At 63.5% G+C, this 55186-nt stretch carries 56 protein-coding genes (2 of these 56 cut by a window edge); 30 read left to right on the plus strand and 26 right to left on the minus strand.

Features of this window, described 5'->3' with window-relative positions; translation table 11 throughout:
- The 3 genes from rkpK to IB277_RS03015 form a co-directional block, all read right to left on the minus strand.
- Positions 1 to 531: the beginning of a UDP-glucose 6-dehydrogenase gene (rkpK, locus tag IB277_RS03005; protein WP_060522103.1), read on the minus strand. Its footprint begins 783 nt before the window's first position; the window shows 531 of its 1314 coding nt (coding positions 1–531); the start codon lies at positions 529 to 531; the stop codon falls past the left edge of the window.
- Positions 532 to 700: 169 nt separating this feature from the next.
- On the minus strand, positions 701 to 1717 hold the full coding sequence (locus IB277_RS03010) for an NAD-dependent epimerase (protein ID WP_090294629.1): 1017 nt from the start codon (positions 1715 to 1717) through the stop codon (positions 701 to 703).
- 77 nt (positions 1718 to 1794) lie between these two features.
- Positions 1795 to 2118 carry a helix-turn-helix transcriptional regulator gene (locus IB277_RS03015; protein WP_034804089.1) on the minus strand — a complete coding sequence of 108 codons (324 nt, stop codon included), beginning with the start codon at positions 2116 to 2118 and terminating at the stop codon, positions 1795 to 1797.
- Positions 2119 to 2168: 50 nt separating this feature from the next.
- Between IB277_RS03015 and IB277_RS03020 the strand changes: the two genes are divergently transcribed.
- Complete coding sequence (locus IB277_RS03020) at positions 2169 to 2651, plus strand: SRPBCC domain-containing protein (RefSeq protein ID WP_034804086.1); 483 nt, start codon at positions 2169 to 2171, stop codon at positions 2649 to 2651.
- Between the two features lie 103 nt (positions 2652 to 2754).
- Here IB277_RS03020 and IB277_RS03025 read toward each other — a convergent pair whose 3' ends face one another.
- Positions 2755 to 3498 carry a L,D-transpeptidase gene (locus IB277_RS03025; RefSeq protein WP_034804083.1) on the minus strand — a complete coding sequence of 248 codons (744 nt, stop codon included), beginning with the start codon at positions 3496 to 3498 and terminating at the stop codon, positions 2755 to 2757.
- 214 nt (positions 3499 to 3712) lie between these two features.
- On the opposite strand from IB277_RS03025, the gene recO reads away from it, so the two are divergent.
- Positions 3713 to 4459, plus strand: coding sequence for a DNA repair protein RecO (gene recO / locus IB277_RS03030; protein ID WP_060522226.1), 747 nt, complete (start codon positions 3713 to 3715; stop codon positions 4457 to 4459).
- Between the two features lie 16 nt (positions 4460 to 4475).
- On the plus strand, positions 4476 to 4985 hold the full coding sequence (locus IB277_RS03035; RefSeq protein ID WP_034804064.1) for a PaaI family thioesterase: 510 nt from the start codon (positions 4476 to 4478) through the stop codon (positions 4983 to 4985).
- A 180-nt stretch (positions 4986 to 5165) separates the two neighbouring features.
- Here IB277_RS03035 and IB277_RS03040 read toward each other — a convergent pair whose 3' ends face one another.
- Positions 5166 to 7178, minus strand: a complete 2013-nt coding sequence (locus IB277_RS03040; RefSeq protein WP_110818462.1) for a PhoX family phosphatase — start codon at positions 7176 to 7178, stop codon at positions 5166 to 5168.
- A gap of 195 nt (positions 7179 to 7373) precedes the next feature.
- Between IB277_RS03040 and IB277_RS03045 the strand changes: the two genes are divergently transcribed.
- The 3 genes from IB277_RS03045 (at position 7374) to IB277_RS03055 (ending at position 11948) form a co-directional block, all read left to right on the plus strand.
- A complete protein-coding gene (locus IB277_RS03045) occupies positions 7374 to 10253 on the plus strand; it encodes a DUF2339 domain-containing protein (protein ID WP_110818461.1) in 2880 nt (959 codons plus the stop codon).
- A 6-nt stretch (positions 10254 to 10259) separates the two neighbouring features.
- Positions 10260 to 10916 (plus strand): HD domain-containing protein, encoded by a 657-nt coding sequence (locus tag IB277_RS03050; protein WP_034804057.1) that lies wholly within the window; start codon positions 10260 to 10262, stop codon positions 10914 to 10916.
- A 180-nt stretch (positions 10917 to 11096) separates the two neighbouring features.
- Positions 11097 to 11948, plus strand: a complete 852-nt coding sequence (locus IB277_RS03055; protein WP_034804054.1) for an MOSC domain-containing protein — start codon at positions 11097 to 11099, stop codon at positions 11946 to 11948.
- Between the two features lie 46 nt (positions 11949 to 11994).
- Here the strand turns inward: IB277_RS03055 and IB277_RS03060 are convergent, their stop codons facing one another.
- Entirely contained in the window at positions 11995 to 12927 is a 933-nt protein-coding gene (locus IB277_RS03060; RefSeq protein WP_090294625.1) for a phytanoyl-CoA dioxygenase family protein, read from the minus strand.
- A gap of 127 nt (positions 12928 to 13054) precedes the next feature.
- Here IB277_RS03060 and IB277_RS03065 point away from each other — a divergent pair, with 127 nt between their 5' ends.
- The 5 genes from IB277_RS03065 (at position 13055) to nadC (ending at position 19123) form a co-directional block, all read left to right on the plus strand.
- Complete coding sequence (locus IB277_RS03065; RefSeq protein ID WP_090294623.1) at positions 13055 to 13921, plus strand: AraC family transcriptional regulator; 867 nt, start codon at positions 13055 to 13057, stop codon at positions 13919 to 13921.
- A gap of 98 nt (positions 13922 to 14019) precedes the next feature.
- On the plus strand, positions 14020 to 15258 hold the full coding sequence (locus IB277_RS03070) for an MFS transporter (protein ID WP_034804045.1): 1239 nt from the start codon (positions 14020 to 14022) through the stop codon (positions 15256 to 15258).
- A gap of 173 nt (positions 15259 to 15431) precedes the next feature.
- Entirely contained in the window at positions 15432 to 16511 is a 1080-nt protein-coding gene (nadA, locus tag IB277_RS03075) for a quinolinate synthase NadA (protein ID WP_034804309.1), read from the plus strand.
- A 55-nt stretch (positions 16512 to 16566) separates the two neighbouring features.
- Positions 16567 to 18165 carry an L-aspartate oxidase gene (locus tag IB277_RS03080; RefSeq protein ID WP_034804041.1) on the plus strand — a complete coding sequence of 533 codons (1599 nt, stop codon included), beginning with the start codon at positions 16567 to 16569 and terminating at the stop codon, positions 18163 to 18165.
- 49 nt (positions 18166 to 18214) lie between these two features.
- A complete protein-coding gene (nadC, locus tag IB277_RS03085; RefSeq protein WP_034804039.1) occupies positions 18215 to 19123 on the plus strand; it encodes a carboxylating nicotinate-nucleotide diphosphorylase in 909 nt (302 codons plus the stop codon).
- A gap of 132 nt (positions 19124 to 19255) precedes the next feature.
- Here the strand turns inward: nadC and IB277_RS03090 are convergent, their stop codons facing one another.
- The 9 genes from IB277_RS03090 to IB277_RS03130 all read right to left on the minus strand — a co-directional run bounded on the left by IB277_RS03090 (position 19256) and on the right by IB277_RS03130 (position 24937).
- A complete protein-coding gene (locus IB277_RS03090) occupies positions 19256 to 19501 on the minus strand; it encodes a hypothetical protein (RefSeq protein ID WP_077961811.1) in 246 nt (81 codons plus the stop codon).
- A gap of 155 nt (positions 19502 to 19656) precedes the next feature.
- Positions 19657 to 20679, minus strand: coding sequence for an NAD regulator (locus IB277_RS03095; RefSeq protein ID WP_034804035.1), 1023 nt, complete (start codon positions 20677 to 20679; stop codon positions 19657 to 19659).
- A complete protein-coding gene (locus IB277_RS03100; RefSeq protein WP_034804033.1) occupies positions 20627 to 21166 on the minus strand; it encodes a tyrosine phosphatase family protein in 540 nt (179 codons plus the stop codon). The genes IB277_RS03095 and IB277_RS03100 overlap by 53 nt, the downstream gene beginning before the upstream one ends.
- A 1-nt stretch (position 21167) precedes the next feature.
- A complete protein-coding gene (locus IB277_RS03105; RefSeq protein WP_034804032.1) occupies positions 21168 to 21776 on the minus strand; it encodes a YfbR-like 5'-deoxynucleotidase in 609 nt (202 codons plus the stop codon).
- On the minus strand, positions 21773 to 22621 hold the full coding sequence (locus IB277_RS03110) for a folate-binding protein YgfZ (protein ID WP_060522110.1): 849 nt from the start codon (positions 22619 to 22621) through the stop codon (positions 21773 to 21775). Before IB277_RS03110 ends, IB277_RS03105 begins: the two co-directional genes overlap by 4 nt.
- A gap of 155 nt (positions 22622 to 22776) precedes the next feature.
- The gene (locus IB277_RS03115) at positions 22777 to 23571 is read right to left on the minus strand and encodes a hypothetical protein (protein WP_034804030.1); all 795 of its coding nucleotides are present in this window, start codon (positions 23569 to 23571) and stop codon (positions 22777 to 22779) included.
- 15 nt (positions 23572 to 23586) lie between these two features.
- Positions 23587 to 23856 carry a hypothetical protein gene (locus IB277_RS03120; protein WP_089043914.1) on the minus strand — a complete coding sequence of 90 codons (270 nt, stop codon included), beginning with the start codon at positions 23854 to 23856 and terminating at the stop codon, positions 23587 to 23589.
- A 158-nt stretch (positions 23857 to 24014) separates the two neighbouring features.
- Positions 24015 to 24467: a TIGR02301 family protein gene (locus IB277_RS03125; RefSeq protein WP_060522111.1), complete on the minus strand. Its 453-nt coding sequence runs from the start codon at positions 24465 to 24467 to the stop codon at positions 24015 to 24017.
- Complete coding sequence (locus IB277_RS03130; RefSeq protein WP_090294622.1) at positions 24464 to 24937, minus strand: NUDIX hydrolase; 474 nt, start codon at positions 24935 to 24937, stop codon at positions 24464 to 24466. The genes IB277_RS03125 and IB277_RS03130 overlap by 4 nt, the downstream gene beginning before the upstream one ends.
- A gap of 58 nt (positions 24938 to 24995) precedes the next feature.
- Between IB277_RS03130 and IB277_RS03135 the strand changes: the two genes are divergently transcribed.
- Positions 24996 to 25775, plus strand: coding sequence for an SOS response-associated peptidase (locus IB277_RS03135; protein WP_090294801.1), 780 nt, complete (start codon positions 24996 to 24998; stop codon positions 25773 to 25775).
- A 20-nt stretch (positions 25776 to 25795) separates the two neighbouring features.
- Here IB277_RS03135 and IB277_RS03140 read toward each other — a convergent pair whose 3' ends face one another.
- Positions 25796 to 25939, minus strand: a complete 144-nt coding sequence (locus IB277_RS03140; protein WP_164475065.1) for a hypothetical protein — start codon at positions 25937 to 25939, stop codon at positions 25796 to 25798.
- A 414-nt stretch (positions 25940 to 26353) separates the two neighbouring features.
- On the opposite strand from IB277_RS03140, the gene cysS reads away from it, so the two are divergent.
- The 8 genes from cysS to rarD all read left to right on the plus strand — a co-directional run bounded on the left by cysS (position 26354) and on the right by rarD (position 33467).
- On the plus strand, positions 26354 to 27745 hold the full coding sequence (gene cysS / locus IB277_RS03145; protein ID WP_060522113.1) for a cysteine--tRNA ligase: 1392 nt from the start codon (positions 26354 to 26356) through the stop codon (positions 27743 to 27745).
- Positions 27746 to 27852: 107 nt separating this feature from the next.
- Positions 27853 to 28236: a VOC family protein gene (locus IB277_RS03150; protein WP_090294620.1), complete on the plus strand. Its 384-nt coding sequence runs from the start codon at positions 27853 to 27855 to the stop codon at positions 28234 to 28236.
- 12 nt (positions 28237 to 28248) lie between these two features.
- Positions 28249 to 28740, plus strand: a complete 492-nt coding sequence (locus IB277_RS03155; protein WP_034804016.1) for a GFA family protein — start codon at positions 28249 to 28251, stop codon at positions 28738 to 28740.
- A complete protein-coding gene (locus tag IB277_RS03160; RefSeq protein WP_034804014.1) occupies positions 28737 to 29213 on the plus strand; it encodes a GFA family protein in 477 nt (158 codons plus the stop codon). Before IB277_RS03155 ends, IB277_RS03160 begins: the two co-directional genes overlap by 4 nt.
- The gene (locus IB277_RS03165) at positions 29186 to 29707 is read left to right on the plus strand and encodes a GFA family protein (protein WP_034804013.1); all 522 of its coding nucleotides are present in this window, start codon (positions 29186 to 29188) and stop codon (positions 29705 to 29707) included. The genes IB277_RS03160 and IB277_RS03165 overlap by 28 nt, the downstream gene beginning before the upstream one ends.
- Positions 29708 to 29709: 2 nt before the next feature.
- On the plus strand, positions 29710 to 30678 hold the full coding sequence (gene pip, locus IB277_RS03170; RefSeq protein WP_034804012.1) for a prolyl aminopeptidase: 969 nt from the start codon (positions 29710 to 29712) through the stop codon (positions 30676 to 30678).
- Positions 30679 to 30702: 24 nt separating this feature from the next.
- Entirely contained in the window at positions 30703 to 32319 is a 1617-nt protein-coding gene (gene cimA, locus IB277_RS03175) for a citramalate synthase (RefSeq protein ID WP_090294619.1), read from the plus strand.
- Positions 32320 to 32534: 215 nt separating this feature from the next.
- The gene (rarD, locus tag IB277_RS03180; protein WP_034804008.1) at positions 32535 to 33467 is read left to right on the plus strand and encodes an EamA family transporter RarD; all 933 of its coding nucleotides are present in this window, start codon (positions 32535 to 32537) and stop codon (positions 33465 to 33467) included.
- A gap of 68 nt (positions 33468 to 33535) precedes the next feature.
- Here rarD and IB277_RS03185 read toward each other — a convergent pair whose 3' ends face one another.
- Complete coding sequence (locus tag IB277_RS03185; RefSeq protein WP_034804006.1) at positions 33536 to 34156, minus strand: TIGR00730 family Rossman fold protein; 621 nt, start codon at positions 34154 to 34156, stop codon at positions 33536 to 33538.
- A 244-nt stretch (positions 34157 to 34400) separates the two neighbouring features.
- On the opposite strand from IB277_RS03185, the gene IB277_RS03190 reads away from it, so the two are divergent.
- The 4 genes from IB277_RS03190 (at position 34401) to pssA (ending at position 40019) form a co-directional block, all read left to right on the plus strand.
- Entirely contained in the window at positions 34401 to 36164 is a 1764-nt protein-coding gene (locus IB277_RS03190; protein WP_090294617.1) for a LysM peptidoglycan-binding domain-containing protein, read from the plus strand.
- A gap of 205 nt (positions 36165 to 36369) precedes the next feature.
- A complete protein-coding gene (locus IB277_RS03195; protein WP_034804301.1) occupies positions 36370 to 38256 on the plus strand; it encodes an ABC transporter ATP-binding protein/permease in 1887 nt (628 codons plus the stop codon).
- Positions 38257 to 38435: 179 nt separating this feature from the next.
- Positions 38436 to 39134 (plus strand): phosphatidylserine decarboxylase, encoded by a 699-nt coding sequence (locus IB277_RS03200; RefSeq protein WP_034803995.1) that lies wholly within the window; start codon positions 38436 to 38438, stop codon positions 39132 to 39134.
- A gap of 9 nt (positions 39135 to 39143) precedes the next feature.
- A complete protein-coding gene (pssA, locus tag IB277_RS03205) occupies positions 39144 to 40019 on the plus strand; it encodes a CDP-diacylglycerol--serine O-phosphatidyltransferase (protein WP_051659665.1) in 876 nt (291 codons plus the stop codon).
- A gap of 108 nt (positions 40020 to 40127) precedes the next feature.
- Here pssA and IB277_RS03210 read toward each other — a convergent pair whose 3' ends face one another.
- From IB277_RS03210 to alr, 5 genes are all read right to left on the minus strand, one after another.
- Positions 40128 to 40868, minus strand: coding sequence for an SDR family NAD(P)-dependent oxidoreductase (locus IB277_RS03210; protein WP_034803992.1), 741 nt, complete (start codon positions 40866 to 40868; stop codon positions 40128 to 40130).
- A gap of 12 nt (positions 40869 to 40880) precedes the next feature.
- A complete protein-coding gene (gene purF / locus IB277_RS03215; RefSeq protein WP_034803990.1) occupies positions 40881 to 42368 on the minus strand; it encodes an amidophosphoribosyltransferase in 1488 nt (495 codons plus the stop codon).
- Positions 42369 to 42513: 145 nt separating this feature from the next.
- A complete protein-coding gene (locus IB277_RS03220; RefSeq protein ID WP_034803987.1) occupies positions 42514 to 43137 on the minus strand; it encodes a CvpA family protein in 624 nt (207 codons plus the stop codon).
- A 124-nt stretch (positions 43138 to 43261) separates the two neighbouring features.
- Complete coding sequence (gene radA / locus IB277_RS03225; protein WP_034804296.1) at positions 43262 to 44665, minus strand: DNA repair protein RadA; 1404 nt, start codon at positions 44663 to 44665, stop codon at positions 43262 to 43264.
- A 149-nt stretch (positions 44666 to 44814) separates the two neighbouring features.
- Positions 44815 to 45954 (minus strand): alanine racemase, encoded by a 1140-nt coding sequence (gene alr / locus IB277_RS03230; RefSeq protein ID WP_034803986.1) that lies wholly within the window; start codon positions 45952 to 45954, stop codon positions 44815 to 44817.
- Positions 45955 to 46104: 150 nt separating this feature from the next.
- Here alr and IB277_RS03235 point away from each other — a divergent pair, with 150 nt between their 5' ends.
- The 3 genes from IB277_RS03235 to IB277_RS03245 all read left to right on the plus strand — a co-directional run bounded on the left by IB277_RS03235 (position 46105) and on the right by IB277_RS03245 (position 48068).
- Positions 46105 to 46962, plus strand: coding sequence for an AraC family transcriptional regulator (locus tag IB277_RS03235; protein WP_034804294.1), 858 nt, complete (start codon positions 46105 to 46107; stop codon positions 46960 to 46962).
- A gap of 156 nt (positions 46963 to 47118) precedes the next feature.
- Positions 47119 to 47772: an AzlC family ABC transporter permease gene (locus tag IB277_RS03240; RefSeq protein ID WP_060580970.1), complete on the plus strand. Its 654-nt coding sequence runs from the start codon at positions 47119 to 47121 to the stop codon at positions 47770 to 47772.
- On the plus strand, positions 47769 to 48068 hold the full coding sequence (locus IB277_RS03245) for an AzlD family protein (RefSeq protein ID WP_192370711.1): 300 nt from the start codon (positions 47769 to 47771) through the stop codon (positions 48066 to 48068). Before IB277_RS03240 ends, IB277_RS03245 begins: the two co-directional genes overlap by 4 nt.
- A gap of 117 nt (positions 48069 to 48185) precedes the next feature.
- On the opposite strand, the gene IB277_RS03250 is transcribed toward IB277_RS03245, so the two are convergent.
- A complete protein-coding gene (locus tag IB277_RS03250; RefSeq protein WP_043611355.1) occupies positions 48186 to 49688 on the minus strand; it encodes a replicative DNA helicase in 1503 nt (500 codons plus the stop codon).
- Between the two features lie 332 nt (positions 49689 to 50020).
- Between IB277_RS03250 and IB277_RS03255 the strand changes: the two genes are divergently transcribed.
- The 3 genes from IB277_RS03255 to IB277_RS03265 are packed head-to-tail and all read left to right on the plus strand — an operon-like array spanning position 50021 to position 53298.
- Positions 50021 to 50464: a MarR family winged helix-turn-helix transcriptional regulator gene (locus IB277_RS03255; protein ID WP_034803983.1), complete on the plus strand. Its 444-nt coding sequence runs from the start codon at positions 50021 to 50023 to the stop codon at positions 50462 to 50464.
- Positions 50465 to 50469: 5 nt separating this feature from the next.
- Positions 50470 to 52182: an MFS transporter gene (locus IB277_RS03260; RefSeq protein ID WP_090294612.1), complete on the plus strand. Its 1713-nt coding sequence runs from the start codon at positions 50470 to 50472 to the stop codon at positions 52180 to 52182.
- 18 nt (positions 52183 to 52200) lie between these two features.
- Positions 52201 to 53298: an HlyD family secretion protein gene (locus IB277_RS03265; protein ID WP_090294611.1), complete on the plus strand. Its 1098-nt coding sequence runs from the start codon at positions 52201 to 52203 to the stop codon at positions 53296 to 53298.
- A 103-nt stretch (positions 53299 to 53401) separates the two neighbouring features.
- On the opposite strand, the gene rplI is transcribed toward IB277_RS03265, so the two are convergent.
- From rplI to rpsR, 3 genes are all read right to left on the minus strand, one after another.
- The gene (gene rplI / locus IB277_RS03270; protein ID WP_034803982.1) at positions 53402 to 53977 is read right to left on the minus strand and encodes a 50S ribosomal protein L9; all 576 of its coding nucleotides are present in this window, start codon (positions 53975 to 53977) and stop codon (positions 53402 to 53404) included.
- Between the two features lie 32 nt (positions 53978 to 54009).
- On the minus strand, positions 54010 to 54963 hold the full coding sequence (locus IB277_RS03275; RefSeq protein ID WP_034803975.1) for a membrane protein: 954 nt from the start codon (positions 54961 to 54963) through the stop codon (positions 54010 to 54012).
- A 192-nt stretch (positions 54964 to 55155) separates the two neighbouring features.
- Positions 55156 to 55186: the end of a 30S ribosomal protein S18 gene (gene rpsR / locus IB277_RS03280; protein ID WP_025426448.1), read on the minus strand. It continues 218 nt past the right edge of the window; only the last 31 of its 249 coding nucleotides appear in the window; the start codon falls outside the window, past its right edge; its stop codon occupies positions 55156 to 55158.

Here is a 55186-nt window from a genome sequence, read left to right on the forward strand (position 1 = left end):
CGCGTCGTCGCCCGAAAGGCCGATGACGATGCGGTCGGGCCGCTTGAAGTCCTCGATCGCGGCACCCTCGCGCAGGAATTCCGGGTTGGAAACGACGGCGAAATCGGCGTCCGGATTGGTTTCGCGGATGATGCGCTCTACCTCGTCGCCGGTGCCGACCGGAACGGTCGATTTCGTCACGATCACGGTGAACCCCTTGAGGTTCTCGGCAATCTCGCGCGCAGCCGCATGCACATAGGAAAGGTCGGCATGACCGTCACCGCGCCGTGACGGCGTGCCGACCGCAATGAAGATGACATCGCTGTCGGCGACGGCGGCAACGAGATCAGTCGTGAAGGTAAGGCGGCCCGAAGCGACGTTGCTGGCCACCAACTGGTCGAGGCCGGGTTCGAAGATCGGAATGCGCCCCTGCATCAAGGCGTCGATCTTGCTCTCATCCTTGTCGAGACAAACGACGTCGTGACCGAAGTCCGCAAAACACACGCCGGAAACAAGGCCAACATAGCCGGCGCCGATCATCGTGATTTTCATAGGCTCTTTCCCTTGTTGTGTTCCACAGCGAACTCAGTTCATAGAACGTGCAATTGCGTATTTTTGCAATTGCTTATGCGCTCAGGTTCACACCCATTTATGCTCGATTGCGCTTAAAGCAAGCCGTCCCGCCAGCAGAATAATCCGTGGGGAGTAGCGGGTGAGCGGCTCACCGGTTCGCGTTGTAGTAATCCTTGTACCAGGCAGCGAAGCGCGCCACGCCCTCTTCGACAGAAAGCGAGGGCTTGAAATTGGTCAGCGCTTCGAGAAGGTCGGGGGAGGCGTAGGTGCGGGGCACATCGCCCTGCTGCATCGGCAGCATGTTGCGCACCGCCGGCTTGCCGACCGCCTTCTCGACCGTTTCGACGAAGGTCATCAGTTCGACCGGCTGCCCGCCGCCGATATTGACCACGCGGAAAGGCCCCTGGCGCGAGAGCGTGTCCTCGGCCTTTTCCTCCGGCACGCGGTTTTCTTCCGCCGGCGCCACATGGGAAAGCCGGAGAATGCTCTCGACCAGGTCGTCGATATAGGTGAAGTCGCGGCTCATGCGGCCTTCGCCATAGATATCGATCGGCTGTCCCTTGTGGATGGCATCGACGAACTTGAACAACGCCATGTCGGGCCGCCCCCAGGGGCCGTAGACCGTGAAGAAGCGGAAGGCAGTGGTCGGCACCTTGTAGAGATGGGCATAGCTGTGCGCCATCAGCTCCATCGACTTCTTGGTGGCGGCATAGAGCGTCATCGGCTCGTCGGCACGGTCGGTTTCGGCAAACGGGATTTTTTCGTTGGCGCCGTAGATCGAGGAAGTCGAGGCCAGCATCAGGTGCTTAGGGTTAAGCTCCCGCGCCAGTTCCAGCATGTTCCAGGAGCCGACCAGGTTGGAATCCACATAGGCCTTCGGGTTTTCGAGGCTGTAGCGCACACCCGCCTGGGCGGCGAGGTGGATGATGACTTCGGGTTCGGCGAGCTCGGCCGCCCGGCGCAGCGCGTCTCTGTCCTCAAGCATGCCGACGACGGGCTTGAAGCCGTTCGAGCGGGCGAGGATCGCGTGCCGATTCTCTTTCAGCGTCACGTCGTAATAGGGGGTCATCCCGTCGAAGCCGACAACGAAATGCCCTTCGTCGATCAGCCGCTTGGCGAGGTGAAAGCCGATGAAGCCTGCGGTGCCGGTGATGAGGTAGCGCACGACGATGTCCCCAATTTACGTATCGGCCGTTCATACGAAGAAAGCCGATCGATTGAAAGCCGAAACCATCGGTCTGGTTACCGGTCGAGGTCCTGTTGCAGGGCGGACAGCACCGACATCGCATGGCCGGCATACTGGCTGATCCAGCGATCATGGATCGCCTGGATCGGCAATGCGTTCAGATGGTTCCAGCGTTCACGCCCCTCGCGGCGGACGAGTACGAGCTCGGCCTGCTCAAGGACTTTCAGGTGCTGCATGACCGTACAGCGGTCGAGATTGCTGAAGCGCTCGCAGAGCATGCCGGTGGTCTGCGGCTCCTGGCGCATGGCGTCGAGCATCTGCCGGCGCAGCCCGTTGGCGAGCGCCTTGAATACCAGGTCATCTTTCGAATCGGTTGACATGTTATGTTTCTATAACATACTCTTGTTGGCCCCGACAGGAGGAATACGCCATGCCCTTTGAATTTCGTGTGAACGGACGGATCGGCCGCCCTGTCGCCCAGGTTTTTGATGCGGTCGTCAATCCGGACCAGCTCAGCCGCTACTTCGTGACGCTCGGCGGCATCAGCGGGCCGCTGGTGGCCGGCGCAACCGTGACCTGGTGGGGCGAGGTGCCGATTCAGGTGGAGGTGGTCGAGCCCAACGAGCGTATCGTCTTTTGCTGGGGCGCCATGGTCGCCGAGGGCGAGGATGCCTACCAGACCCGTGTGGAGATGCGCTTCCAGCCGCTGGAGGATGGCGCCACGATGGTGACGATCGCCGAAACCGGCTGGCGCGAGAACGCGCAGGGGCAGAAGAGCTCCTACGTCAACTGCGAGGGCTGGTCGCAGATGCTCGCCTGTATGAAGGCCTGGCTCGAATACGGCATCAACCTGCGCGACGGCTATTACCTCAGCGAACTCTCAGGCAAGCCGGCGCTCGAGCCGCAGGCCTAGCCGGCCGGTCGTCTGCAGTGCGGCGCCGACTTGAGCGACGGGCGTTAATGTACCTGAATGCGCCGGGCGTCACTGAGGCGCGCCCGGCTGAGCATTCGGCGTCTCAATACATCGGAGGAAGGCCGCCATTGGCGGCGCTCGCCATGGGAATGCCGCCGGCCGGCTCCGTCATCGGCGGTTCGGCCTGCAGCACGACGACGCGCGAATCGACCGGTACGCGGCTGTAGAGGTCGATGATATCGGGATTGAAGAGACGGATGCAGCCGCTGGACACGGCCTTGCCGATCGACCAGGCCTCGGTCGTGCCGTGGATGCGGAACAGCGTGTCGCGGTTGCCCTGGAATAGATAGAGCGCGCGGGGGCCAAGCGGGTTGCGCACGCCCGGCTCCATGCCGCCGGCAAGCGGGCCGTAACGTTCCGGCTCGCGCGCCACCATCTCTTGCGTAGGCGTCCAGCGCGGCCATTCGGCCTTGCGCGCGATCCGCGCTTCACCTTCGAACTCAAGGCCGGCCTTGCCGACGCCGATGCCGTAGCGCATCGCCATGCCGCCATCCTGCACGAGGTAGAGGAAGCGGTTCTGGGTATCGATCACGATCGTGCCCGGCGGCTCATGCGTCTGATAGGCGACCTGCTGGCGCAGATAGCGCTTGTCGACCTTGCTGATGTCGATGGCATCCAGCGGGAATTTTTCGTTCGGCAGCGGGCCGTACATTGCCACATAGTATGGATCCGGTCCCTTCGGCTTGGCTGGCCCCGACGTGGTGACGCAGCTTGCGAGCGTCGAGGTGGCGAGAAGAAGGGCGAAGAGCTGCGCCAGGCGGCCGGCGCTGTTCCGGGACACACACATAATAAAGTTCTGATCCTGCTGATTGTCATTTTCGGGCGGGAGACACGGCTTTTGCCGCCCTTCCGTTCTAATGTCAAAGACGGCGTCGGGGCGGCGACAGCATGTCGCAAATGAGGCAACCATTAGGTGTGGCCGAAAGGCTACAGTCGGCAATGGCATTTTGCTTCCGCAAGACAGCTTGATCCGCTTTCGACCGCGGGTGTATGCCATAGCCATGCAATGGAGCGATCAGGCCATCATTCTCGGGATCCGGCGGCACGGCGAAAGCTCGGCCATCGTCGAGGTCATGAGCGCTACCCACGGCCGGCATCTCGGCATGGTGCGCTCGGGGCGTTCGCGCACGATGCAGCCGGTGCTGCAGCCGGGCAACTCGGTGGAGGTCACCTGGCGCGCCCGGCTCGACGAGCACATGGGCGAATTCCGGATCGAACCGGTGGAGCTGCGGGCCGCCCGGCTGATGGAAACGGCAACCTCGGTCTATGGTATCCAGGCGCTCGGCGCTCTTCTTAGGCTGCTTCCCGAGCGCGACCCGCATCCGCATCTCTACGAGGCGCTGACCGTCATCGTCGACCATCTCGCCGATCCCGCCGACGCCGGAGAATTGTTCGTGCGCTTCGAACTCGCAGTCCTCAACGACCTCGGCTTCGGGCTCGATCTCACCGAATGCGTTGCAACCGGCGCTCGTACCGAACTCGTCTATGTCTCGCCGAAATCGGGCAGGGCGGTCTGCCGGGAGGCCGGAGAGCGTTATGCCGACCGCATGTTGGCGTTGCCGGACTTCCTTTCGGCCGAAGCGCGAAGGGCTGCGGATCACGACAGCCTCGCCGCCGCCTTCCGCCTGACCGCCTTCTTCCTCCACCGCCATGTCTATGAGCCGCGCGGTCTCGACGTTTCTTCCGCCCGCGACGGTTTCGTCCATGCGGCGCTGAAGGCGCTGAAAGCGCAATCCTCAGCCGCCTGATTCCCAGGAGTTATCGATGTACCAAGAGCTTTATCCCGGCATGTCCGTATCCGGCGTCGGCGTGCTGTCGCTCGACCGCGTCGCCCGCGATGGCGGTCTCAAGGCAATGCAGGATCTTTTGAGCGGCGAGCTGCCGGCGCCGCCGATGTCGAAGACGCTGAAGTTCGGGTTGAGCGAAGTCGAGGAGGGTCGGGTGGTCTTCAAGGGGCTGCCGACCGAGGAACACCTCAATCCGCTTGGCACAGTGCATGGCGGATGGACGGCAACGATCATGGATTCGGCCCTCGGCTGCGCTGTCTTCACCACCGTCAAACCTGGGGAGGCCTATACGACGGTCGAGTTCAAGGTGAACCTCGTGCGGCCGCTACTGCCCGATATGGGCGAGGTCTTCTGCGAGGGGCGCATCGTGCATCGTGGCCGCACCATCGCGACCTCCGAAGCCTGGCTGCGCGACCGTAACGGCAAGTTGCTCGCCCACGGCACCGAAACCTGCGCCATCTTCCCGATCGACAATCTCAGGCGTTAAAGCAATTCCAGGAAAAGTGCGAAGCGGTCTTCCGCTCGGAATTGCGTCACTTCAAGCTGAGCAATTCCAGGAAAAGTGCGAAGCGGTTTTCTGCTCGGAATTGCGTCGCTCAAGCAATGTCGGAAGCAAGAAACGCCGCGCAGAATGGCGCGGCGTTCCTCTTTGTAATCGCAGTCCTGATCAGCCGATGCGGCCGCCGCCCTGCTTCGTTACGGCGACGACAGCCGGGCGTACCGGCATGTCGTCCTGGAAGTCCGGCCAGCGGGTGGCCGGCGTCTCGTAAGTTGCAAGGCCGGCGTCGCCCGGGTGCTGGACGGCGAGGAAGAATGTGTCCGAGGTCGGGTTGAAGCAGGGGCCGCACATTTCGGCGCCGACCGGCACGCGGAAGAAGAGCTTCGACGTGCCGCGGGCGGCGCCGTCCGTGTCGATCGCCCAGATACCGTCGGTGCGGCCGGTGTCCTTCTCGTTGTTGCCGTCGGTCGATACCCAGAGGCGGCCATCGGTGTCGATGGCGCAATTGTCGGGCATGCCGAACCAGCCGTTCTTGGTGGTGGCGGTCGAGAACGAAGCGCCGACCTCGGCAACGCTCGGATCGCCGCACTTCAAAAGAACGTCCCAGCGGCTCTTCAGCGACGCGAAGTCGCCGTCGGTCTCGGTGATCTCGACGATGTGGCCGAAGGCGTTCTTGGCGCGCGGGTTGGCCGCGTCGACTTCTTCGGCCTTGCGCTTGGTGTTGTTGGTCAGCATCACGTAGACCTTGCCCGTCTTCGGGTTCGGCTGAACGTCTTCCGGACGGTCCATCTTGGTGGCACCGAGCGCGTCGGAGGCAAGACGGGTGTTGATCAGCACGTCCGCCTGCGAGGCAAAGCCGTTGGCTTCGGTCAGCGGGCCTTCGCCATGCGTCAGCGGCATCCAGGTGACGGTGCCGTCTTCGTCGAACTTGGCGACATAGAGTGTGCCCTCGTCGAAGAGGTCCATGTTGGCGGCGCGATCGTCAGGTTTGAAGGTGCCCTTGGTCACGAACTTGTAGACATAGTCGTAGCGCTCGTCGTCGCCGGAATAGAGCACGACGCGGCCGTCCTTGTTGACGATCGATTCGCAGCCTTCGTGCTTGAAACGGCCGAGGGCTGTGCGCTTCTTCGGCACCGACGTCGGATCAAGCGCGTCGACCTCGACGATCCAGCCGAAGCGATTGGCTTCGTTCGGCTCCTTGGAGACGTCGAAACGGTCGTAGAAGGACGCCCATTCATACTGGCCGCCCGGTGCGCCCAGCCGCTTCAGCTGCTTGTATTCCGGATGGTCCTCGGCAATCTCGCCGCCGAAATAGCCGTTGAAGTTTTCTTCGGCCATCATGTAGGTGCCCCACGCGGTGACGCCGCCGGCGCAGTTGTTGAGCGTGCCGAACACCTTTTTGCCGGTCGGGTCGGACGGCGTCTTCAGGCGGTCGTGACCGGCGGCCGGGCCGGTGATCTGCATCTCGGTGTTGACGGTGATGCGACGGTTGTTCTTGCCGTCGAGAATCGGCTGCCACTTGCCGTCGACCTTGCGGATCTCGATGATCGTGCCGCCATGTGCGGCCATCTCGATGTCGACCAGCTCCTTGCTGTATTCGCCGAGAACGACCTTCTCTTCCTCGACTTCCTTGCCGTCCTTCGTCACCTTTTCCTTCACGACGCTGGCGAAGGCGGGGAACATCAGTTCGGCATTGGTGTATTCGTGGTTGATGACGAGCAGGCCGTGGTCGGCGCTGCCGTCGAGCGGGATGAAGCCAACATAGTCGTTGTTGTAGCCGAACAGCTTTTCCTGGGCAGCGGCCGTCTGGTTCTTCGGGTCGAACTCCGGGCTGTCGGCGAAGATCTTGTCGCCCCAGCGAAGCAGGACGTCGGCATCGTAACCTTCGGCCACATGGTGCTTTTCGTCGACGCCGGCTTCGATCTCGGTAAAGTCGAAGCGCGAACCGTCCTCGGCGCGTGCCTCTTCGGCGGTCAGGAGAGCGAGCGGGCTGACGGTGGTCGAGATCGCGGCAACTGCCAGCGAGCCGCCGATGAACGACCGGCGCGAGAAGCGGCGGTGGATGATGTCGCCCATCGTCGGATTGGCGGAACAGTTGTGGCCGACATCTTCCAGCTCTTCCCTGCGTTCCGTCAGCGTCTTGAATTCGGTCTCTTCCGTCTGGGCGAGATGCTTGTCCATGATCGGGTCTCCTGGTTGAACGATGGAAACCACCGCGCGAGGCAGCGGTGTTCATCCGCCTGTACCAGCTGCCCCATGACAGTTCTGCGACATTTCCGTGAAGAGATTACAGCGCTCGGCCGTCTATAGATTTGGCGCTTGCATAAAAGTCTGTATGGTTGCGCGCGCCGGCGATTGCGACTGCCAGGGGAAAGTATGTTCGAACTTATTGCTTTAGCTGCCTTTATTCTGGCCCTGTCCGCCTATCTCGGCAACCGCAGGACGACCGAGCGTCTTGGTACCGAACTGGCCGCCCTCAAGGCGGAGGTCGTGGCGCTGAAGGCCGCTCCGGGGGGAGGCGCCCCGGCTGAAACGGCGACCGAGGCGATTGCGGCTGCGGACGAGTTGCCGGCCATGTCGGAGACGCCGGAGCCAGAGACGCTGGACGATGCCGCTGCCGCCTTCTCGGCCAGTGCGCGCGAGGGCGCGCGGATTTTCGGCGATGCGGAAGGAGCCGCGGCCAAAATCGAGGGCGAGGAGACGATCGCTGCCGGCACGGAAGCACCGCAGCCGGTCGCAACCGTACCCCGTCAGACCGAAAGCCTGGAAAGCCGCCTCGGCGCCCGTTGGGCCGTCTGGGTTGGCGGCATCGCGTTGGCGCTCGGCGGCGTCTTCATGGTCAAGTATTCAATCGATGCGGGGCTGTTGAGCCCGGCGGTTCGCCTGACGCTTGCTGCCTTGTTCGGCCTCCTGCTGATGGCGGCGGGCGAGGTCATCCGTCGGCGCGCGGTGCCCGTGATCGCCAACGAATTCCAGAACGCCATGATCCCCGGCATCCTGACGGCGGCCGGTGCCGTCACCCTCTTCGGGGTCGCCTATGCCGCCTATGGCATCTACGAATATATCGGCACGGGCACGGCCTTCGTTCTCCTGGCGGCGATTTCGCTCGCCACCGTCGGCCTGTCGCTGCTGCATGGGCAGGCGCTCGCTGGCCTCGGCCTGCTTGCCTCGCTGATCACGCCGGCGCTGGTTTCGAGCAACGAACCGCGCCCCTGGGTTCTTTTCGGCTTCCTCACGATCGTTTGGCTCGCGACCCTGCTTGCATCGCGGCTGCGCCAATGGACCGTAGTGCCGACGCTTGCCAATGTTGGCATAGGGCTCTGGGGCCTTGCCTATGTCGCTGCGGCATCGCCCTTCGAAGCACGGCCGGTCGCTTTCATCCTACTCGTGATGATCGCCGGCATCGGGCTTATCTGGCCGGCCGCCATCGAACGGGAGCCAGTGGCAGAAGCGCGCGAAATGCGTGATGCGACTGAAGGGTCCGAAATGCCGGAGTCGACCGAAGCGACAACCCGACCCCGGGCCGTCGTCGGGCCATGGGAACGCCTGTTCGTTCCACCGCACGCGGCAATCTCCATTTCGGCCGCGATCGTCGTCACCATGCTTGCGCTCCTCCTCATCAGCCCAGCAGTCTATGCGGTCCGCTTTCCGGTGGCGGAGTTTGCGGTTGTCGTTGCGGCGCTGGCGGCGTTGGGCGCCTGGCGGACAACGGCAGTCTATCCCGCCGTGCTTTCAGCGGTCGGCGCTGTTGCTGGCGTCTGGAGCCTGACGGCGCTGAGCGGCGTGCTCGCCTATCTCGATCCCTCGCTGGCCGACGCTCTTCCGGCAGTCGTCCTGCCCGGGCGCACCGCGATGATCACCGCAATGCTGCTTGCGGCGCTGTTCGTCGCACTCGGCGGTTTCGTGCTGTCGCGCCGGCTCGTCGCCCATCCGCAATATTCGACACTCTGGGCGGGCATCGCCGCGGTCGTTCCGGTCGCGCTCGTCGCGATGTCGTTCCTGATGACCGGCAACTATTCCTTCGACCTGCCGCACGGCCTGTTCTCACTCGTCGCCGGGGCGGCGCTGCTGGCACTTGCGGACTGGCTCTACCGCCGCGAAAGCGAGGCGATGGCGCGCGATACGGCGGCCGGCTTGCTGGTGGCCGGCTCCTTCACCTTTCTCGTGCTTGCCCTCCACGCCTGGACGGATGGGCTGGTCACGACGCTTGCGATCGCCGTGCTTGGAACGGCCTATGCGCTCGCCACGCGGATCCGCACCTGGCCGATTCTTCCGTGGATGACTGGTGCAGCGGCCGTCGTCGTACTCGGGCGCATCGCCTGGGAGCCGACGATCGTCGGTGCCGGCAATCTCGGCACTACGCCCGTCTTCAATGCGCTGCTGCCGGGCTACGGCATTCCCGCCGTGCTGCTTGCAGGCTCCGCCTATTTCCTGAGATCCTGGCCAGGCACGCGCGTGCGCAACCTGCTGCAGGCGCTTGCCAGCCTTTTCGTGCTGTTGACGCTCGCGATCCTGGTGCGCCATGCGATGAACGGCGGCGTGCTCGACAGCGCGGTGCCGACCCTCGGCGAGCAGTCGATCTACACGCTGCTGGCAATCGGCGCCTCGGCGATCTTCATGAGCCTCGACATGAAATCACCGAGCCCGGTCTTCCGCTACGGCGGCATGGGCCTCGGCGTGCTCTCGATGCTGTCGGTGCTTTCGGCGCATCTCCTCGGCCTCAACCCCTATTTCAGCGGCGAACTGCTGGGGCGTATCCCGTTCTTCGACCTGCTGTTGATCGGTTATCTGTTACCGGGGCTCGGCTATGCGGGGCTCGCCTGGTATGCACGCGACAAGCGGCCCTTGCCCTATGTCATGGCACTTGCGGTCAGCGGCGCGGTGCTTGCTTTCGCCTGGGCGAGCCTCACGGTCCGCCGTGTCTGGCAGGGGGAAAACATCGCGGACTGGAAGGGTTTTCTGCAGGGCGAGACCTACACCTATTCGGTCGTCTGGCTGCTGCTCGGCGTGCTGCTGCTGGTGCTCGGCTCGCGCTTCCATGCCAAGAGCATCCGCATCGCGTCGGCCGTTCTGGTCTTCGTTGCCGTGCTGAAGGTGTTCCTGATCGACATGTCCAACCTCGAAGGTTTCCTGCGGGCTCTGTCCTTCATCGGCCTTGGCGGGGTATTGATCGGGATAGGGCTCTTCTACCAGAAGATCTTGTCCGGCGTCGGCGCTGCACCGACGGCGCCGGCAAAGCCTGCCGAACAGCAATAGGACATCATGACAGAGATTTCGAAACTCGCGGCCGCCTTCGCGCCGCATGAGGAACTTGCGGCGGCGTTGCTGCCGCATGCCTTCGCCGCCGATGACGGCTCGCACGATGCCGCACATCTGATCCGTGTCTGGAAGAATGCCGCCCGCATCCAGGCGGAGGAGGGCAGTGAGGCGCGTTTGCTCGCCGCCGCGGTGCTGCTGCATGACTGCGTCTCGGTCGAGAAGAACTCGCCCCTGCGCACGCAGGCATCACGACTGGCGGCCGAAAAGGCGACGGGCATTCTGAAAGATCTCGGTTGGGGCACGGATGAGATTGCCGCGGTGGCGCACGCCATCCTGACGCACAGCTTCTCGGCGAACATCCCGCCGGAAACCCTGGAGGCGAAGATCCTTCAGGATGCCGATCGGCTGGATGCGATCGGCATGGTCGGCGCTGCCCGCTGCTTCTACATCGCCGGGCGCATGGGCAGCGGCCTTTACGACCCGCTCGATCCGTTGGCTGAGGCGCGGGCGCTCGATGACAAGGCCTTCGCCATCGATCATTTCGAGACCAAGCTCTTCCGGCTCGCTGACGGGTTCAAGACCGAGGCCGGCCGCCGTCTGGCTCACGAGCGTGAGCAGCGGCTACGCGACGTGCTCGCCATGATGCTGGATGAAATCTAGTTGCCGGGAAGGGCGTGGGGCGCTTTTCTGCGAGCGATTGTGCCGCGCCGATTGCACCGGAACATTTCTCCGTTTCCATCAAACCGAGAAATGATCTAGGCCTTTCAACGGATTGCAGCCGCCCGGTGAATCGGATCGTCAGGCGCTTGAATCAGTTTTTGAAGATGGAAGGAACTGTCCATGAAGGTGACCGGCCTCAATATTCATCCGCTGAAGAGCGGTCGCGCGATTGCCCGCGAGACGGTCTCGGTCAATCTCGACGGCGTCGAGGGTGACCGGCGTTTCATGCTGATCCAGCCGGATGGGCGCTTTATCACCCAGCGCGAACTGCAGACATTGGCGCAGGTTGAGGCGAGCCACATCGATGGCGGCGTGCACCTGAGGATGGGTGAGCGGGAGATCTCCGTCCGCTTCGATCCGGACCGTCGTCTGAACGTCGTCGTTTGGGGCAGCGAGGTCGATGCCGCCGTGTCGGATGAAACGACGGACGAGGTTCTCTCTTCATGGTTCGGCCGCCCGGTCAGGCTCGCCCATATGGACGCCTCGGCCGAACGGCTCGTCGGCGCCGAATGGGCAGGAGCGGCCGCACCCGTCGGCTTTGCCGATGGCTTTCCGATCCTGATCACGACCACGGGTTCGCTTGCCGATCTCAACCGGACGCTCGCCGAAAAGGGCCAGGAACCGGTCGGCATGGAACGGTTCCGCACCAACATCCTCGTCGACTGCGATGAAGCCTGGGAGGAGGATTTCTGGGAGAGCGTCGAGATCGGCGGCATCCGCTTCGATCTCGTCAAACCCTGCTCGCGCTGCATCATGACGACCCAGGACCAGATCACCGGCGAGCGCATCGGCGGCAATCCGATCCAGGGGTTGGCGGAGAAGCGCATGTCGGCCGACCGCCGCGTGACCGGCGTGCTCTTCGGCTGGAATGCGGTGCCGCGCAGCGAAGGCACCGTGAAGCTCGGCGATGAGGTCAAGATCATCGGCCGACGCGGCGAGCGCTGGCCGATGAAGGTGCGTGCTTCGGCTTAGTTCAGAAGCAATTCCGGACGGAAACGATCTCACGCGTTTCTCGGTATCAAGCCCAGGGCGTGATACCGAGAAGCTTGGCGCCCAGATCCGAAAGGCTGGCGGGGGAGGCGTTGTGCTTTTCCCATTCGCGCGGGTCGCCGGGAAAGGCGTCGCGCTTCGGATGGTCGAGCTCGCGCCACAGGCGCACCCGTTCCTCGCGCTCGGCGACATTGCCCCATTCTGCCGGATGCATCGAAATGTACTGCGCCATGCGCACGCGGCCATCGGAATGATTGGGCCGCACGCCGTGGGCCAGCAGGCTGTTGAAGATCATCAGGTCGCCGGCCTCCATCTCGATGTTGACGGTCGAAAGACCGGTCATGTCGGGGTGCATCGGGTCGCGGTCGGCGCTTTGAGTCTTCTCCCAGCTTTCGAAGTTTTCGAACAGTTCCGGCACGCATTGGAAGCCGCCGACGTCGCCGTCCTGCTTCTTGAGGCTGAGCACGCCCTGAACGCCGATCGGCAGCGGCCGGATTGAGGTGTCGACGTCCCAATGTATGAAGCCGTTGGGATTGCCCTTGACCTTCTTCGGTGGGTTGAGGTTGGCGCGGTCGATCGTCACCCACAGGTCTTCGCGGTCCCAGATGTCGACGAAGGCGCCGTAGATGCGCGGCTCCTGGCGGTTGTCCCAGAGATACTGGTGATTGTAGATCTCCAGCATGCCGGTGTTGTTGAGTTCCTTCATCTTGTGCTCGCGTCGCTGCGGCGCATACCAGGTCGAAGGGTCGACCGGATCCTTTTCGTCGAAGCGCCAGAGCAACTCGACGAGCCGCTCGACATTGGTCGCCGGTACCGCCTGACGGACGATGACGTAGCCCTTGGTGATCCAGTGCTGCCAGTCCGCTTCCGAAAGCACGCGCAGAGGCAGCCGCTTCCGGATGTCCTTCAGTTGAATATCGAGATGGGCCGCCGTCGGGTGACTGTCTCTGAGTGGCTGCATGTGGATCTCCTCGCCTGGCAGGTTTGATTGGTGATGGAGAAAACCTAGCCCTTTCAACGGTGCCGCTGTTGCACGCAGCCTGCCTACATTGATACTATTCTGGCTTCTGAGGATAGAATGGTGCAACATGAAGGCTGTTTTGCAGAAGATCTCGAGGCCGACCAATGCCTCATCAATCTTGCTAGACCGCCGGCTCGACGATGCCATCCCGTTCCAATGGCACCATCATCCCGAGTTCGAACTGACGCTGACGCTCAACTCGCGCGGCCAGCGCTTCATCGGAGACCATATCGGTGCCTATGAGGACGGCGATCTCGTGCTGGTCGGCTCCAACTTGCCGCACACCTGGCACTCCGCCGGCAAGGTCGACGAGGCCGAACCGCACGTGGCGCTGGTGCTCTGGTTCCATCCGGAATGGGTGGAGCGCGTGGAGGAAGGCTTCGTCGAACTCGCCGGCGTCAAGGCGATGTTCGAGCGTTCGGCTCCAGGGTTGCAGTTCACGCCGGAAGTGGCCACCCGCGTGCGGCCGCTGTTCGAAGGGTTGCGCCGGTTGGCGCCGGAGGAGCGCCTGCCGGACGTCCTGTCGATGCTGACGATCCTGGCGCGCGAGCAGGCGGTAACACCACTGTCGAGCCGGGTCGTCACGCCATCAGGCCGATCGGTCGACCGCGGCCGCCTCGACCGGGTGCTCGACCATATCCACCTGCATTACGCCGAAAACCCGTCGATGGACGAACTCGCGGATCTGGCCGCGCTCAGCCTTTCCGGCCTGCACCGCCTGTTCCTGCGCCACCTCAACATGCCGGTCTCGGAATATCTGATGCGCCTGCGGATCGGCGAGGCCTGCGCGCTGCTCAGTGGTTCGGCGCGTTCGATCGCTCATGTCGCCGATGCCGTCGGCTATCGTTCGCTTGCCAACTTCAATCGCCAGTTCAAGGCGGCCAAGGGCATGACGCCGAGAGCGTTTCGCGACCGGTTCCGCAGCGCCGCTTGATCAAGGCATCAATTCCGGTGATTGCGGCGTCAATTTAATTGGCTTTTATCTGTTTTAGCAGCCGCCTAGGATCGCGCTCCATCAATCGGAGAGATTCCATGTCCGCTGTTTCCGGAGCATCCGCGCCGTCCAGTGCCCGTCAGGAGATGCCCTGGCTGATCATTGCGGCCGGCTCGGTCGTTGCGATGCTCACCTTCGGCCCGCGCTCGGCGATGGGCTTCTTCCAGCTGCCGATGCTCGCCGATACGGGCTGGGACAGGACGACCTTCGGCCTTGCCATGGCATTGCAGAACCTCTGCTGGGGCCTGAGCCAGCCCTTCTTCGGCGCGATCGCGGACAAGTTCGGAACGTGGCGCGTGCTCGCCATGTCGGGCCTTCTCTACGCTGCAGGGCTCTTCATCATGGCCTTCGCCAACGCGCCGATCTGGCTGCACATCGGCGGCGGCGTGCTCGTCGGCATGGCGGTGGGCTCCGGCTCCTTCGGCATCCTGCTCTCCGCCTTTGCCCGCAACGTCACGCCGCATCAACGGTCGCTCGCCTTCGGCATCTGCACGGCGGCGGGCTCGGCCGGCATGTTCCTGTTCGCGCCCCTGAGCCAGGGGCTGATCTCGGCCTATGGCTGGTCGGACAGCCTGGTCTATCTCGGTGTCCTCATGCTGGTGGTGCCGTTCTTCGCGATCCCGCTGCGCGGCAACGCGTCCTCCGGCCGCCAGAGCGAGGCGCAATTCAAGCAGTCGATCGGCGAGGCGCTGAAGGAGGCACTTGGCCACAAGAGCTACCTGCTGCTGGTTTCCGGCTTCTTCGTTTGCGGCTACCAGGTTGCCTTCATCACCGCGCACTTCCCGGCTTACATAGGCGATATCGGCATCGACGCGCGCTATGCGGTGATCGCGCTGGCACTCATCGGCTTCTTCAACATCATCGGTTCTCTGTCGGCGGGCTTCATCGCCCAGCGCTACTCGAAACCCTATTTCCTGGCGCTGATCTATATCGCGCGGTCGGTGGCGGTGACGGCCTTCCTGCTGCTGCCGCAGACGCCGACCTCGGTCATCGTCTTTGCCATCGTTATGGGCCTGCTCTGGCTTTCGACCGTGCCGCCGACCAATGCGCTGGTCGCGATCATGTTCGGTACGCGCCACCTCGGCCTGCTCGGCGGCATCGTCTTCCTGTCGCACCAGGTCGGCTCATTCCTGGGTGTGTGGATGGGCGGCTACCTCTACGACCACTTCGGTTCCTACGATCCGGTGTGGTGGCTCGGTGTAGCCCTCGGCGTCTTCGCTGCAATCGTCCACTGGCCGATCGAGGAGAAGGGCGTGGCACGGCCGGCGATGGCCTGATCGCGAACCAAAATCAGAAGCGCCGCGAAAAGCGGCGCTTCTATTCTTGAATTCTGTCACAAAACTTTCTAAATCAACCCATGCGGCTTTGCCGCTTTTGTTTTGGTTCAATTATGCTCAGAGTGAGCATAATTGAAAACCCGCCCAGGAAGAGGGGCGGAGAGGAGATGTCGATGACGCGCCTTGCACCCCGCACCGCGGCCGTGGCGAAACCGGTTTTTGTCAGCGCCGCTGAGCGCTTCGGCATCATCGAAAGGCCCGAGCTCGCCTTTACGCCGGCGATCGCGCGCGAAACCGAGCATCTCTACGAGAAGGTCAAGGATTTCATCCCGGCGATCGAGTGGCCGGTCTACGCGCCCTATGTGCACGCCATCAACCGGCTGAAGAAGGAGCGTAACGCGGTCATCCTCGCGCATAACTATCAGACGCCGGACATCTTCCACTGTGTCGCCGACATCGTCGGCGACTCGCTGCAGCTCGCGCGCGATGCTGCCAAAGTCGATGCGGAAATCATCATCCAGTGCGGCGTGCACTTCATGGCCGAAACGTCGAAGTTGCTGAGTCCGGAAAAGACCGTGCTGATCCCCGACGCCAAGGCAGGCTGCTCGCTGTCGGAATCGATCACCGGCGCCGATGTCCGCCTGCTGAAGCAGCGCTACCCCGGCGTTCCCGTCGTCACCTACGTCAACACGTCTGCCGACGTGAAAGCCGAGACCGACATCTGCTGCACCTCGTCGAACGTGCTCGATGTCGTCGAGAGCCTGGAATCCGACACGGTTCTCTGCATTCCCGACGAATACCTGGCGATGAACGTCGCGCGCCAGACCAACAAGAAGATCCTGACCTGGAAGGGCCACTGCGAGGTGCACGAGCGCTTCACCGCCGCCGAGTTGCTCGCCTACAAGGAAGCCAATCCGGGTATCGAGATCATCGGTCATCCGGAATGCCACCCGGACGTAATCGCCGTCTGCGACTTCGCCGGCTCGACCTCCGGCATGATCAACTACGTCAAGGACAATCGCCCGTCGAAGGTGCTGCTCGTTACCGAGTGCTCGATGGCGTCGAACATCCAGGCCGAGATCGAAGGCGTCGAGTTCGTCAAGCCGTGCAACCTCTGTCCGCACATGAAGCGCATCACGCTGCCGAAGATCCTCGACAGCCTGCTGACCATGACGGAGGAGGTTCTCGTCGATCCTGATATCGCCGATCGCGCCCGCCTTGCGGTCGAGCGCATGGTGAACCTCAAGCAGTAACAATTTCCGCCGGGTCATACCGGATGCAGGCATGCGCATTGGAGGAGAATGAATCATGCTGACCGACCATTTCCGCCCGCAATCCTTCAACGGGATTGACGATATCGTCATCGTCGGTGGCGGCCTGGCCGGCCTCTTCTGCGCGCTGAAACTGAGCCCGAGACCGGTGACGATCCTTGCCGCAGCCCCGATCGGCCACGGCGCCTCGTCGGCCTGGGCTCAAGGCGGCATCGCCGCAGCCATGAGCCCCGGCGACACCTTCGAGAAACATGTCGCTGACACGTTGGCCGCCGGTGCCGGCATCGTCGACGAGAAGATGACGCGCATGATGGTGGCCGAAGGCCCGGCGCGCATTCACGATCTGCTCGAATACGGCGTGCCCTTCGATCGCGATCTCGAAGGCAAGCTGCTGCTCTCGCGTGAGGCGGCCCATTCCGAGCGACGCATCGTCCGCGTCAAGGGCGACATGGCCGGCAAGGCGATCATGGAAGCGCTGATTGCCGCCGTCCGCCGGACGCCTTCGATCCGCGTGATCGAAGGCTATGTAGTCGAGGAACTCGTGCGCGAAGGCCGGTTCATCTCCGGCGTCATCGCCCGGCCCGATGCCGGCCAGTCGAAGAAGCGTGTGGCTTTCCCGGCCCGTGCCGTCGTGCTCTGCTCCGGTGGAATCGGTCATCTCTATGCTGTCACGACCAACCCGTGGGAAGCGTGCGGGCAGGGGCTCGGCATGGCCGCCCGCGCCGGCGCGATCATCGCCGATCCGGAATTCGTGCAGTTCCACCCGACGGCGATCAACATCGGCAAGGATCCGGCGCCGCTCGCGACCGAGGCGCTGCGCGGTGATGGCGCCCAGCTTCTGAACGCCGCCGGCCATCGCTTCATGCTCGATATCCACCCGGACGGCGAGCTTGCGCCGCGCGACATCGTTTCGCGTGGTGTCTTTGCCGAGGTCCAGGCCGGCCGCGGCGCGTTCCTCGATTGCACCAAGGCTGTGGGCAAGCATTTCCCCGAGATGTTCCCGACGGTCTATGCCTCTTGCATGGCGGCCGGCATCGATCCGGTGACGCAAGCCATCCCGGTCGTGCCGGCGGTTCACTATCACATGGGTGGCGTGCTCACCGATGCCGAAGGTCGCACCTCGATCGATGGTCTCTGGGCTGCTGGAGAAGTGACCTCCACCGGCGTGCACGGCGCCAACCGGCTCGCCTCCAACTCGCTGCTCGAAGCCGTCGTCTTTGCCGCCCGCATCGCCGAAAACATCAAGGGCACGCTGCCGACGCCGCAGCTTACCGAATGGGGCGATAATGCCGGCGAGAACGACGATCCGGTGACCGTCGAAGACAGCCCGCAACTGAAGATCCTGCGCCAGGTGATGAGCGATTGCGTCGGCGTGATCCGAACCCGCGAGAGCCTGGTAAAGGCGATCCGCGAGATCGCACAGCTCGAGCGCGACAACACCCGCATGCGCTTCACCAACATTATTACCACGGCCAAGTTGATCGCCGTCGGCGCGCTGCGGCGCACGGAAAGCCGCGGCGGTCACTTCCGCGCCGATTGCCCACAGGAACAGCCGGAATGGCGCCGCCGCACCTATCTGACGCTCGCCGACGCCAACCGCCTGGCGAGCGAACTGGCGGAGACGGAAGCGGCGTGATTTCACGCGCGCCGCTTGCATGGACCGACACTCAAGGACGAAAAAGCAGATGACCGCAGCCCTCCGCCCCGAACTTCCCGCACTGATGATCGAGGACCAGGTGCGTGCCGCACTTAACGAGGATCTCGGCCGCGCCGGCGACATTACCACGCTCTCGACCATCGGGCCGGAGCTGACCGCAAAGGCCGGCATGAACGTGCGCGATGCGGGTGTTGTTGCCGGGCTGGAGCTTGCGCGTGCCGCCTTCCGTCTGGTCGATCCGTCGATCCACTTCGAGGCATTGGTGGCGGATGGTGACCGGGTCGCGCCGGGCACGGCGATCGCCCGGATCTCCGGTCGCGCCCGCGGGCTGCTGTCGGCCGAACGTGTCGGCCTGAACTTCCTGATGCACCTTTCGGGCATCGCAAGCTATACGGCGAAATTCGCCGACGAGATCGCCCACACGCGTGCGAAGGTCTGTTGCACCCGCAAGACCATTCCTGGGCTGCGGGCGCTGGAAAAATACGCGGTGCGTCTGGGCGGTGGCTCCAATCATCGCTACGGCCTCGACGATGCCGTGCTGATCAAGGACAATCACATTGCCGTATCTGGTGGTGTCGCCAGCGCCGTCCATGCGGCGCGTGCCTATTGCGGCCATCTCGTCAAGATCGAGATCGAGGTCGATGGCCTCGATCAGATGCGCGAGGCGCTGACGGCCCAACCCGACGTCATCCTGCTCGACAACATGGGGCCGGACTTGCTCCGCGAGGCCGTTGCGGTCAACCGCGCGTTTTGGCAGCTCTCCGCCGACGCCTATGCGGTCGATGCCCGCCGGACGCGGTTGGAGGCTTCAGGCAACGTCAAGATCGATACGGTGCGGGCAATCGCCGAGAGCGGCGTCGACTACATCTCGACCTCGAAGATCACCATGGCCGCCCCGACGCTCGACATCGGCCTTGATGTGGTGATCGAAAGGTAAGCAACTCCAGGAAAAGTGCGAAGCGGTTTTCCGTCCGGAGTTGCGCCCAAAAGAGGCCAACTCCAGGAAAAGTGCGAAGCGGTTTTCCGTCCGGAGTTGCGTCTTTTCAGAAGCTAACCGAGGTTTTGAACGTCAACGCTGCATGATGAACGGGCAGGAGAAACGTTCGCCGACGGTGATCTGCGTGCCGCAGTCGTAGCGGCAGGTCCGGAACTGCCCGTTCAGGTCCTGGCTGTTGAGATTGCAGATGGTTGTCTGCGGCTGCATGCCGCCGCCCTGTTGGTTCTTGAAGTAGTCGGGCATCTTCGGCTTTTCGTCGGTTCCCGATTGGGGCGAGGTGCCGAGCAGCGACGTAAGCAGGGTCAGGACGAGCAGCATGGTTGTCACCTCGGTCGTAAACGCCGCATGGTTTGCGGGCAGCGAAAGTTCGGCCGCGTCCCACTGCACCGATTATAGCATCATCCCCGCACATGTAGGGCGTTCTGTCGGATGTTTTTAGGTGCCGATCCACCGTTTGGTGGGCGGTACTGCCCTCATCGCCCACCGACCTTGAGCCCCGGGGCAGGGCGCTCGTCGAGGATCTGGCGGCGGAAGCGGAAGAGGGCGGCCGGCCGCCCACCGGTGGAAGACAGCGTCATCCCCGTCGGCTCCACCAGTTCGGCCCCTTCGACCAGGCGGCGGAAGTTCTGCTTGTGCAGGTGGCGCCCGGAGATCGCTTCGACGGTTGCCTGCAGATCGGTCAGCGTGAACTCGGGCGGCATCAGTTCGAAGACGACCGGCCGGTACTTGATCTTGCCGCGCAGCCTCGCCATTGCCGTGGCGACGATGCGGCGATGGTCATGGCGCATCGCCAGCCCGGCGGTCAGAACGTCGTTGCCATTACCGTGGCCGTCGATGGCCGCCTCGGGCACGAGCCCTGCCTCGTAAAGGAGCTCATAGCGCTCCAGCACGCGTTCCTCGTCCCAGGGAAAATCGCCGAGGCCGAAGGCCAGGCGAATGCGCGCCCGGCGCCCGGCAATCCGGGCGGCTCGGTCGTCACCGGACACACCTGTTTCCCAGCGGGCAAGTGCCGGCAGGAGCGCCTGGTCCAGCACCGCCGGGCGACCCTGCCGCCAGTCCTCCCAGGGCAGGTAGCCGTACCAGTCGCGCCAATGCGCGCCGGCTTCGGCCAGCCGCTCGGTGTTTTCGGCATCGGTTCTCGTCAGGGCCAGATAGCCGACCGAGACCATGTGCTTGCCTTCTTCGCCCGGCAGCCGCTGACGGCCGCGATCGCCGAAGGTGTAAAGCTGTTCGATATAGCCGAGCTTCAGCGCCGTACGCTTTTCGACGCGATCGCGCAGGCTCGTCTCAAAGGTCCGGTGGAGCGCCGGATCGAAGGGGCCGAAGGGCAGGCTGTCACGCGCATCGCCGTCACTTTCGCTGACGGCGAGGATGCGCGGGCTGCGGTTGACGACGGCGACGATCGCCGCATTGAGGCCGATCTCGACCGTTGTCGGCTGCGTCTCAATCGGCAACGGCTGCTCCTTCGGAAGCAAGCGGCAGAAGGAACGGCGCATTGCCGTCGGCATCCGCGCCGCGACCGATCGCGCGAACGGCGGCGATCAGCCTTCCATTGCGCGCAAGCACGCCGTCGCCAATCTCGACGAGCCGGCTGTTGGGGGTCGCATAGGGCGAGGCGCGGCGCAGCCGCTGCACCAGCTCCGCGTCGTCCTGGTCCGGCTCGGCCGCGAGCGCGGCGATGAGGGCGGCTGCCGGCGAACGGGAGACGCCCATCCAGCAATGAACGAGGAGCGGCCGTGCACGGTCCCATTCGCGCGCAAAGGCGACGATCTGCCGGACATGGTCTTCCTGCGGCGCAATGAGGTCGCCGGTGCCGGCAAAGGTGATGTCGTTCATGCCGAGCGTCAGATGTCGCGCCTTGGCGATGACGCCGGGGCGATGGAAATCCTGGCCCTTGGCGACGAGGCTGATCATCTCGGTGCAGCCATGGCGGACGGCCATTTCGGCAATGCGGGAAAGCGGAGAAACGATGATGCCGGGCATGTCAGATTTCCGCGCGCGCGGGCACGCGCTGCGCTTCCAGCGTGAGGAACCGTTCGGTGAACAGGCGCTGCGCCTCGACCGCCGGCAAGGGATCGATCAGCAGCGTCTCGCGGGTGATGCCGCGCGGCTGGCCGAAGAACTTGCGCGCCTCTTCGACGGAGAAGCCGGCAAGCACCGTTGCTTCGAAATAGGCCGCGACATGATCGGCCTTCTTGATGCGGTCCTTCAATTCCTTGGAGCAATGCGGCGGCAGGCCGAAACGAAGGTGGATGGCGCTTTCCAGCCGCTTCTCGACCGATTTGTAGCCGCCGCCGACCACCGCCTTGAACGGCGAGATCATGTCGCCGATCACATATTCCGGCGCGTCGTGCAAAAGCGCCAGCAGGCAATCGTCGGTGCTGCACTTGTTGCTGCGGCGAAAAATATCTTCGACCATCAGGCTGTGCTGGGCGACAGAGAAGGCATGATCGCCGGCGGTCTGGCCGTTCCACCGGGCAACACGGGCGAGGCCATGGGCGATGTCGCCGATCTCGACATCGAGCGGCGAGGGATCGAGCAGGTCCAGCCTTCGGCCGGAAAGCATGCGCTGCCAGGCGCGGGCCGCCGTCACGCGCTTGCCTCGTCCGTGCTGGTCGGGAAGGTGAGGCCGGTCCATTCGGGCAGAACCATTGTCACCGGCACGTCGCCGGCGAGCAGCGGGATCCCATTCGCCATGGCTTCACCGGCCTTGTCGATGCGCACGATCGCGAGCGCCGACTTGCCCTGCACCGTGCCCAGCGCGCCGATCGCCTTGTCGTTCGCCGTAATCGTCGTTCCCGTGGGAGGAAGGGCGGCGTCCGCCGAAACGATCACGACCCGGCGGCGCGGTGTGCTGCGGTGCTGCATGCGCGACACCACTTCCTGACCGACGTAGCAGCCCTTCTTGAAGGAGAGGCCGCCGTTTTTGTCCAGGAGCACGTCATGGGGGAATGCGTCCTGCACCGCATAATCGGCACCGGCATTCGCAATGCCCGCCGCGATCCGCAGCCGTTCGAGGTCTTCTGCGCCGGCCGTGTCGCCGGTGGCTTCCCCATAGGCGCGAAAGAGCGCAACGCCCGCCTTCTCGAAACGGTGGTCCCTATAGGCACCCGTCGGTGCTGCTTCGTCGAATATCACGGTGACGGCGTCGGAAGCCCTGATCGAAAGCTCGACTGCCGAGCGAAGCTTGTACATTGTCATGCGCTTCAGCAGCGCTTCGGCCTGGTCGCGTGCCGTTTCCAGCCGTAGGCCATCGCCGTCGCGGGAGATCAGGAACTCGAACAGGATCTTGCCCTGTGGCGTCAGAAGCGCGCCAGGACGCGCCTCGTCGGGCGCAAGCGCGTCGAGGTCGGTGGTGATCAGTCCCTGAAGAAGATCTTCGGCGTCCTTGCCGGAAATGGAGACGATCGCACGATCGTCGAGGCGAACTCTGGGCATCGTTCGAATCCTGTTCGACGGGAGGGGAGAATCCCGCGCTAACCTAGCAAACGATCACCTGGTAGCCGTGGCCGACTCAGGCCCCGGTCTCACCGGCGATCTCTTGGCGAAGAGGTAGGATGTTCGGCTGTCATCGGCAAGCAGGTCGCCGGCGCTCAGTCGCCGGCGATGAAGAATTTCCACTTGCCGTCCGGCATGATGCCGACGCGATAGAAGTTGTAACTGCCGAATTCTTCCATGTCGGCAAAGTCGCCGGCGGTGACCAGGCGGAACAGGTCGACCTTTTCCGGTGCCGTCAGCGTCGAAAGCTTCTTTTCTGCAAAATAGGGCCAGACATAGGCCTCCTGCGGCGTGCCCTTGTCGACCAGCACGAAGCCGGTCGACAGCACGTCGAGCAGGATCGCGAGAATTTCGACGCCTTCCTGGTCGCCCGAAAGGCTCTTCAGGATCGACACCGGGTCTTCATCGCCGGTGACGCCGGTGACCTGGGTCTGGTTCGGGCCCTTGCCGAGCAACGGGCGCAACCGCTCGATGTCGCCGGAAGCCGCCGCCTCGACGATCAGCTCGCGCATGCGGGCGACCGGCGCCGGAATCTTGGAAACGTCGGTCAGGACTTCGACAGGCCCGGTCGGCTCCGGTTCTTCGGCTTCGGGAGCGTCTTCCTTCGTGGCTGTCGCCGACTTGTTGATCAGCGGGTCGGGCATCGGGATTTCGAGCGGAAGCGTCTCTTCCTCATCCGGCTCTTCGGCAACGGGTTCGGCGGCAGGCGGCGTCGCCTTCTGATCGCCGGCGGCAGGCTGTTGCTCGGCCGGAACGGGTTGCGGCGCGCCCTGCAATTCGCTGAGAGCGAAGGCGGGGGAAACCGCTGCCGGGGTGGTCAAGGCGACACCGGCCAACAGCAGTGTGGCGAGGCGAACCGGAAGGGTCCGGTTTGCAAGATTCCGATGCATCGGGCAGTCCTGATATTACTGAATCGTGCGCTGGGGCGAGAATTCGCCGGCGAGCACGCGCTCGCGAAGCGAATTGAGCATTGCTTCGGCGCCGTCTTCGCCATGAAGCCGAACGGTTTCCCGCATGGCAAGAGCAATGGCCGCATCGGCGATGATTTCCGGCTCGATACCGTCGGCCATTCCGTCCGCCCAGGCCTCGCTCTGGTGTTCCAGCGCAGCCTGCATCTTCTCGTGGACGATCATGTCATCGATGTCGGTCAGGCTTGGTTCCATCATTCGTTCCATGCGACTTCCATTGTGCAAGCGGTTCATATTATGGCCGTTCGGCTGAACTCCGACTGAACGACCGTGACGGACTCGCCACTTCTTACCACTCTCTTAACGAACTTAGCAGCCTTTTCCCGAAACGACACGGGGTCGTGAGAAAAGAGGTTAATTTATTGCTAATTTCCAAAGCGGGCGACGATTTCTGACGCAAGTGTTGCCCCTTCGGCACGATATCGCTGTTCGGCGACGATCGCAGGGCCTGTGCAGTTCGTATAGACCGATGCGAAGGTGCGGTACCCGCGGTTGAAGGCGGCAGTCATCCGCTCGCGTCGTTTGACTTCGGTGGCGGTTTCCTTGTCGATCAGATCCTGCATCGAGCGGCGCCAGACGTCTTCCGGTTCCTTGACGCAGAGATTCCTGAGGTAGTGCACGGAGCCGAGGATCTCGGAGAGTCGAATCAGCCGCTGGTCATAGGGCGTCGGCTTTTCTTCCACAGCGGCCGGGGCAGGGGCTGCGGTCTCGGTCTTGGCCGGCTCTTTCGTCGGTGTTTTTTGCGCCGCCGCACCAGTGGCGACCGTCAGGGCGATTGCAGCGAGCGTAAGCCTTGCGAGGATCGGGACAGGGATCATGATTTCATCAAGCCCGAATTGTCGGCGGTTTCAAGGCCGTCGCCTGATGTCGCGGCGTTCGCGCCGGTGCCGGAGAGCCTTTCCACACATTCGCGCACGCTGTCGGGGATCGGCAGGGCGAAGATCTCCTCAGGGGTGAACCAGCCGAGCCCTGCCGCGTCGTCGCTGGCGACGGCCACCGCGTCGGCATCCGCCTCGGCCCTGAACACCGAAAGCAGGAAGTGTCGCCCTTCGGACTCCCTGCCCGGCAGATCGTAGATTTCAAACAGCACCGGATCGCGCGCCTTGATGCCGGTTTCTTCGAACAATTCGCGAAGCGCTGTCTCCTCTGGCGTCTCGCCGGGCTCGGCACGGCCGCCCGGAAAGGCGTACATGTCGGCCGACGGTGGGTTGGCCCGGCGAACGAGCAGATAGCGGCTGTCGCGTTCTAGAATGACGGAGGAAGCAAGTTCGGGCTTGGTCGGCATCAGGGAATCAAATCGTCTCGGTAGCGTTGACCCATCCTACGTGAAGTGCCACATCGATGTCATGTGCGGACGTTTTGCGCTGACGGCGACCCCCGACGAAATGATGGAATTGTTCAGCCTGCTGGAAAGCGACGACTTTCCGGCGCGCTTCAATATCGCGCCAACCCAGCCGATCATGGTTGTCGTGGCCGGCGAGCGCGCGGCACCCGGCAGCAACCTGCCGGAGCGCAAGGCGGTGCTCGTGCGCTGGGGCTTTGTGCCGGGCTGGGTGAAAGACCCGCGTGACTTTCCGCTGCTGATCAATGCGCGGGCCGAATCTGCAATCGACAAGGCCTCGTTTCGCGCCGCCATGCGCCACCGGCGTGTTCTCGTGCCGGCCTCCGGTTTTTACGAATGGCGCCGGCCGCCGAAAGGCAGCCGCGAGCCGTCGCAGGCCTATTGGGTGCGCCCGCGGAAGGGCGGCATCGTCGCTTTCGCCGGGCTGATGGAAACCTGGTCCTCGGCCGACGGCTCCGAGGTCGACACAGCGGCCATCCTGACGACGGCCGCCAACGCCTCGATCCGGCAGATCCATGACCGTATGCCGGTCGTCATCCAGCCCGAGGATTTTGGCCGCTGGCTGGATTGCAAGACGCAGGAGCCGCGCGAGGTTGCCGATCTCTTCGGCCCCGTCGCGGAGGACTACTTCGAGGCGATCCCTGTCTCGGACAAGGTCAACAAGGTCGTCAACACCGGTCCCGAAATCCAGGATGCCGTCACGCCCAGGTCGGTTGCGGATGCCCAGCTAAAAGGCAAGGGCAAGCCGACCGAGCCCGATGGCGGGCAGATGTCTCTCTTTTAAGGAAAAGAGCGTCGGAACCGTCAGGCTGGCCGCTTGGTCAGCTTGCCAGCCGGCTTCGCCTTCACCTGCAACGCTGCGGCAAGTACGGCCTTCAGGCCGAGCGGGCGATACTGTTCGACGAGGTTGGCGGATTTGGTGATGTCTTTGGTCTTTGCGGCTTTCACTTGCACTCACTCCTTGATGCTTTCCCGAACCGGATACACTGTCGCTTTCGTACGTCTTCACGAAAGCGACGCTCCTCCTCGCTCTCCGGAGACAGGATTTCGTGGTGTGCTACCAACTACACCGCGAATCTGTTTTCCGCATGGCGATCTCAGATAAGCCTAATCATGACAAATCCATGACCGCGGAATCCTTTCGATAGTCGGCTGTGCTTGCACGCGGCTGACCTCTTGACCGAAATCGGGTGACGCGCGATAAGTGAGGCCATGAAAACGGTTATCTGCATTATCTGCCGGAACATTATTCGCTAGCGCTCCGCTGGCCTGGCCGTTTTCGTCTCCTAAAATCCAAGATGACAAACGCGCGGGCCTCCCGGGCGCGGTATTTTACGGTCGTATGCATCTTGGAGAATGGCAATGGGCGGAACGCCGACACTGAAGCTGTACAACACGCTGACGCGGGAGAAGATCGAGTTCAAGCCGATCGATCCCGACAACGTTCGCATGTATGTCTGCGGCCCGACGGTCTATGACTATGCCCATATCGGCAATGCCCGGCCGGTCATCGTCTTCGACGTCCTGTTCCGGCTGCTGCGCCATGTCTATGGCGCGGATCACGTCACCTATGCGCGCAACATCACCGACGTCGACGACAAGATCAACGCGCGGGCGCTGCGGGACTATCCGACCCTGCCGCTCAACGACGCGATCCGCCGGGTGACGGAGAAGACCGAAACGCAGTTTCTCGACGATGCCAGGGCGCTCGGCTGCCTCGATCCTGATGTCCAGCCGCGGGCGACCGACAACATCGCCCAGATGATCGACATCATCGAAAAGCTCATCGTCAAGGGCCACGCCTACCAGGCGGGCGGCGAGGTGCTGTTCGATACCAAGTCGATGGCCGATTACGGTCAGCTCTCGAAGCGCAACCTCGACGAACAGCAGGCCGGCGCCCGCGTCGCCGTCGAGGCGCATAAGAAAAGCCCCGGCGATTTCGTGCTGTGGAAGCTCTCCGGCGACAACGAACCGGGTTGGGAAAGCCCGTGGGGCAGGGGCCGTCCCGGCTGGCACATCGAGTGCTCGGCCATGAGCAGCCGCTATCTCGGCGAGGTTTTCGACATCCACGGCGGCGGGTTGGATCTCATCTTCCCGCACCACGAAAACGAGATTGCCCAATCCCGTTGCGCCCATGGCACCGAGGTGATGGCGAATGTCTGGATGCACAACGGCTTCCTGCAGGTCGAAGGCCGCAAGATGTCGAAGTCCGAAGGCAACTTCGTCACCATCTACGAACTGCTGCACACGGAAAAGTTCGCCGGCCGCCAGTGGCCGGGCGACGTGCTGAGGCTCGCGATGCTGATGACGCACTATCGCGAGCCGATCGATTTTTCGGTGAAGCGGCTGGAAGAGGCAGAGCATCTGCTCTCCAAGTGGCCGGTGCCGGGTGACGCCACGGGTGAGGCCGACCCGGCCGTGGTCGCCGCACTTGCCGACGACCTCAACACGGTCGCGGCCGTCCAGGCGGTCCATGCGCTCGCCCAGAAGGCGGCGACCGATCCGAAACTGCTCGGCACCTTCGCCGCAAGTGCTGCGCTGATCGGCGTGGTGCCGCAGGCGGTCGAACTCGACGAGGGGCTGGTCCGCGACATCGACAGCCGCGTGCGAGCCCGTCTGGAACTGCTGAAGGCGAAGAACTTCGCGGAAGCCGACAAGATCCGCGATGATCTGCTGGCGCGCGGTGTTCAGCTGAAGGACGGCAAGGATCCGGCAACCGGCGAGCGGGTGACGACCTGGGATATCAAACGGTGACGGTGGGCCGCCCCCAGAGCCCTGTCCGATCGCTCTGATCGGTTCGGACAGGGCATCTGAAAGGGCAGCGGAAAGCGGAGCGCATGCATGAAAGAGGAGTTCGTGCGATGATCGACCATACGGGCATTCCCGTCGCGGATTTCGACCGGGCGCAGTCGTTCTACGACAAGGCCTTTGCTCCGCTTGGCGCCTCCTTGCTGATGATGGTGCCGTTGGAGCACACCGGCGGCGTGAAGGTCGGTGGTTGTGGCCGCGAGCGGCCGGTTTTCTGGCTGCATGAAACGGCCGAGGCAGGCCCGGGCCGCCACTACGCCTTTTCGGCGCGCAGCCGCGCCGAGGTCGATGCCTTCTATGAAGCGGCGATTGCCGCCGGCGGACTTGACAACGGCAAGCCGGGGCTGAGACCGCACTACCACCCGGACTATTACGGGGCCTTCGTATTCGATCCCGACGGCAACAATATCGAAGCCGTCTGCCACGCGCCGGGCTAAGGAGGAGTTGCGATGAGTCTCGACAACAGGCCCCATTATGCCGGCGGCTGCCAATGCGGCGCGGTCCGGTTCCGCGTCGAGGGCAAGCTCGGTGACGCATCCGTCTGTCATTGCCGCATGTGCCAGAAGGCGAGCGGCAATTTCTACATGCCCTTGGTTTCGGTTCGCGGCGCGCATGTGACCTGGACCCGCGGAGAGCCCAAGCGCTTCCAGTCGTCAAACGCCGCGCGACGCGGCTTCTGCGCCGATTGCGGCACGCCGCTGACCTACGAGGCACCGGATGGCATGGCGCTGGCGATCGCTGCCTTCGACGAGCCGCAAGGCATCGTGCCGACCATCCAATGGGGAGTCGAGGGTAAGCTGCCCTATGTCGATCACGTTGCCGATCTGCCTGGCGTTCATACGCTGGAAGATCCGGACGCAATCGAGTTCCTGACCAATCTCGTTTCCTATCAGCATCCCGACCACGACACCGAGACCTGGCCCCCGGAGGAGAAGCGATGACCGAAAACGTTCGAACAGGTGGATGCCAATGCGGCGCGGTCCGCTTCCGGATCAAGGGTGAACTCGGACGCGCGTCGATCTGTCATTGCCGCATGTGCCAGAAACAGTTCGGCTCGTTCTTCTCGGCGCTGGTGACGGCGCCGAAGGATGGCGTCGAATGGGTGCGGGACGAACCGAGCTATTTCCAGTCCTCGGTCAACATCGACCGTGGCTTCTGCCCGAAATGCGGAACGCCGATGACCTATCGGCATCCGGGTGGCCTTGAGATCGCCATCGGCACCTTTGACGATCGCACCGATCTGGCGCCGAAAATCCAGGTCAATCACGCCTCGCGGCTGCCCTGGGTCGATACGATCTTCGAGCAGCCGGTGCTTGAGGATCAGGATTTTTACGCCAGGCAGGAAAGCATCATCTCGTTCCAGCATCCCGACCACGAGACCGATCAATGGCATCCCTCGGGAGCATTCCGGTGACCATCGCGCGCATCTATACGGGCGGATGCCAATGCGGCGCCGTGCGCTACCGCGCCGAGGGCGTGCTTGCGGACCCGCATATCTGTCATTGCCGCATGTGCCAGAAGGCGACCGGGAACTATTTCATGCCGCTCGCCAATGCGTCCCGAGACACGTTCGACATTACCCGGGGCCAGCCGTCCTGGTTCCGCTCGTCGCATCTGGTGCGCCGCGGTTTTTGCAGCGATTGCGGCACGCCGCTGTTCTACGATATGCCCGACGAGAACTTCATCAACATCGCGCTCGGCTCGCTCGACGACCCCGATGACGTACAGCCCGTTTACCAGTCCGGCGTCGAATCCCGCGTCATATGGTTCTCACGGCTCGCGGGCTTGCCACCAAGGGAGACGGATGACGGTAGCGAGGTCTCGGCGACCCGCCATCTGATCGTTCTCGAAACCAACCGCCAGCATCCCGACTACGACACCGTGCACTGGCCGCTCACGAAAGACTGAAAATGACGACTGTTCTGCGTACGCTTTATCCGGAAATCGAACCCTATGCGTCGGGCCACCTCGAGGTCGGCGACGGTCACACCATCTATTGGGAAAAGGCCGGCACGCCGGGCGCTAAGCCTGCCGTCTTCCTGCATGGCGGGCCAGGCGGCACGATCTCGCCGAACCACCGCCGCCTGTTCGATCCGACGCTCTACGACGTAACGCTGTTCGACCAGCGCGGCTGCGGTAAGTCGACGCCGAATGCCAGGATCGAAGCCAACACCACCTGGCATCTCGTCGCCGATATCGAGCGGCTGCGCGAGATGGCCGGCGCCGACAAGTGGCTGGTCTTCGGCGGTTCCTGGGGATCGACGCTGGGGCTTGCCTATGCCGAGAAGCACCCGGAACGGGTTTCCGAACTGGTGCTGCGTGGCATCTACACGCTGACCAAGGCCGAGCTCGACTGGTACTACCAGTTCGGCGTCTCGGAGATGTTCCCGGACAAGTGGGAGCGTTTCATCGCGCCCATTCCCGAGAACGAGCGCCACGAGATGATGCACGCCTATCATCGCCGCCTGATGAGCGAGGACAAGGCGACACGCCTTGCGGCCGCCAAGGCCTGGAGCATCTGGGAGGGTGAGACGATCACGCTGTTGCCGGAGCTCGCAACCAGCGAGCCCTTCGCCGACGACGATTATGCTGACGCCTTCGCGCGGATCGAGAACCACTTCTTCGTCAATGCCGGCTGGATGGAAGAGGGCCAATTGCTGCGCGACGCCCACCGGCTGCACGGCATTCCCGGCGTCATCATCCACGGGCGGTACGACATGCCGTGCCCGGCGAAGTACGCTTGGCAGCTGCACAAGGCCTGGCCGGGATCAGAGCTGCATCTGGTCGAGGGAGCAGGCCATGCATATTCCGAGCCGGGCATCCTCGACCGGCTGATCCGCGCCACGGACCAGTTCGCAGGCAAGACCGAGCAAAAGTAAACCGAGCATATTTGGACGAGAGCCATGACCAGGGAACGCATCTACCTCTTCGACACGACGCTGAGAGACGGGCAACAGACGCCCGGCATCGACTTTTCCGTCGAGGACAAGATTGCGATTGCCGGCCTGCTCGATCAGTTCGGCATGGACTATATCGAAGGCGGCTATCCCGGCGCGAACCCGACCGACACGGAATTCTTCGGGCGCAAGCGTACCCAGAAGGCCTCCTTCGTCGCCTTCGGCATGACCAAGCGCGCCGGGGTTTCCGCGTCGAACGATCCGGGCCTCGCGGCGCTGCTCGCGGCCAAGAGCGACGCCATCTGTCTTGTCGCCAAGAGCTGGGACTATCACGTCGAAGTGGCGCTCGGCTGCACCAACGAGGAAAACCTCGACAACATCCGGGCCTCGGTCGAGGCGGTGGTCGCCTCCGGTCGCGAGGCGATGGTCGATTGCGAGCATTTCTTCGATGGCTACAAGGCCAACCCCGCCTATGCGCTCGCCTGCGCGAAGACGGCCTTTGACGCCGGCGCGCGCTGGGTGGTCCTCTGCGACACCAATGGCGGCACGCAGCCTCCGGAGGTGCGCGAGATCGTTGCGGCCGTGATCGCTGCCGGCGTGCCCGGCGCCAATCTCGGCATCCACGCCCATAACGATACCGGCCAGGCGGTCGCCAATTCGCTTGCGGCGGTCGAGGCCGGCGTACGCCAGATCCAGGGCACGCTGAACGGCATTGGCGAACGCTGCGGAAACGCCAATCTCGTCACGCTGATCCCGACGCTTGCTTTGAAAGAGGCCTATTCCAGTCGCTTCGAAACGGCGATCGATGCCGACCGCTTGCTGGAGCTGACGAAGCTCGCCCATTCCTTCGACGAGCTGTTGAACCGCTCGCCAGACCAGCAGGCGCCTTACGTCGGCGCGTCGGCCTTTGCAACCAAGGCCGGCATCCACGCTTCGGCATTGCTCAAGGATCCGCGCACCTATGAGCACGTGGCGCCGGAAAGCATCGGCAACCTGCGCAAGGTCATGGTGTCCGACCAGGGCGGAAAGGCCAATTTCATCAACGCGCTGAAGCGCCGCGGCATCGTCGTCAGCAAGGACGACCCGAAGCTCGACAAGCTGATCGCCATCGTCAAGGAACGCGAAGCGACCGGCTATGCCTACGAAGGGGCGGATGCGAGCTTCGCGCTGCTCGCCAGCCGCATTCTCGGCACGGTGCCGGATTTCTTCCACGTGGAAAGCTTCCGGGTGATGGTCGAGCGCCGCTTCGACGCCAACGGCCATCTGAAGACGGTGTCGGAAGCGGTGGTGAAGGTGGTCGTCGACGGCGAGACGATGATGTCGGTCGCCGAAGGCCACGGCCCGGTCAACGCGCTCGACCTGGCGCTGCGCAAGGATCTCGGCAAGTACCAGTCGGAAATCGAAGACCTGGAGCTCGCGGACTACAAGGTCCGTATCCTCAATGGCGGGACCGAGGCGATCACCCGCGTTCTGATCGAATCGACCGATGGCACGGGCGCACGCTGGTGGACCGTGGGGGTCTCCGACAACATCATCGATGCGTCTTTCCAGGCGCTGATGGACAGTATCGTCTTCAAGCTGCTCAAGAACCGCGACCACGTCGGGCTGATCGCCGCCGAGTAATTTCGGCGATCGACCCGGTAACGCTGATGAACTGGCCGGGGGAGGGTGAGCAAAACTCATTCTCCCTTCACGGAAATGAATTGGTGCATCACCGGCCATTGGGGTAGGACGCACCAATGGGAGATCGTGCCGGCCGACTGGCTGTGCCCTCCCTTCTGACCGGTGAGCGGCCATTGCCGCCAGGGCTCTCCGGCAAAACACCAGGAAAAGATGATATGGCCGAGCCGAAAGCACCCGCCGAAAATACCGATTCCGCACAAGGCTTTGCCTTCGCGCTGACCGCCTATCTGCTTTGGGGCTTCCTGCCGTTCTTCATGAAGGCTGTCGCCCATATCCCGGCGCCGGAAGTGGTGGCGCACCGGATCGTGTGGTCGGTGCCGCTCGCAGGTCTCGTGCTGCTCTGGCTCGGGCGCACCGACGATATCAAGACGGCACTGCGCTCGCCGCGCATGCTGTGCATGGCCGCACTGACTGCCGTGCTCATCACCATCAACTGGGGCATCTATGTCTGGGCAATCGGGGCGGGCCGCGCCATCGAAACCGCGCTCGGCTACTACATCAATCCGCTCTTCTCGATCTTCCTCGGCGCCGTGCTTTTGAAGGAGAGGCCGAACCCGGCGCAGATGGTCGCAATCGCGCTCGCTGCTTCCGCCGTCGCCGTGCTCGCCTTTGATGCCGGCGGTCTGCCGTGGGTGTCGATCGGCCTCTGCCTGTCCTGGGGTTTCTACGCCTTCTTCCGCAAGACCCTGCCGGTTGGCCCCAACCAGGGCTTCTTCCTGGAAGTCCTGCTGCTGAGCGTTCCGGCCATCGGCTACATTATCTGGCTGGAGACGACGGGGCAGGGCCATTTCGGCGACACCGGCATGGCCGACGTCCTGTGGCTGCTGTCCTGCGGCATCGTCACGGCCGTGCCGCTGATGATCTATGCCAATGGCGCCAAGCTCCTGCGCCTCTCGACCATCGGCATCATGCAGTACATCGCGCCGACGATGATTTTCGTGATCGCCGTCTTCGTCTTCCATGAGCCCTTCGGTACGGCAAAGCTCATCGCCTTCGGCCTGATCTGGGCGGCGCTGGTGATCTATACCGGCGCGATGCTGGCTGAAAGCAGGGCGCGCCGCGCCCTGCAGGCAAGCCCCGCCGAATAATGTCGGTTGCAATAGAAACAAAAAAGGCGCGCCGGGGGCGCGCCTTTTTTGTTGGCTGAACAGGTTTCTCAAAGCTTGGAGATGATCTCGGCTTCGCCGTCGCGGCCGTTGCCGCCGTTGGCGGCCGCCAGGATGGTCGGCACGATGTCGGCGGCGTCATTGACGACGAGCGGCTGCACCAGATGCGCCGTGTGGACGAAGCCCTCTTCGCGCATGTGCTGCAGGAGGTCCATCATCGGCCTCCAGAAATTGTTGATGTTGCCGAAGACCATCGGCTTGCGGTGACGGCCGAGCTGCGCCCAGGTCATGATCTCGACGATCTCTTCAAGCGTGCCGATGCCGCCCGGCAGAGCCACGAAGGCGTCGGCGCGTTCGAACATCGTGTGCTTGCGCTCGTGCATGTCGGCCGTGACGATCAGTTCGTTCAGTTGGCCGAGCGAATGGCGGGTCGCTTCCTTGTCCATCAGGAATTCAGGGATGATCCCGGTAACTTCGCCGCCGTTGGAAAGCACGCCGCTGGCAACCGCTCCCATGATGCCGCGTGTGCCGCCGCCATAGACCAGGCGAAGCCCGTGATCGGCGATGGAGCGGCCGAGCGCGCGGCCGGCCTCCATGTAGGCATTGTCGCGTCCCGGCTGTGAACCGCAATAGACGCAGATGGATCGAATCGTGCTGTTCTCGGTGCTCATGCCCCCCAAAAAACATTGCAGCGCAGCATGGGTCAAGAAAAATGAGGGGAAACCCGGCTTTCTGTGGGTTGCCGTGCCTTCGGCTGCTTGTATGCCGAATCGCGAATCGCTAGCAATTTCAGTGATTGATTGAAGAAATCGGACGAGTTGCTTGCTGTTGCGCTATAATGACGGCGCAAGCCCGCACCGCAGGCCGATGAGAGGGCATGCGCGGAGCGTTGCTCCGCTCCGTGTGGAGAGTGGCATGATCAAAAATAAGGCCGGCTGGGTGGCCATTTCTGTCCTCGTGGCAGCAACAGCGTTGATGGTATTCGTAATTCAACCGAACTTGCGCGACGACGGCCAGAAGCCAACGGCGGAGCAGGCGGCAGGCACCGCGACACAGTCGACCGAGGCGACGCCTGCGACCAGTGGCCCGCAGGCGGCTGGCGCCTCTGCCGAGACAGCAAAGACGGATGCTGCGCCGCAGCAGGAACAGTCGAAGGCCGACGCGGCGACTGCCGCCAATGCGCCTGCAACCGATCCCGCCATTCCCGGTTTCGATGTGTTGCGCGTGGAGCCCGATGGCTCGACGGTGATCGCCGGCCATGCCCAGCCGAATTCGAAGCTTGAGATCCTGAGCGGCGATACGGTGGTCGGCACCGCTGATGTCGGCGCGACCGGCGACTTTGCCGCGGTCTTCGACGATCCGCTTCCGGCGGGTGACCATCAGCTCACGCTGCGCAGCACCGGCGAAAACGGTGCGGTGAAGAGCTCCGAGGAGGTCGCGACCGTTTCTGTTCCCAAGGATCCGTCCGGTCAACTGCTTGCCATGGTCTCGAAGCCCGGCATGGCGAGCCGGCTGATCACGACGCCGGATACGGTGGAGGGGACAGCGGCTGTGGACGCCAAGCCGGCCGAGGTTGCTTCCGCAACGCCGCAGGCGGTCGATACCGCTACTGCGCCGGCCAAGCTTTCTGGCGTGCCGGGCCTGCAGGTGAGCGCCGTCGAGATCGAAGGCAGCAAGATGTTCGTTGCCGGCAGCGCCAAGGCAGGCGCCTTGGTTCGCGTCTATGCCGACGACAGGCTCGTCGGCGAAATGAAAGCCGACGACAAGGGCCACTTCGTCGTCGACGGCCAGATCGAGTTGACGGTGGGCAGCCACATCATTCGGGCCGACATGCTGAACGAGGATGGCACCAAGGTCGTGATGCGCGCTTCGGTTCCCTTCGACCGGCCCGCCGGATCGCAGGTCGCGGCCGTGGCACCTTCGGGCACGCCGTCCGCAACCGCGGGTCTCGATGGCCTGCGTGCGGAAGCTGGAAAGGCGCTCGCACTGTTGAAGGGTCTCTATGCCAATGGCAAGGTGCCGAACGGCGAGCAACTGGCCGCCGCCCGTTCGGCGACCGAGATTGCGTTGAAGTCGCTTGCCGATTTCCGCGTCGCCGACAGTTCCGACCAGACGCTCGTCGCTTCCGCGACGCGGGCCGCAAAGGCCTCCGCAAGTGCGCTCGCGGCGCTGAAGGCTGCACCTCAGGACGCATCGAGCGTGGCGACGGCACTTGCCAAGGTTGATGAAACGGTTGGTGCGGTCCTTGCCGAGCAGGGCAGCGCCACGCCGGCGTCGCCCGAGAGGGCCCAACCGAAGGACAATGCCCCGGCTCCGGGCGAACTGGCAAAGGCAATGGGTGCTGGAAGCGCAGTTGTAAACGACGCTGCACCGGCGCAGCCGGCGACCGAAACCGCGGCCGTTGCAGCCTCGCCCGACCAGCCCCAGACGCTCGAGCAGGCTCCGCTCAAGGAGAGCAAGAGTTCGGTGATCATCCGTCGCGGCGATACGCTGTGGCAGATCTCGCGTCGCGTCTACGGCGCGGGCCTGCGCTACACCACGATCTATCTCGCCAACCAGGACCAGATCGAGGATCCGGACCGCATTCGCCCGGGTCAGGTCTTCGGCGTGCCGGACAAGGCGCTGCCGGACGAAGAATCGCGGGAAATTCACAAGAAGCACATGAAACAAGAACAATAAGCAGCCGATCGGCGGCCGCCGACATTGCGGCGGCTGCGACGGATGCTTATCTCCAGACCAAGGGCGGCGCCTTCGACAGGGCGCCGCTTTTCATTGAACGGTGATGACGGCGCCGCAGGTCTTCGTTTACAGGGAAGGCTCGGCGCAGAGCTTGGATGCGCAACAATCTGCCTCCAAGCGCGCAAACGTAAGAGCGGATCAGAACGTGGCACCCCAGAAGAAAACCGTTTCGGCCGATACCAGCAATCCCTTGCATACGATCGCCAATCTCTGGCCCTACATGTGGCCGTCGGACAGGGCCGATCTCAAGCTTCGGGTGATCTGGGCGACGGTCATTCTGATCATCGCCAAGGTCGTGCTGATCCTCGTTCCCTATTCCTTCAAATGGGCAACCGATGCGCTGAACGGCAAGCCGGATGTCCTGGGCTTTCTGCCCGTGTTCATGACCGGCGCGGTCATGCTGGTGCTTGCCTACAACCTCGCGCGTCTTTTGCAGGCCGGCTTGAACCAGCTGCGCGATGCGCTGTTTGCAAGCGTCGGTCAGCACGCGGTCCGGCAACTGGCCTACAAGACCTTTGTGCACATGCACCAGCTGTCGCTGCGCTTCCATCTGGAGCGGCGCACCGGTGGGCTTTCTCGCGTCATCGAGCGCGGCACCAAGGGCATCGAAACGATCGTCCGTTTCACCATCCTCAACAGCGTGCCGACCCTGATCGAATTCCTGCTGACGGCCGTGATCTTCTGGTGGGGCTACGGCTTCAGCTATCTCCTCGTCACCGCTGTCACCGTCTGGCTCTACATCTGGTTCACCGTGCGCGCGAGCGACTGGCGCATCGCCATCCGCCGTTCGATGAACGACAGCGACACCGACGCCAACACCAAGGCGATCGACTCGCTGCTGAACTTCGAGACGGTCAAGTATTTCGGCAACGAGGAGATGGAAGCCCGTCGCTTCGACAAGTCGATGGAACGCTACGAGGCGGCGGCGACCCAGGTCTGGACGTCGCTCGGCTGGCTCAACTTCGGCCAGGCGTTGATCTTCGGCGCCGGTACGGCCGTGATGATGATCATGTCAGCGCTTGCCGTGCAGCGTGGCGAGCAGACGCTGGGTGACTTCGTCTTCATCAACGCCATGCTGATCCAGCTTGCGATCCCGCTCAACTTCATCGGCTTCGTCTACCGCGAAATCCGTCAGGGGCTCACCGACATCGAGCATATGTTCGACCTGCTCGACGTGCGTGCCGAAGTGGTGGATCGCCCGAATGCGAGCGAACTTGTCATCGGCAAGGGCGCCATCGCCTTCAAGGATGTGCATTTCGCCTATGACGCGGCGCGTCCGATCCTGAAGGGCATCACTTTCGAAGTGCCCGCCGGCAAGACGGTCGCCGTCGTTGGCCCCTCCGGTGCCGGCAAGTCTACGCTCTCGCGGCTGCTCTATCGCTTCTACGACGTGCAGGAAGGGGCGATCACCATCGATGGCCAGGACGTGCGCACAGTGACGCAGAAGAGCCTGCGCTCGGTGATAGGCATGGTGCCGCAGGATACGGTGCTCTTCAACGACACCATCGCCTACAACATCCGCTATGGCCGTGTTTCGGCGAGCGAAGCCGAAGTCGAGGCGGCGGCCGAAGCCGCGCAGATCGCCGAGTTCATCCGCACCCTGCCGGAGGGCTTCCAGGCCATGGTCGGCGAACGGGGCCTGAAGCTTTCGGGCGGCGAGAAGCAGCGCGTTGCGATCGCCCGCACCATTCTCAAGGCGCCGCCGATCCTGATCCTCGACGAGGCGACCTCGGCACTGGATACGCGCACGGAGCAGGAGATTCAGTCGGCACTCGACGTCGTTTCGCGCAACCGCACGACGCTTGTCATCGCGCACCGGCTCTCGACCGTCATCAACGCCGACGAGATCATCGTGCTGAAGGACGGCGTCATCGCCGAGCGCGGCACCCATGGCGAGCTGATCGATCGCGACGGCCTCTATGCCTCGATGTGGAGCCGCCAGCGCGAAGCGACGCAGGCCGAAGAGCAACTGAAGCGCGTGCGCGAGAGCGACGATCTCGGCATCGTCACCCGCGGCGAGCCGGCGGTTTGATGGCGTCTTTTTCTTTGCTGCGCGCGACGCGTTTTGTCGCTACCGGGCGGGCAACGTTGCCCGCCGGGACATTTCGCGCTAGAGCGGGGGGCAGGAAAAGCGTTTGCGGTTTTCCGTCCGCATCCCGCGCTAACTTATAGAAAACGATCACGTTCCACGGAAAATCTGGAGTAGAGTTCATGAGCCTGGTCAATACGATCCGCAACACGCTCGTCCCGGTGCACAAGGAAGGCTACCGCTTTGTTGCGATCTTCTTCGTCGTGTCGCTGGTGCTTGGCTTCCTGTGGGAGCCGTTGATGTGGATCGGCTTCGTGCTGACCGCGTGGTGCGCTTACTTCTTCCGCGACCCCGAGCGCATGACGCCGCTCGACGACGATCTGGTGATCAGCCCGGCCGACGGCCGCGTCTCGTCGATCGCGACGGTCCTGCCACCGGAAGAACTGAACCTCGGTTCGGAACCGATGCTGCGCATCTCCGTTTTCATGAATGTGTTCAACTGCCACGTGAACCGCGCGCCGATGGCCGGCACCATCACCCGCGTCGCCTATCGCGCCGGCAAGTTCGTCAATGCCGAGCTCGACAAGGCGAGCCAGGAGAACGAGCGCAACGGTCTGGTGATCGATACAAAACACGGCGCCATCGGCGTCGTTCAGATCGCCGGTCTCGTTGCCCGCCGCATCCTGTGCTGGAAGTATGAGAACGGCTCGCTGGAGGCCGGTGAACGCTTCGGCCTGATCCGCTTCGGCTCGCGTCTCGACGTGTTCCTGCCGGCCGGCTCCGAGCCGCGCGTCAGCGTCGGGCAGACTGCCGTTGCGGGCGAAACCGTGCTCGCCGAGTTTGGCTCGGCCAAGGGCCCGGTCATCAGCCGCCGCGCATAAGGAGTGTCTATGGAAGGCTCTGAACAGGAAAAACCGATCGACACGCGGCAGGCGTCCGAGGACGCCAGCGGCTCGAGCGATACCGCGCGCGGCCCACGGCTGCGCGAAATCCCGCTGCGGTTGATGATCCCCAATCTGATCACCGTGCTCGCGATCTGCGCCGGCCTCTCGGGTATCCGGCTCGCCTTTGAAAACCGCATCGAGCTTGCCGTTGCCATGGTGTTGCTCGCCGCCTTTCTCGACGGCATCGACGGCCGCGTCGCGCGCGCCCTGAAGGCGACGTCGAACTTTGGCGGCCAGATGGATTCGCTCGCCGACATCATCAACTTCGGTGTCGCGCCGGCCCTCGTGCTCTATGTCTTCATCCTCGACCAGGCGCGTTCGATCGGCTGGATCGCGGCACTGATCTACGCGATCGCGATGGGCCTGAGGCTCGCCCGCTTCAACGTGATGGCGGAGCGCCAGGTCAAGGCGTCCTGGCAGTCGGAATATTTCGTCGGCGTGCCAGCGCCCGCGGGCGCCATGCTGGTGCTGTTGCCGGTCTATCTCGGCCTCCTGGGCCTGGCGCCAGAACGCACCTTCGCGCTCATCGCATCCGCCTACACGGTGCTGATCGCCTTCCTGCTCGTCAGCCGTCTGCCGGTCTGGTCCGGCAAGTCGGAAAACAGCCGCGTGCGCCGCGACCTCGTGCTGCCGGCCATCCTCGGCGTCGTCTTCTACGTCGCGACGCTGATGACCTACACATGGGAAACGATGGCGGTGACGGCGCTTGGCTACCTGATCACGCTGCCCTTCGGCGCGCGATCCTGGCAGCGCAAATATGGCGGCGACTGGCCGGCCCATCCTTCGACCGGCGGTGACGGCCTGCCGGGCGACAAGGACTAACGCAAGTCCGCGAGAGGCGTGAATCGGCTTTCCGACCGGCAATGCCCAAAATGAAAAGGCCACCGTGACGACACGGTGGCCTTTCTCATTTGAGCGGTGTGACGAAGCTTATTCCGGCAGCCGGTAGTCGACGATCTTGTCTTCGCGCACGATGTAGAGCTTGCCGGTCTCGGTCTGGTTGGGGCCAACCAGCGGCAGCAGCTTGGCTGCGACTTCCGAAGGATGCGGCACGGTTTCCGGATCCTCGCCCGGCATCGCCTGAGCGCGCATCGCCGTACGGGTGGCGCCGGGGTCGACCGAGAGGATGCGCAGCGGCAGGCGCTGCGTCTCGCCGGCCCAGGTACGGGCCAGAGCCTCGACGGCAGCCTTCGAAGCGGAGTAGGGCCCCCAGAAGGGCTTGCACTTGTGTGCAGCGCTCGACGACAGGATCAGCGCACGGCCGGCATCCGACTTGATCAGCAGCGGCTCGAGCGAACGGATCAGCCGCCAGGTGGCGTTGACGTTGATGTTCATCACCTTGTCGAACACCTTCGCCTCGACATGCCCGATCGGCGAGATCGTGCCAAGCACGCCGGCATTGGCAACGAGGATGTCGAGCTTACCCCAGCGTTCGTTGATCGCGCCACCGAGCTTGTCGATCGCCGGCATGTCGGCAAGGTCGAAGGGCACCAGCGTCGCCGAGCCGCCCGCCGCCTTGATCGCGTCGTCGAGTTCTTCGAGACCGCCGACGGTGCGGGCGCAGGCAACCACATGGGCACCGGCCTTGGCCAGTTCGAGAGCGGTGAAATAGCCGATACCGCGCGATGCGCCGGTGACCACGGCCACCCGGCCTTTGAGATCGATCGTCATTTTTCTGTCTGATTATCCGTTGCTGGCGAGAACCGAGAGTTTGCGGACATTGCTGGCGCCTTCCTGGTCGAGAAGGCGGGTCGGATAGTCCCCGGTGAAATAGTGGTCGGTGAACTGCGGCGACTTCGGATCGCGCTTTTCGCCGCCGACCGCCTCATAAAGACCGTCGATCGACAGGAACTCGAGCGAGTCCGCGCCGATGTAGCGGCACATGGAGGCGAGGTCCGCATGCTGGTTGGCGAGCAGCTTGTCGCGGTCCGGCGTGTCGATGCCGTAGAAGTCCGGATGGAAGATCATCGGGCTCGCGACGCGCACATGCACTTCGCGCGCACCGGCCTCGCGCATCATCTGCACGATCTTTACCGACGTCGTGCCGCGCACGATCGAATCATCGACGAGGATGATGCGTTTGCCCTCGATCATCGCGCGATTGGCGGAATGCTTGAGCTTGACGCCGAAGGCGCGGATCTGCTGCGTCGGCTCGATGAAGGTGCGGCCGACATAGTGGTTGCGGATGATACCGTATTCGAAGGGGATGCCACTCTGCTGGGCATAGCCGAGGGCGGCCGGCGTGCCGCCGTCCGGCACGGGAACCACGACGTCGGCCTCGACCGGCGCTTCCTTGGCGAGGTTGATGCCCATGTTCTTGCGCGACACATAGATGCTGCGGCCGCCGACGACCGAGTCCGGCCGGGCGAAGTAGACATACTCGAACAGGCAAAGACGCTCGGGCTGCGAAACCTCCGGCTTGCGCGCGTCGATGGTGATCGAACCGTCGGGCTGGATCTCGCAGATGATGACTTCGCCGTTCTCGACGTCGCGGACATAGGTCGCGCCGATGATGTCGAGTGCGCAGGTCTCGGAGCAGAAGATCGGCTTGCCGTCGAGTTCGCCCATCACGAGCGGACGGATGCCGATCGGATCACGTGCGGCGATCAGCTTCGTGCGCGTCATCGCCAGCATCGAATAGCCGCCTTCCATCTGGCGGATGGCATCGATGAAGCGGTCGGAAGAGGACGCCTGCTTGGAACGGGCGATCAGGTGCAGCACGACTTCGGTGTCGGACGTCGACTGACAGATGGCGCCGTCGGCGATCAGCTGCCGGCGAAGCGTGAGGCCGTTGGTGAAATTGCCGTTATGGGCGACCGCAATGCCACCGACTTCGAGTTCGGCAAAGAGCGGCTGCACGTTGCGCAGCGCCACTTCGCCCGTCGTCGAGTAGCGGGTGTGGCCGATCGACATGAAGCCCGGCAGTTTCGCCAGCGTCGCCGGATCCGTGTAGTGGTCGCCGACGAGGCCCATGCGCTTCTCGGTGCAGAACTGCTTGCCGTCAAAGGTGACGATGCCGGCTGCTTCCTGGCCGCGATGCTGGAGCGCATGAAGGCCCAGCGCCGTCAGCGCCGCCGCGTCCGAGTGCCCCAGTATGCCGAAGACGCCGCACTCTTCGTGCAGCTCATCGCCTTCGAGTTCATCGTGGATTTCGATGGATCTATCGGTCATCACAGTCGCCTTTGCTCCGTACCGGTGCGCATATCGTGATCAGGCCCGCCGTCTTCAAGCAATCTTAGCTGAAAACGGCTGCAAGCGTTATTCCCCAAAAGGACAAAGCCCGCGGGGCGGGCTTTGTCGGCAAATCGTTCCTGTCTCAGCCGTTGGTGGCCGGGGCGTCGTCGGCGGGCGCCTGGTCCGGCGTCGTCGCAGGTGCCTGGCCGGGCGTCGTTGCCGGCGCTTCGCCTTCGCCTTCGCCGGTTGTGTCCTTGCCGCGCAGGCGATCGAGAATGGTGGCGTCGGCTTCTTCGGGCAAAAGCGCGATCAGCTTGTTGCCGAGATTGTCGAGCAGCGGCTTCGACTTGGCCTGGGTGACCCAAGTCGGCTGCTGCTGCGGAGCGACGAGCCAGTTGAAGAACAGCATGGCGACGACGACCAAAAGGATGCCGCGGGCAGCGCCGAACAGGAAGCCGAGCGTGCGGTCGAGCGCGCCGATGCGGCTGTCGATGATGAAATCGGCGATCCGCATGGTGATGAAGGAGATGATGATCAGCGCGATCAGGAAGATCACCGCCGCCGATCCGATCATCGCGACCGTGTCGCTGTTGGTATACTGCTTCGCGTAGGGCAGGAGATGCGGGTAGAGGAAGTAGGCGGCAGCCGCCGCACCCACCCAGCTCGCGACCGAAAGCACCTCGCGCGAGAAGCCTCGAACCATGGCCAGGATTGCGGAAAACAGGGCGACGCCGAGAACGATACCGTCGAGAATTGTAATGGGCATTTTGTCCTTACTCCGGACCCGGTTCGTCCGGGTCTCCTCAAGCCTATCCGCCATCGGCCCTGAGTTCAGGGCATTTGCAGCCTGTTTGCGGCCCTTAAAGGGCGGCCTGCGGCATCCGCATCTTTCAGTCTTCGTCCTCCACCGGTCTCAGCGCGTTTCGCGACCCCGCGATGCGCGCCACCAGATCGGGCAGGCTTTCCATCTCGCTCCAGCGGCCATTGCCGTTTTTCGGCAGTTCGGTCGAAGCGGACGGCAGGACCGCCTGGGAGAACCCGAGCTTCTCGGCTTCCTTAAGGCGTTGTGCGGTATGCGCAACCGGCCGGATGGCACCCGACAAGCTGACTTCGCCGAAATAGACGCAATCCGCCGGAAGGGCAAGCCCGGCAAGCGATGAAACCAGTGCGGAAGCCACAGCTAGATCGGCCGCCGGCTCGGAAATGCGGTAGCCACCGGCGATGTTGAGATAGACGTCGTGCTGGCCGAGCCGCACGCCGCAATGGGCTTCCAGCACGGCAAGGATCATCGAGAGCCGTGCGGAATCCCAGCCGACGATGGCGCGTCTCGGCGTGCCGAGCGAAGTCGGGGCGACCAGCGCCTGCACTTCGACGAGAACCGGGCGGGTGCCTTCCATGCCGGCAAAGACGGCGGCGCCCGGCGATTTCTCGTTGCGTTCGCCGAGAAACAGTTCCGACGGGTTGGCGACCTCGCGCAGGCCCTTGTCCGACATTTCGAACACGCCGATCTCGTCCGTCGGGCCGAAGCGGTTCTTGACGGTGCGCAGGATACGATAGTGATGGCCGCGGTCGCCTTCGAAATAGAGCACGGCGTCGACCATATGCTCGACGACGCGCGGACCGGCGATCTGGCCCTCCTTGGTCACATGGCCGACGAGCACGACGGCGGTTCCCGTCTGCTTGGCAAAGCGGATCATCGCCTGCACGCCGGTGCGAACCTGGGTCACCGTGCCCGGCGCGGAATCGACGATGTCGCTCCAGAGCGTCTGGATCGAATCGATGATCACGAGATCCGGGCGCTTGCCTTCCGACAGCGTCGCCAGAATGTCCTCGACGTTGGTCTCAGCAGCGAGCAGCACATCGCTGTCGGCAGCCCCCAGCCGCTGGGCGCGAAGACGCACCTGCGCCACAGCCTCTTCGCCCGAGACATAGATGACGCGATGCTTGCGGCGCGAGAGCGCTGCCGCTGCCTGCATCAGCACCGTCGACTTGCCGATACCGGGATCGCCGCCGACGAGCAGCGCCGATCCGCGCACGAAGCCGCCTCCGGTCACCCGGTCGAGTTCCGAGATGCCTGTCTGGATGCGTGGCGCGTCTTCGATCTCGCCCGAGAGCGTGGTGAGCGCCACCGGGCGTCCCTTCTTCGGCGCGCGCGACGGACCGCCGCCGATGCCCGCCGTCGGGTCGTCCTCGATGATCGTGTTCCACTCGCCGCAGCCTTCGCATTTTCCCACCCAGCGAGTGTGGATCGTGCCGCAGTTCTGGCAGATGAATTGGGTACGCGCTTTCGCCATCGGCATCGACTTTCGGAATGTGAGACCGCCTACGTCGCGAGGGGACGTCGGCGGCAAAGAATCACCTGTATCGTCACATAATGCCGCAAAGTGCGGAACAAAAGGTGAATTTCTGCAAGAATGACCGAAAAATGAGCTGAAGGAGCGCGTCAGACGCTGTCGATATAGTGCCTGATATAGCGGCGGCCGAGGCTGGTCAGCATCTCGTAGCCGATCGTCCCTCCGGCGCGCGCGACATCGTCGATGGCGATGTGCCGGCCGAAGAGCTCGATGTAATCACCCGGTCGTACCGCGCTTTCAGGAAGGTCCGTGACGTCGAAGAGACTGAGGTCCATGGTGACGCGCCCGACATGCGGGACCTTCTGGCCGTGCAGGAAACCGAAGGCCCCTGATGGCGTTGCCTGCCTGAGCGTGACGCCGCCGCCGGACACGGAACGGTGATAGCCATCGGCATATCCCACAGCCACCGTGGCGATGCGACTGTCGCGGTCGAAGCGGGCAGAGGCGCCATAGCTCGCGGTGCCGCCGGCGGCCACGTCGCGCACCTGGATGATCCGTGCTTCGGCGGTCACCACCGGCTTCATCGGGTTGGGGATGTCGTTCACCGCCTCGCCGCCATAGACGGCGATGCCCGGCCGGGTCAGGTCGAAATGATAGTCGGGCCCGAGGAAGACGCCGCCGGAGTTGGCAAGGCTCGCATCGACCCCTTCATAGGCAGTCGACACCTCATGGAAGCGACGGAGTTGAAGGCCATTCAGCCGATGGTCCGGATCGTCGGCGCTGACGAGATGGCTCATGATCAGCACCGGCGAAAAGCTTGCCGGCCGCGCCGGGTCTGTCGCAAGCGCAACGGCCTGCTCGACCGTAAGGCCGAGCCGGTTCATGCCGGTATCCACATGCAGCACGCAAGGGTGGTCGCCACGCTCGGAAAGGGCGGCCATGAACACCGCCAGCTGCTCGTCCGAGTTGATGACCGGCACCAGATCGTTGTCGAAGAACAGCGCCTCGTTGCCCGGCCACATCCCGGCGAGAATGTAGATCCGGCCGTCCGGTGCAAGCGGACGGAGTGCTGCGCCTTCCTCGGCATTGGCGACAAAGAAATCGCGGGCGCCGGCCGCATAGAGGGCAGGGGCCGCCTGCGCGATGCCGATGCCATAGGCATCCGCCTTGAGGACGGCTGCGGCACGCGCCTTGCCGGAGCGCTTGTTCATGGCCCGCCAGTTGTCGACAAGCGCGCCAAGATCGATCGTGAGCCGGTTGGAAGCGGAAAGGAAGTCTGGAGGAAGCATGCCGGGCACTCTGCGTGGATGATCCAGGATCAATACAGCCAAGCGCAGAGCGTCGCAAATATTCCCCTGTCGTAGCGCCCTCGCGGATGGACCAGGCAAACGAGCACTTTTGTGCAAGACGCAGCCGCGCAGGCGCACTATGGTTTTGCCATGCAGACAATTTCGCAGGAAGAAGCCATCGATGTCATGCCGATAGAGGGCGCCGAGCGCACGCGCTTCTGGCGGGATTCCCGCTTCATGGGCATGGAATGTCTGACGGCGACCTTCATCACCCATGAATTTGCGCCGCACGCGCACGAAACCTTCAGCATCGGCGCCATCGAGGCCGGCTCGCAGATCAGCAAGATCAAGGGCGAGCGTTCGGAGGCCGGCCCCGGATACTTTTATCTGATCAATCCCGACGAAATTCACGACGGTCATCCGGGCGGCAGCGGCTATCGCTATCGCATGGTCTATCCGAGCGCCGAACTGCTGGTGAGCATCATCGAGGATGTCACCGGACGCGCTTTCAAGGGCACGCCATCCTTCTCCAAGCGTGTTTTGCAGGCGCCGGACCTGGCTCTTTCCTTCCATCAGGCCCACCGCACGCTCGAAGTGTCGGGGGCGACGCTCGAGGCGGAGGAAAAAATGTTCGCGGTGCTTGCCGCGATGTTCGAGCGCCACGGCAGCACGATCATCACGCCGATCGAAACGCGCGAGCAATCGGCCGTTCACCGGGCGCGCGACTTCCTGGCGGAAAACTATGCCGAGGACATCGGGCTCGAGGAACTGGCGAAGGTCGCCGGCCTCAGCCGCGCCCACCTCATCCGCGCGTTCCGCAAGGAGTTCCACATCACCCCGCATGCGTTCCTGACCGACAAGCGCGTGCGGGCGGCAAAGACACTGCTGCGGCACGGCTGGTCGGCGGTGGACGCAGCCTATCAATGCGGTTTTGCCGACCAGGCGCATTTCAGCCGTCATTTCAAGGCGCGCACCGGCGTCACCCCTGGGGCCTTCCGCGCCGGCTGATCACTTTCGTTCAAGACGATCCGCAGCCCGAGTCCTAGAACACTCGGGCAATTGCGATCGCGCGCCTGTGTGGAAGGGCGGCGCATCGCGCGAATGGAGACGTGGACGTTGCAGGAAAGAAGTGCGTTCCAGGAATTTCGGGCCGCGGCCGTTGCTATGACGCCGCTGATCGTCGCGGTCATGCCGGTCGGCCTCGTGTTCGGTGCGGTGGCGGCGAGCAAGGGACTTGCGCCGGCCGAGGTGGCGCTGATGAGCGCGCTGGTCTTTGCCGGCGGGTCCCAGTTCGTCGCGATGGATATCTGGACGCATCCGGCGTCCTGGGCGGCGCTTGGCTTTTCGGCACTGCTCGTCAACATCCGCCATGTGCTGATGAGCGCTTCGATCGGCGGCAAGCTCGACAGTTTCTCCGGCCCGGCGCGCTATGCCTCGATGCTGCTTCTGGCCGACGAGATCTGGGCCATGGCCGAGATGCGGGCGAGCAACGGCAAGCTGACGCCTGCCTGGTATGCGGGCCTTGCGGTGCCTTTCTACTGCCTTTGGGTGCTGACGAGCCTTGCGGGCGCGTTGCTTGGGGCATTCCTGGGCGATCCGAAGGTTACCGGCCTCGACTTTGCGTTCCCCGCCGTCTTCATCGTGCTGGTCATGGGGTTCTGGAAAGGACGGGAGACGGGTGCCGTTCTGGCGGCTAGCGCTTGTGCTGCCGTGCTCACGCATCAGTTGCTGCCAGGTGTCTGGTACATCGCTGCCGGGGCTGCGGCCGGGGTCGTGGTCGCGCTTCTCTCCGGTGCACGCAAGGAGGCCCATGCATGACCGTCGATCCAAATACACTGCTTGCCATCGTCGCCATGGCGGCTGCGACGATCGCGACCCGCATCGGCGGTCTCGTGCTGATCCGGTATGTGACGATCGGGGAAAGCCAGAAGCGCGCACTGGAGGCGATACCGCCGGCCGTGCTGATGGCGGTTATCGCGCCGACGGCCTTCGTGACCGGCCCGGCGGAAACGATCGCCGCTGCCGCGACGGCCGTGGGCGCCATACGGCTGCCGCTCCTGGTATCGGTCGCCGTCGGTGTCGTCTCGGTAGCGCTGCTGCGCCTCGTGTTCTGAGAGGTTTGTGCTGGCGCGGCGCGCTTCAGCCAAAAGGCACGTGCCATTTGAGATTGAGAGCGGGCTGGGAAACCGCAAACATTTTTCCCAGCCCGCTCCGGCCGCCCCCACGGAACCCTAGTGTTCTTCGTACTGGGTGAAGGATGGATCGGCGAGATCGGTGAAGCGCGTGAATTCCGACTGGAAGGCGAGTTTCACGGTACCGGTCGGTCCGTGACGCTGCTTGGCGATGATCACGTCGGCCGTGCCCTTCACCTGCTCCATCTTCATCTTCCATTCTTCGTACTTCGGGTCGAACTCGTCGCGCGGCTCCAGGTTCTTCACGTAGTATTCCTCACGGAACACGAAGAGCACGACGTCGGCGTCCTGCTCGATCGAGCCCGATTCACGAAGGTCGGACAGCTGCGGCCGCTTGTCTTCGCGGCTTTCGACGCCACGGGAGAGCTGCGAGAGCGCGATGATCGGAACGTTCAGTTCCTTGCCGAGCGCCTTGAGGCCGGTGGTGATCTGGGTGATTTCCTGCACGCGGTTGTCGCTGGATTTGCCCGAGCCGGTCATGAGCTGGATGTAGTCCACCACTAGGCAGTCGAGGCCGCGCTGGCGCTTCAGGCGCCGCGCGCGGGCGGAAAGCTGGGCGATCGAGATACCACCGGTCTGGTCGATATAGAGCGGCACCTTCTGCATCATCTGCGAGCAGGCGACGAGCTTTTCGAAGTCGGCCTCGGAGATGTCACCGCGGCGGATCTTCGAGGAGGAGACTTCGGTCTGCTCGGAGATGATACGGGTGGCGAGCTGTTCGGACGACATTTCGAGCGAGTAGAAGCCGACGACGCCGCCGTTCTTGGCCTTGAACGAGCCGTCAGCCTGGACTTCCGGCTCGTAGGCCGCAGCAATGTTGTAGGCGATGTTGGTGGCAAGCGAGGTCTTGCCCATGCCGGGGCGTCCGGCAAGCACGATCAAGTCGGAACGCTGCAGGCCGCCCATCCGGCCATCAAGCGACAGGATGCCGGTTGAAATGCCCGAAAGGCTGCCGTCGCGCTCGAAGGCCTGGCCGGCCATGTCGATGGCGAGCGCCACGGCGTCGTTAAACGACTGGAAACCGCCGTCGTATCGACCGGTCTCGGCAAGTTCGAACAGACGGCGCTCGGCGTCTTCGATCTGGCCCTGCGGAGGCATGTCGAGCGGCGCGTCATAGGCGATGTTGACCATGTCCTCGCCGATGGTGATCAGCGAACGGCGCAGCGCCAGGTCATAGATCGCCCGGCCATAGTCTTCGGCGTTGATGATCGAGACGGCAGCGCCGGCAAGGCGCGCAAGATAGGTCGCGACGGTCACGTCGCCGACCTTCTCGTCGGCCTTGAGGAAGGTCTTGATGGTGACCGGGTTCGCCATCTTGCCCATGCGGATGATGTCGCCGGCGACTTCGTAGATCTTGCGGTGCAGCGGCTCGTGCAGATGCACCGGCTTCAGGAAGTCCGACACGCGGTAGTACGCGTCGTTGTTGACGAGGATCGCGCCAAGCAGCGCCTGCTCGGCCTCGAGGTTGTTCGGGGCCTCGCGGTAGTGCTGGTCCGCCTGATCTTTGCCGATAGGGGATAGCTTTCGCGACGCTTCGTTCATTCGTTTATCTCTGCCTCTGTCTGGTGTGGCACCGGTTTGCGTTTTAGCGCGGGCCGGGTCAAGTGCACGAGGGACACAGTCGCGAAGCGACGTCACCGCGCCCGGCGCTGTTCCCGTTGTTCGACTGATCCACAGGCGGGGGCTCGCAAATGTGCGGATTATGCCGTCGTCACAAATTTGGTCGTTGACGCCGCGAATCACCCGAACCTTCCCGACGAAACGAAGTGTAGCGCCGTCCTCCTCTGCCTCAAATCCGCATCTTGAAAATCCACCGCATTTGGATTAGATAGAGGCAGAATAATTAGCATGCTAGTAATATGGAAAAGATACCAATGTATCAACCCACCGTGAACCGCGAACTGTTCGATGCCCTGTCGCTGCTCAATCGCAAGCTGCGCGCCGTGTTCGATGCGCGGGTGAAGGAGAAGGGGCTGACGCTGTCGCGCGCCCGCGCGCTCTTCGCCTTGACGAAGAAGGATGGCCTGAACCAGCGGGAGCTCGCCGACGAACTCGACATCGAGACCCCGACACTGGTGCGCCTGCTCGACGGCATGGAGAAGCAGGGCTTCATCGAGCGGCGGGTCGAGGTCTCCGACCGACGCGCCAAGCAAATCCATATGACCGAACTCGGCCGCACCGTTGCCGACGAGATCCTCAGGCTTGCCGACGAAATCCGGGCCGAAGTGCTGCAAGGCATCGACGCAGCCGAGCTTGCCGTGACAAAGCGGGTGGTTCGTGCGATCGCCGACAATGTTCAGTCGCTGGCGCGGGAGTGACGGCGATGGGCGCAGTCGCGACGGCCGCCGCAAACGACAATCGCCTTGCCTCCGAGCTTGAGGCCGCGGAGGCCGTCGACGAGGACCAACACGGAGAAACCGTTATTGCGCCGGAACCGGCGCCAACCCCCGTGCCGGCCCCCGTCGAGAAAGGTCTGTTGCTTTCGGCGGTCTATGTCCTGGGCTCCGTGCTCCTGTTCCTGACGCAGGGGCTCGGCATGAACCTGGCGCTCGCCAACCTTACGCAGGTCCAGGGCTCGCTTTCGGCGACCTCCATCGAAGCCGGCTGGCTCTCGGCGGCCTACATGGCGCCGAATGTCAGCCTGTCGATCGCGCTGGTGAAGATCCGCGCCCAATACGGGCTGCGCCGTTTTGCCGAAATCAGCATCGCCGGTTTCGTCGTCGTCTCGTTGATGAACGTCTTCGTTTCCGATCTGCATTCGGCGATCGTCGTGCGCTTCATCAGCGGCATTGCCGCCGCACCGATGTCGACGCTCGGCTTCCTCTACATGCTCGAAGCCTTTCCGCCGGCGCGCAAACTGACCGTCGGGCTGGCGCTGGCGCTCACCTGCACGACGATTTCCGCGCCGGTCACCCGCCTGATCTCGCCGACCTTGATCGAATATGGCCAGTGGCATGCGCTCTACACGCTGGAAATGGCGCTGGCGCTGATCGCGCTGCCGATCATCTACCTGCTGCCGCTGACGCCGGTCCCGCATGCCAAGGTTATCCAGCGCATGGATATCCTGAGTTACCTCCTCGTCGCCGTCGCCTTCGGCTGCCTCGCCGTGGTCCTGACCATGGGGCGCCTCTACTGGTGGTTCGAGGCTCCTTGGCTCGGCGTCCTGCTGGTCGTCTCGATAGCGACGCTGACGACCGCGGTGCTGATCGAGCTTTATCGCCCGGTGCCGTTGATCGACGTGCGCTGGATCGCTTCAAAGGAGATCGTGCACTTTGCCGCCGTTCTCTTGATTTTCCGGCTGGTCGCCTCCGAACAATCGACTGTTGCTGCGAACTTCTACCAGCAGCTCGGTCTCCAGTTCGAGCAGGTCGCAACCCTCTATTGGATCATCCTTGCTGCGGCCATCGGCGGCGGTCTGCTTTGCGCCGCGCTGATGAATCCTGAACATGCGGAGCGCGTGCATATTCTGGCACTCGGCCTCCTGGCGGCCGGCGCCTACATGGACAGCCAGGCGACCAGCCTGACACGGCCGGAGCAGATGTATCTGAGCCAGGCGATGATCGCGTCCGGAACGGCGCTCTTCCTGCCGCCGGCCATGGCGCGCGGCTTCAAGGCGGCGCTCGCCAAGGGGCCGAGCTATATCCTCAGCTTCATTGTGATCTTCCTCTTTACCCAGAGCATCGGCAGCCTGATCGGCTCCGCCGCCTTCGGTACCTTCGTCACGATCCGTGAAAAGTTTCATTCCAACCTTCTCGCGGAACAGATCGTGCTCTCGAACCCTCTGGTTGCCCAGCGCGTCAACCAGCTTTCCGCCGCTTACGCCAAGGTGATGGGCGACAAGACCCTGCTCGGCGGCGAGGGCACCGTGTTGTTGTCACAACAGGTGACCCGCGAAGCTTACATCCTCGCCTACAACGACGCCTTCCTGCTTGCCTCGGCGGTCGCGCTTTTCGCGCTCGCCGGGCTGCTGCTGCACATCTTCTACAACTGGCTCAGGCAGAGATTGTCCGCTCCTGCGCCGATGCCGGCCACCTGATTGACAGAGTTGACGACCATGTTGAAATCCTTGCGCTCTCCCACGAGCATCATCGTTCTTCTCGCCGGCATCGCCGGTATCGCCCTTGTGCTCTACGCCTGGCGGCTGCCGCCGTTCCACAGTTCGGTGGAATCGACGGAGAATGCCTATGTGCGCGGCTTTGTAACGATCATGAGCCCGCAGCTTGCGGGCTATGTCGCCGACGTTCCGGTGCACGACTACGAGACGGTCAAGGCCGGGCAACTGCTGGTCAAGATCGACGACCGCATCTATGCGCAGAGGGTGGCGCAGGCGGAAGCCACGCTTGCCGGGCAGAAAGCCGCACTTGCCAATTCCTTTCAGCAGGAGCTTTCCGCCAAGGCGGGCATCGCCGCCAGCCAGGCGCAGCTCGATGGTGCCAAGGCTGCCTTCAATCGGGCCCGGGCGACCTGGGACCGCATCCGCCCGCTCGCGGAAAAGGGTGTTTCGACCCGCAGTGATGCCGACCAGGCGCGTGCAGGCTTTGAGCAGGCCGACGCTGCCGTGAGCCAGGCAGAGGCCGGGCTGGAAGTGTCGAAGCAGGCGCTGGCGACGACGCTTGGCGCGCGTGCCGGATTGCAAGCCGCGGTGAGCGGGGCGGAAGCGGCCGTCGAACTCGCGCGAATCGATCTCGACAACACCCGCATCGTCGCGCCGCGGGACGGCCGTCTCGGTGAGATCGGCGCGCGGATCGGTCAATATGTGACGGCCGGCTCGCAACTCCTGGCGCTGGTGCCGAACGACGTCTGGGTCGTCGCCAATTTCAAGGAAACGCAGCTCGACGGCATGAAGGCGGGCCAACCCGTCGCCATCGCGGTCGACGCGCTGCAGCGGAACGAGCTGACGGGGCATATCGAGCGGTTCTCGCCCGCCGCCGGTTCGGAGTTCAGCATCATCCGTCCGGACAACGCCACCGGCAACTTCACCAAGGTGGCCCAGCGCGTCGGCGTGCGCATCGTCGTCGATCCCGGCCAGCCGCTGGCGGAAATGCTGTCGCCCGGCCTTTCGGTCGTCGTACGCGTCGACAAGGACGCGCCGGTGCGCGTTGCGCCGGACCAGGCGAACATCGGTGTCGCGCCTGTTGCCGCCCACGGATAAGACGGCCGAGGCCCACAGAGCCATTGCCAGAAACGGCCGCGCAACCAAGAAAAAAGCCCGGATCGATGATCCGGGCTTTCGCGTGTTGAATGGCCTTTAAGGCTTATTCTTCTTCGCCTTCGAATTCGGCTTCCGGGTTGAAGAAGTCTTCCGGCTTGAGGGCGTCTTCGTCAACACCGTAGATGGCGTCGGCCGAGGTCAGGCTTTCGCCCTTTGCCTGGCGACCGGCTTCTTCGGCCGAACGGGCAACGTTGACTTCAACCGAGATCTCGACTTCCGAGTGCAGGTGCAGCGTGACCTTGTGCAGGCCGATCGACTTGATCGGCTGGTTGAGGTCGACCTGGTTGCGGCCGACGTTGAAGCCTTCGGCAGCGAGCACTTCGATGATGTCGCGGGCAGCAACCGAACCGTAGAGCTGGCCGGTTTCGCCAGCCGAGCGGACGATGATGAACGACTTGCCGTCGAGCTTCTCGGCAACAGCCTGGGCTTCCGACTTGCGCTCGAGGTTGCGGGCTTCGAGCGTCGAACGCTCAGCTTCGAAACGGGCCTTGTTGGCAGCGTTGGCGCGCAGCGCCTTGCCGAGCGGCAGGAGGTAGTTACGGGCAAAGCCGTCGCGAACCTTTACGGTTTCGCCCATCTGGCCGAGCTTGGCGATACGTTCGAGAAGAATGACTTCCATGTTGGTTTCCTTTCAGAGTTCCAGTTCGTTGGTCAGTTTTTTCCAACCGGCGTGACCGCGATGGTGCGTCGCGTATCGATCAGGCCGGACAGGAGGAAGAAGAATGCCGGGATCGTGAACACGAGCACCGACAGGTATGCAATCCACAGCACGGGAAGCCGCCAGGACTTGCCGCGTGTGCGGAAATGGAAGGAGGCGAAACCGGCAAGCAGGAAGCCCGCGCCGAAGGTTCCGCAGATCAGCGCGCCGATCGTTGCGGGTGCGCCGCCGAGGAAGGTGAGGACCAGGCCGCCGAGAAAGATGAAGATCGCGTTGCGGTGCATGCGCAGCGTCGACGGAATGTCCTCGCGCGGGCGCAACGACCGGCCGGACATCTGCACGATGCGGGTGGCGAGGTAGTAGGCGGTAAACAGCATCAGCACCCAGATCGCGCCCTGGACGAGCGGCAAAGCGAGGGTGAAAAGCGACTTGATCTGGGCGATGGCAGCCGCATCCGGGTTGTAGGCGCTGTCCTGCGCCTTCACGGCCTGAATGACGATATCGACCATGCGATCGGAGATATCGGCTCCATAACCGACGATCACGCCGACGATGATCATGCCGACGGTCACCAGACCGGCGAGATGGCTGAGGATATCGGAGAGCGGATACCAGGCAAGCGCCTCGTCCGGGCCGCCGAGTTCGGACGCCGGGCGGGCGAGATTGGCGAGATGGCTCAGCCAACCGGCCGGGATCAGCGTGACAACGAGGATCAGCAGCGCGAAGTAGGGCGAAACGAGAACGGCACCGGTGGCGCCGGCCGTGACGATCGCGGTGATCGCTGCGGCATTGCCCCAGCCGAGGCCGGCAATCAGGATTGGAAGTGCCGAAGCGGCATAAAGGACGATCGCAAGAGACGACTGCGTATTCGCGCCCATCGACAAGAGGGCGGCGGTAAAGCCGGCGAGAACGCCGGTCAGCAGCGATGTCCTGTTCACATTCGTCACGTTCGCTGTCCTGCTTCGTGCAGTTAGGGGATGGCCAAAGCGCAGCCCCAGCATGGGATTTTGGCGCATCGCGCCGGTTCCGATCCGCGCCCATCGCGGAAGGGAGAGAAAGAGGCGCTCACCTTAGGGGAGCGCCTCTCCCAACAAGTCGGGTTCCGTCGAGTCAGAAGACTGACGGAGAGTCAGCCGTTCTTAGGAAACGACGTAGGGCAGCAGGCCGAGG

Origin of the sequence: Ensifer sp. ENS07 (assembly GCF_014852185.1) — a bacterium.
Classification (GTDB): domain Bacteria; phylum Pseudomonadota; class Alphaproteobacteria; order Rhizobiales; family Rhizobiaceae; genus Ensifer; species Ensifer adhaerens.

What these genes read in the sequence shown, in the direction of transcription:
- IB277_RS03015 (WP_034804089.1), bottom strand. Translation starts at nt 2,118, where the DNA reads ATGTCAACCGATTCGAAAGATGACCTGGTATTCAAGGCGCTCGCCAAC.
- IB277_RS03020 (WP_034804086.1), top strand. Translation starts at nt 2,169, where the DNA reads ATGCCCTTTGAATTTCGTGTGAACGGACGGATCGGCCGCCCTGTCGCC.
- IB277_RS03025 (WP_034804083.1), bottom strand. Translation starts at nt 3,498, where the DNA reads ATGTGTGTGTCCCGGAACAGCGCCGGCCGCCTGGCGCAGCTCTTCGCC.
- recO (WP_060522226.1), top strand. Translation starts at nt 3,713, where the DNA reads ATGCAATGGAGCGATCAGGCCATCATTCTCGGGATCCGGCGGCACGGC.
- IB277_RS03035 (WP_034804064.1), top strand. Translation starts at nt 4,476, where the DNA reads ATGTACCAAGAGCTTTATCCCGGCATGTCCGTATCCGGCGTCGGCGTG.
- IB277_RS03040 (WP_110818462.1), bottom strand. Translation starts at nt 7,178, where the DNA reads ATGGACAAGCATCTCGCCCAGACGGAAGAGACCGAATTCAAGACGCTG.
- IB277_RS03045 (WP_110818461.1), top strand. Translation starts at nt 7,374, where the DNA reads ATGTTCGAACTTATTGCTTTAGCTGCCTTTATTCTGGCCCTGTCCGCC.
- IB277_RS03050 (WP_034804057.1), top strand. Translation starts at nt 10,260, where the DNA reads ATGACAGAGATTTCGAAACTCGCGGCCGCCTTCGCGCCGCATGAGGAA.
- IB277_RS03055 (WP_034804054.1), top strand. Translation starts at nt 11,097, where the DNA reads ATGAAGGTGACCGGCCTCAATATTCATCCGCTGAAGAGCGGTCGCGCG.
- IB277_RS03060 (WP_090294625.1), bottom strand. Translation starts at nt 12,927, where the DNA reads ATGCAGCCACTCAGAGACAGTCACCCGACGGCGGCCCATCTCGATATT.
- IB277_RS03065 (WP_090294623.1), top strand. Translation starts at nt 13,055, where the DNA reads ATGAAGGCTGTTTTGCAGAAGATCTCGAGGCCGACCAATGCCTCATCA.
- IB277_RS03070 (WP_034804045.1), top strand. Translation starts at nt 14,020, where the DNA reads ATGTCCGCTGTTTCCGGAGCATCCGCGCCGTCCAGTGCCCGTCAGGAG.
- nadA (WP_034804309.1), top strand. Translation starts at nt 15,432, where the DNA reads ATGACGCGCCTTGCACCCCGCACCGCGGCCGTGGCGAAACCGGTTTTT.
- IB277_RS03080 (WP_034804041.1), top strand. Translation starts at nt 16,567, where the DNA reads ATGCTGACCGACCATTTCCGCCCGCAATCCTTCAACGGGATTGACGAT.
- nadC (WP_034804039.1), top strand. Translation starts at nt 18,215, where the DNA reads ATGACCGCAGCCCTCCGCCCCGAACTTCCCGCACTGATGATCGAGGAC.
- IB277_RS03090 (WP_077961811.1), bottom strand. Translation starts at nt 19,501, where the DNA reads ATGCTGCTCGTCCTGACCCTGCTTACGTCGCTGCTCGGCACCTCGCCC.
- IB277_RS03095 (WP_034804035.1), bottom strand. Translation starts at nt 20,679, where the DNA reads ATGCGCCGTTCCTTCTGCCGCTTGCTTCCGAAGGAGCAGCCGTTGCCG.
- IB277_RS03100 (WP_034804033.1), bottom strand. Translation starts at nt 21,166, where the DNA reads ATGCCCGGCATCATCGTTTCTCCGCTTTCCCGCATTGCCGAAATGGCC.
- IB277_RS03110 (WP_060522110.1), bottom strand. Translation starts at nt 22,621, where the DNA reads ATGCCCAGAGTTCGCCTCGACGATCGTGCGATCGTCTCCATTTCCGGC.
- IB277_RS03115 (WP_034804030.1), bottom strand. Translation starts at nt 23,571, where the DNA reads ATGCATCGGAATCTTGCAAACCGGACCCTTCCGGTTCGCCTCGCCACA.
- IB277_RS03120 (WP_089043914.1), bottom strand. Translation starts at nt 23,856, where the DNA reads ATGGAACGAATGATGGAACCAAGCCTGACCGACATCGATGACATGATC.
- IB277_RS03125 (WP_060522111.1), bottom strand. Translation starts at nt 24,467, where the DNA reads ATGATCCCTGTCCCGATCCTCGCAAGGCTTACGCTCGCTGCAATCGCC.
- IB277_RS03135 (WP_090294801.1), top strand. Translation starts at nt 24,996, where the DNA reads ATGTGCGGACGTTTTGCGCTGACGGCGACCCCCGACGAAATGATGGAA.
- cysS (WP_060522113.1), top strand. Translation starts at nt 26,354, where the DNA reads ATGGGCGGAACGCCGACACTGAAGCTGTACAACACGCTGACGCGGGAG.
- IB277_RS03150 (WP_090294620.1), top strand. Translation starts at nt 27,853, where the DNA reads ATGATCGACCATACGGGCATTCCCGTCGCGGATTTCGACCGGGCGCAG.
- IB277_RS03155 (WP_034804016.1), top strand. Translation starts at nt 28,249, where the DNA reads ATGAGTCTCGACAACAGGCCCCATTATGCCGGCGGCTGCCAATGCGGC.
- IB277_RS03160 (WP_034804014.1), top strand. Translation starts at nt 28,737, where the DNA reads ATGACCGAAAACGTTCGAACAGGTGGATGCCAATGCGGCGCGGTCCGC.
- IB277_RS03165 (WP_034804013.1), top strand. Translation starts at nt 29,186, where the DNA reads ATGGCATCCCTCGGGAGCATTCCGGTGACCATCGCGCGCATCTATACG.
- pip (WP_034804012.1), top strand. Translation starts at nt 29,710, where the DNA reads ATGACGACTGTTCTGCGTACGCTTTATCCGGAAATCGAACCCTATGCG.
- cimA (WP_090294619.1), top strand. Translation starts at nt 30,703, where the DNA reads ATGACCAGGGAACGCATCTACCTCTTCGACACGACGCTGAGAGACGGG.
- rarD (WP_034804008.1), top strand. Translation starts at nt 32,535, where the DNA reads ATGGCCGAGCCGAAAGCACCCGCCGAAAATACCGATTCCGCACAAGGC.
- IB277_RS03185 (WP_034804006.1), bottom strand. Translation starts at nt 34,156, where the DNA reads ATGAGCACCGAGAACAGCACGATTCGATCCATCTGCGTCTATTGCGGT.
- IB277_RS03190 (WP_090294617.1), top strand. Translation starts at nt 34,401, where the DNA reads ATGATCAAAAATAAGGCCGGCTGGGTGGCCATTTCTGTCCTCGTGGCA.
- IB277_RS03200 (WP_034803995.1), top strand. Translation starts at nt 38,436, where the DNA reads ATGAGCCTGGTCAATACGATCCGCAACACGCTCGTCCCGGTGCACAAG.
- pssA (WP_051659665.1), top strand. Translation starts at nt 39,144, where the DNA reads ATGGAAGGCTCTGAACAGGAAAAACCGATCGACACGCGGCAGGCGTCC.
- IB277_RS03210 (WP_034803992.1), bottom strand. Translation starts at nt 40,868, where the DNA reads ATGACGATCGATCTCAAAGGCCGGGTGGCCGTGGTCACCGGCGCATCG.
- purF (WP_034803990.1), bottom strand. Translation starts at nt 42,368, where the DNA reads ATGACCGATAGATCCATCGAAATCCACGATGAACTCGAAGGCGATGAG.
- IB277_RS03220 (WP_034803987.1), bottom strand. Translation starts at nt 43,137, where the DNA reads ATGCCCATTACAATTCTCGACGGTATCGTTCTCGGCGTCGCCCTGTTT.
- radA (WP_034804296.1), bottom strand. Translation starts at nt 44,665, where the DNA reads ATGGCGAAAGCGCGTACCCAATTCATCTGCCAGAACTGCGGCACGATC.
- alr (WP_034803986.1), bottom strand. Translation starts at nt 45,954, where the DNA reads ATGCTTCCTCCAGACTTCCTTTCCGCTTCCAACCGGCTCACGATCGAT.
- IB277_RS03235 (WP_034804294.1), top strand. Translation starts at nt 46,105, where the DNA reads ATGCAGACAATTTCGCAGGAAGAAGCCATCGATGTCATGCCGATAGAG.
- IB277_RS03240 (WP_060580970.1), top strand. Translation starts at nt 47,119, where the DNA reads ATGACGCCGCTGATCGTCGCGGTCATGCCGGTCGGCCTCGTGTTCGGT.
- IB277_RS03245 (WP_192370711.1), top strand. Translation starts at nt 47,769, where the DNA reads ATGACCGTCGATCCAAATACACTGCTTGCCATCGTCGCCATGGCGGCT.
- IB277_RS03250 (WP_043611355.1), bottom strand. Translation starts at nt 49,688, where the DNA reads ATGAACGAAGCGTCGCGAAAGCTATCCCCTATCGGCAAAGATCAGGCG.
- IB277_RS03255 (WP_034803983.1), top strand. Translation starts at nt 50,021, where the DNA reads ATGTATCAACCCACCGTGAACCGCGAACTGTTCGATGCCCTGTCGCTG.
- IB277_RS03260 (WP_090294612.1), top strand. Translation starts at nt 50,470, where the DNA reads ATGGGCGCAGTCGCGACGGCCGCCGCAAACGACAATCGCCTTGCCTCC.
- IB277_RS03265 (WP_090294611.1), top strand. Translation starts at nt 52,201, where the DNA reads ATGTTGAAATCCTTGCGCTCTCCCACGAGCATCATCGTTCTTCTCGCC.
- rplI (WP_034803982.1), bottom strand. Translation starts at nt 53,977, where the DNA reads ATGGAAGTCATTCTTCTCGAACGTATCGCCAAGCTCGGCCAGATGGGC.